This window comes from Pseudomonas sp. FSL W5-0203 (assembly GCF_001896155.1).
In the GTDB taxonomy this organism is placed as follows: domain Bacteria; phylum Pseudomonadota; class Gammaproteobacteria; order Pseudomonadales; family Pseudomonadaceae; genus Aquipseudomonas; species Aquipseudomonas paracarnis.
Genome location: NZ_MPOR01000035.1, coordinates 1 through 55,439, shown reverse-complemented (window position 1 = coordinate 55,439; position 55,439 = coordinate 1). Strand labels below are relative to the sequence as shown.

Here is a 55,439-nt window from a genome sequence, read left to right as displayed (position 1 = left end):
GGGTTTCCCCATGTGAGAGTAGGTCATCGTCAAGATTAAATTCCGAAACCCCAATTGCGAAAGCAGTTGGGGTTTTGTTTTGGGCGCTCGAAAAGAACGCCAACTTCCAAAGCCTGCACAGCGTTCCATTGACGCCTTTTGTACAGATACCCCAATACCAGTCGAACCTTGCGTGTTATCAAGGTTCACAGGTGGTGCGCCGTGTATTTATCTCCACGGTTATGTACCTCACAGACACCCACGTATCGTCTGAGCTGTGAAACAAAATAATCCCCGGAAACAGACCCTACCGTCTGTCCGGACTCAACCGCCCCGGACTATCATGCTGATAGCCCTACCCCTCACCGCAAGGAGCCGCTCGGAACGCCGATGCGCCAGATCTGGAAATCTTTTCGAGCCCTTTATTTCGCCTCTTTGATGATGCTGATCGGCTCCGGCCTGCTTAGTACTTATCTGGCTTTGCGTCTGGCAGCAGACAACGTCGACAGCCTGTGGGTGGGTGCGCTGATGGCTGCCAACTATTTTGGCTTGGTGCTGGGCGGCAAGCTCGGGCACCGCTTGATTGCCCGGGTCGGGCATATTCGTGCCTACGCTACCTGCGCCGGGATCGTCGGCGCAGCAGTGCTGGGTCACGGTTTGATTGATTGGCTGCCAGCCTGGATTGTGCTGCGGATGATCGTGGGCCTGGGGATGATGTGCCAGTACATGGTCATCGAGAGTTGGCTCAATGAGCAGGCAGACGCCAAGCAGCGCGGCGTAGTGTTCAGCGGTTACATGATTGCGTCCTACCTTGGGTTGGTGCTGGGCCAATTGATCCTGGTCATGCACCCCCATCTCGGGCTTGAACTGTTGATGCTCGTGGCGCTGTGCTTTGCGCTGTGCCTGGTCCCTGTGGCGATGACCCGACGCATTCACCCGGCCCCACTGCACCCGGCTCCGATGGAGCCGCGCTTCTTTATCAAGCGCGTGCCGCAATCGCTCAGCACCGTGTTGGGCGCTGGGTTGATCGTCGGTTCGTTCTACGGCTTGGCGCCGCTCTACGCCTCTCAGCAGGGCCTGACGACTGAGCAAGTCGGCTTGTTCATGGGTAGCTGCATTTTTGCTGGATTGGTCGTGCAGTGGCCACTGGGCTGGTTGTCGGACCGCTATGACCGCGCGCTGCTGATTCGCTGCTTTGCCTTGTGCCTGGCGATAACGGCCTTACCGTTGGCCATCATGACGCAGGTACCGCTGGAGGTGTTGTTCGTGGCGGGCTTCTTCTGTTCGCTGGTGCAGTTCTGCCTTTACCCCTTGGCGGTGGCCTTTTCCAACGACCATGTGGAAGGCGATCGCCGGGTGTCACTGACGGCCATGTTGCTCGTTACCTACGGGATCGGCGCCAGCGTGGGGCCGCTGTTGGCCGGTGTGGTGATGAAGCTATTCGGCAGCCAGATGCTCTACGCGTTTTTCAGCCTGTGTGCGCTGATCCTGGTGTGGCGCATTCGACCCAAGGCGGTAACCAACCTGCATCAGGTCGACGACGCACCACTGCATCACGTGGCGATGCCCGACAGTATGTCCAGTTCGCCTTTGGTGGCTGCCCTTGACCCGCGGGTGGATGAGCAGGTGGTGCAGGAGCAGATGCAAGTCACTGTTCCTGACCCAGAGCCCGTCCCTGATACCGAGGAGCCAACGAGCGAAGAACCGCACGAGCCACCAGACCCGGACGAACATCCCCATGACTTAAGCAGGGCGCGCCCCTGAACGAAAAAACGGGCAGATCCCATCAGGATCTGCCCGTTTTTTTATCTCAGCGTCTAACGCTTAAAGATCGTCGTCTTTATCGAAGCGCCGAGCTTCTCGCTGCAATTGGTAGACAAAGCGTTCCACTTGTCGCTGCACCAAACCACTCATGTTGTGAAAGCGCACGCCGGCAAAGGTGGTGTTGATCTTGTCTTCGAAATGCAGGTAGCGCAGTTCCACGGAAGTGGTCATGCTGCCGAAGGGCAGGGCAGCAATAAAGCGATCATAGACCTGGCCCAACTGCAGACGTTCGGAGATATCGCCTTCAAAGCGCAATTTGCAGCCGGTTGCCGAGATGTCCAGCAGCTTACCGCTGATAGGTGCCTTGAGCTTCTCGCCACCCAACTGAATGTCCACCAGCTGCGCAAGCTTGAGTGCGGCGCGGAAGGCATTGCGTCGTTGATGGTAAACCACTTCGCCGGGCAGGCTGCCGCTATAGATGCGGTGGCCGCCTTTTTCGCTGATGGTCAAGGTGCCGTTGCTTTCCCAGGCAACCCGCACGCCCTCATGGAAACCTTCGATACGGAAGGCTTCGCCATTCTCAAGATAGCGTTCACCGTCACGGGGAATCATTTCGTCCAGTACCAGCGTCTTGCTGTCGCGGTCAATGTCCACCAGGTAGCTCTGGAACCGCTGGCTGCGTTCGTGGAAAGTGATGATCAGCGGGTCATGGCTTTCTTGCAGCATCCGCAACGTGCTGGCGATTTCCAGAGGCGTGGTGAGCACCTTGGGTGGCTGCGGTGCATCTTCCGCATTAAGGGCGTTGAACACGGTTCTTCCATCTCCAGGCAAAATACGACTACACGCAAGAACCGGCATTTTGCCAGTATGTAGCGCGCCTTGGATAGGTCGCGCTGTAAACCGGTGTCAGGCTTGGCTGCGGGTGCTTGGCTTGACCAGGCGTGAGGTGGAGCCTTGGGCGTTATACAGGGCCGGAGGCTCTCCGCCGTGCAGTATGCGCAGCTGATTGGCGGTCGTGGCTTGCTGAAGCTGGATCGACTGACCGTTGAGCAGGTTGGCTTCCTGGCACTGTGCGAGCAAATGATTGAGTTCTTTGCTCTGTGCCAGCAGTTGATCGCCGACTGAAGAGTGGCTGGCCAGTTGTGCCAGGCCATCGTGGTCGGCAGGCAGGCCCAGGCTGATCAGAATCTCGCTGCGCTTCTTTCCGTGCTGTTCGAGCAAGACAATCAGCGACTGTTTGCGCGCCAGGATTTCTTCCAGCAAGGGCATATCCCGGCCGTACAAGGCCAGGGATTCTTCCTTGAGCAGCTCGAGCAATTGTTGCGTCGGCGCCAGATCATCAATGATCAGTTGGAGCAAATGTTCGTCGTGGTGCATGGCTGGCCTTGGGTTTTAAGCGTCCAAAAGCCCTGCGCAGGCCTTTGCCTAGCGCTCGGCTTCGAAGTTGAGCAGCTTGCTGGCTACACGGTTGCTGTCGACTTTATAGCTGCCATCGGCGATAGCCTGTTTCAACTCGGCCACGCGGGCTTTATTGACGACGGGTTGATCGCGCAGCGAGTCAGTGACCTTTTGCAACTGTTGAGCCTCATTGCTCAGGTGTACCGATTCCCCACTCTGGCTGGCGGCGGCCTGCTCTGCTTTGGCAGGCAAGGGCTGCGGCTTGGCTTCTACGCTGTCCTTGGCACCGCCGGTGCGCGTATTGCCGGGCAAGGCCGGGGTGTTATTCAAACGACTGAAATCAATGACCATGTTGAAAAACCTCTGGGTATTTGGACGCTTGCCATGTTTTCGGCCATACCCGGGCAAACTTTAGGCTCGATTGACAATAAACCTGTTCGGCTCAATATCCAGCACACAGTGTAGGAAAAGCTGGCATTTGATTCCAGTCATCTATAGCGCCACCTCGACTTGGCCTGGCGCCGTGACCCGCGCCTTGATCACGCGATTGGAGTTGAGGTTCTTGACACGGATCTGTTCGCTCATGCCGCCGTTGGACAACGCCTCGCCCGGCATCCTGACGTTCAGGCCGCCACTGCTGGCGGAAATCACCACTTGGTCACCCTTGCGAATCACCTCCGCCTGTTCCAGATGAACCAGTGTGAGGACTTGGTCAGTGACCACGGGGCGGGTGAGTTTTTGCCCGACGGCCTGGTCCAGTGACGTCAGGTAGCCCTGGTTGATCAAGCTGATGTCCCTCTCGCGCAGCGCCACATCGTCGTAGCCGATGATGCCGGTGCGCTTCAATGGCCGCGCCACTACCACTACGTCGCGAAACAGCTTGACCTGCGCCGGCACAAATACCGTCCAGGGCGAGGCGCCCTCACAGCGCACCTTCACGGTCACACGGCCGATAGGCTGGGCGGGGCTTTCCAGGGTGGCTGTCAATTCCTTGTCGCACATTGGCATGCGCAAACGTGGGTCCAACTGGTTGACCTGAATTTCATAACGCCCCGGCGTCTGGGTGGTCGCCAGATAATCTTCTACAGTGAACTCAAGAAAGCCTTGGGTGACGCCGATAAGTAGATCAGGCAGGGTAACGTTGTCGGCGCGGGCCGTGACGCCCAGGCCCGAGACAAGCAGCGCCATCGCGGCGCAGAGCAGTCTGCGGTAGCGTGAGCGGCCAGGGTGTCGGGAAACTGTCGTTTTAATATCCATACTCAGTAAATAGCAAAGCTCGTGCCGTTTAGTGTTGGGTACGCGTCGTACCCCTAGGATTTAGGAGTCTGGGCATGGCAGGTGTAATGGATTCAGTAAACCAGCGTACACAGCTGGTAGGGCAGAATCGCCTGGAGTTGTTGCTTTTCCGCCTGGATGGCAATCAGTTGTATGGCATCAACGTGTTTAAAGTGCGTGAAGTGCTGCAATGTCCCAAGTTGACGATCATGCCCAAGTCCAGTCCGGTGGTGTGTGGCGTGGCCAACATCCGGGGCGCGACCATTCCGATTCTTGACCTGGCCATGGCCACGGGGGCCGCGGGTTTGCAAGACCGCCAGAACCCTTTCGTGATCATCACCGAGTACAACACCAAGACCCAGGGTTTCCTGGTGCGCTCGGTGGAGCGCATCGTCAATATGAACTGGGAAGAGATCCATCCGCCGCCCAAGGGCACGGGGCGCGATCACTACCTGACGGCGGTGACGCGGGTCGATAACCAGTTGGTGGAAATCATCGACGTGGAGAAGATCCTCGCCGAAGTGGCCCCCACCTCGGAAACCATCTCCGTCGGAGTGGTGGATGCCGAAACGGCACACAAGGCGGTTTCGCTGCGCGTGTTGACCGTGGACGACTCTTCCGTGGCGCGCAAGCAGGTCACGCGTTGCCTGCAAACCGTCGGGGTGGAGGTGGTGGCCCTCAATGACGGACGCCAAGCCCTGGATTACCTGCGCAAGCTGGCGGACGAAGGCAAGAAGCCCGAAGAAGAATTCTTGATGATGATCTCTGACATCGAGATGCCGGAAATGGATGGCTATACGCTCACGGCCGAGATACGTAACGATCCACGCATGCAAAAATTGCATATCATCCTGCATACTTCGTTGTCGGGGGTATTCAATCAGGCAATGGTCAAGAAGGTCGGTGCGGATGACTTTCTGGCCAAATTCCGTCCTGATGACCTCGCATCCCGGGTAGTCGACCGGATCAAGGCAGCAGATCACGGCTAGGGGATGTCCCCCGGCGGTCACACGATTTAAGAGGCGGCATCATTGTCTACGGGTAATTTGGATTTCGAACAGTTCCGGGTCTTCCTGGAAAAAGCCTGTGGCATATTGCTCGGTGAAAACAAGCAGTACCTGGTATCCAGCCGTCTCAACAAGCTGATGGAACAGCAGGGCATCAAGTCCCTGGGTGAGTTGGTCCAGCGGATCCAGGGGCAGCCGCGCAGTGGGCTCAAGGAAATGGTGGTCGATGCCATGACCACCAACGAAACCTTATGGTTTCGCGATACCTATCCCTTTGAAGTGCTCAAGAACAAAGTGTTGCCCGAAGCCATCAAGGCCAGCCCGGGCCAGCGCCTGCGTATCTGGTCGGCGGCCTGTTCTTCGGGGCAGGAGCCGTACTCGATCTCGATGTCCATCGATGAGTTCGAGCGGACCAACATGGGCCAGTTGAAAGCCGGTGCGCAAATTGTGGCCACGGACTTGTCCGGCACCATGCTCACCAACTGCAAGACCGGTGAGTACGACAGCCTGGCCCTGGGCCGAGGTTTGTCCCAGGAACGCCTGCAACGCTACTTCGACCCCAAAGGGGCAGGGCGTTGGGCGATCAAGGCGCCGATCAAGAACCGCGTCGAATTTCGCTCTTTCAACCTGCTCGACAGCTACGCCAGCCTAGGCAAGTTCGACATGGTGTTCTGCCGCAACGTGCTGATCTATTTCTCGGCTGAAGTGAAGAAAGACATCCTGTTGCGCATCCACGGCACGCTCAAGCGCGGAGGTTATCTGTTCCTCGGTGCTTCCGAGGCGCTCAATGGGCTGCCGGATCACTTCCAGATGGTGCAATGCAGCCCGGGGATCATCTACCAGGCCAAGTAGCCTGGGGTATGCAATAAAACTGTGGGAGCCGGGCTTGCCCGCGATGGCGTTGTGTCAGTCGATGAATTGGTCGGCAGGTACTCCGCCATCGCAGGCAAGCCAGCTCCCACATTTTTTTTCTCGGCAAGCTGGCGTAAAGCGGCAACTGCCCATTGCCGCTTTAATGGCGCTACGCGGAAATCGCTTGCCGCTTTTCTGGCATAGCCGCCGTCGACTCCCCTCCAAACCCTTGATATAGGGGCTCCCGCAAGATTGGCATGCACCTTGCTATAACCCTGCTAACGAACAGCAGGTCAGCCTAAAGGTTTCCGCCATGAGCATCAGCTTCGATAAAGCGCTCGGTATCCACGAACAAGCCCTGGGCTTCCGCGCCCAGCGTGCCGAAGTCCTGGCCAACAATATTGCCAACGCCGACACCCCGAACTACAAGGCTCGGGACCTGGACTTCTCCGCCGTGCTCGCCGCACAGCAGGACAAGACCAAGAACGGCACCTTCGCCTTGAACATGACCAACAGCCGTCATATCGAAGCGCAAGGCCTGAGCAAGGGTGACGAGTCGCTGCTGTATCGCACGCCGATGCAGCCGTCGATCGACCAGAACACCGTCGACGCCCAGCTGGAGCAATCGAACTACGCCGAAAACTCGGTGAACTTCCAGGCCAGCTTCACCCTGCTCAACAGCAAATTCAAAGGGCTGATGTCAGCCCTGCGTGGAGAGTAAGCCATGTCTCTGTCCAGTGTTTTCAATATTGCCGGCAGTGGCATGAGCGCGCAGACCACGCGTTTGAACACCGTCGCCAGTAACATCGCCAACGCCGAGACCGTCTCGTCGAGCATTGACCAGACGTATCGCGCCCGCCATCCGGTGTTTGCCACCATGTTCCAGGGTGGTCAGGCAAACGGCAGCGATTCGTTGTTCCAGAACCAGGACGCCGCCGGCTCAGGCGTGCAGGTGTTGGGCGTGGTCGAAGACCAGAGCAACCTGGAGGCCCGTTACGAGCCCAACCATCCGGCCGCGAACGAAAAGGGTTACGTCTACTACCCCAACGTCAACGTGGTCGAGGAAATGGCTGACATGATCTCCGCCAGTCGCTCGTTCCAGACCAACGCGGAAATGATGAACACCGCCAAAACCATGATGCAGAAGGTTCTGACCCTGGGTCAGTGATAAGGGGCGCCAAATAATGGCCATCGTTGATACGTCTAACAACACGGCGGTTCAGGACCTTTTCAATTCCAAGGTCAAGACCGCGACGAATAACAGCAGCGTCAGTGACGCTTCCAAGACGGCGACGGGCAACCAGTCGCTGGGCAAGGATGCGTTCCTGCAACTGCTCGTCACTCAACTGAAAAACCAGAACCCGCTGTCGCCTCAGGACAACGGCGCGTTCGTCGCGCAGCTTGCCCAGTTCAGCAGCCTGGAAGGCATCAACACCCTGAATGACTCGGTGAACAACATCTCCAGCAACTTCAGCTCCTCGCAGGCGCTGCAGGCTTCGTCGCTGGTGGGGCGTTCAATCATCATCCAGACCGACAAGGCCATGGTGGATACCAGCAAGAGCATGACCGGTTCGGTGGCAGTGACCTCGGCGGTGGGCAATGTCTCCGTCAAGATCACCGACAAAGACGGCAATGTGGTGCGCACCGTTGACATGGGCGCCCAGAGTGCCGGCACCCAAAGCTTTATCTGGGACGGCAAGAACGACAAGGGCGAGGTCGCCCCAGCTGGCACCTACACCTTCAACGCCACCACCAAGAACGACAAAGGCGACGCAGTGGCCTTGGCCACTTCGCTGCCCGCCACGGTCACCAGTGTGACCCTGAGCAAGACTGGCGGCGAAATGCTGCTCAACCTTGCAGGCGGCATGGGCAGCGTCAAGCTGTCGCAAATTCAGACTATCGGTACATAGAGCCGGCTAAATACGGCAGAAGGAGAGAAACATGTCTTTTAATATCGGCCTTAGCGGCCTCTATGCGGCCAACAAACAACTGGACGTGACCGGCAACAATATCGCCAACGTCGCGACCACTGGCTTCAAGTCATCCCGTGCGGAATTCGCCGATATCTACGCGGCTTCCAAGCTGGGCACCGGCCAGAACAGCATCGGCAACGGTGTGAACCTGGCGGCGGTGTCCCAGCAGTTCACCCAGGGCGATGTCAACGGTAGCGGCGGCATCCTCGACATGGCGATTCAGGGCGGTGGCTTCTTCGTGCAGAAGGGCAGCGACGGTTCGCTGGAGTACACCCGTAGTGGTGCGTTCCGTGCGGACAAGGACGGCTACATCACCAACAACACCGGCACTTCGCGCCTGCAAGGATATGCCGCGGACGATAATGGCAAGATCACCAAGGGCGGCTTGGTCGATCTGCAACTGAACCTGGCGAATCTGCCGCCCAAGGCATCCACCAAGGTCGACTCCACCAGTAACCTGAATTCCTCGGAGCCGGTGATTGACCAGGCGGCCAAGCCGTTTGACCCGACCAAGACCGAGACCTTCACCACCCAATACAGCACCACCTTGTACGACTCTCAGGGGAACGCGCACCCGATGGTGCAGTACCTGGTGAAAACCGACGGCAACAAGTGGAATGCCTATACCCTGATTGACGGTCGCAATCCTGATGGTTCGGCCCCGACTGGCACCCCTTCGACGCCACCCGTGCCGTCGACATTGACCTTCGATGGCGCTGGCAATCTGACTACTGTCGTCACCAATGGTGTGTCCGACAAGACCCTGACCGTTGCCGGGTGGGTTCCAGGCAAGGTGACTGACGGCGTGTGGAAGGCTAACGGTGCGGATGCCAACCCGGGCGGCATCGCCATCAACATGGCCAACATTACCCAGTACAACTCGGCTACCTACCGTAACCCTCCGGTCACCGACGGCTATGCCACCGGCCAGATCACCGGCCTGAAAATCGACGGCAGCGGCGTCCTGTTCGCCACCTTCAGCAACCAGCAGAGCAAGGCCATCGGCCAGATCTCCCTGGCCAGCTTCAACAACGAGCAGGGCCTGCAGCCAGCCGGTGCGACCACCTGGAAAGAGACCTTCGCCTCGGGCCAGCCGGGTTATGACAACCCGCAAGCCGGCACCCTGGGTTCGATCGTGGCCAACTCCCTGGAGAACTCCAACGTCAACCTGACCAACGAACTGGTGGACCTGATCAAGGCCCAGAGCAACTACCAGGCGAACGCCAAGACCATCTCCACCCAAAGCACCATCATGCAGACCATCATTCAGATGACCTGATACCCCTGCTCAAAAAATACCTGCACACAAAAAGGCCCCTCAATCGAGGGGCTTTTTTGTGCGCGCGCGTTGCTAGTTTACCGCCTGTTTCATCTCGCCTTGCTGCTGGAACGCCCAACGCTCCTTGCGCCACGCACGGGACACGGGCGCATGTCGCCCATGGACCATCGGGAGAGCGGCATGGCGATCTACAAGCAGTGGGAAGGGATGCCAGCAGGCAGCCATTGGTTTGTTCTGAATAACTACAGCGCCGGTCTATACAGACGCAAAAGTCAGTCGGATGAACCCGGGGGAGGCAAGTCCTCTGATGCTGAATCAGTGAGGCAACTGCTCAATGAGTTGAGAGATGCCGAGAAAACATCCAAGAGCCAAACCGTCCAGGACCTTCGTGACAAGTTGAACGAGAAGCGCGAAGAACTGGGTGATGAAAAGTTCAAGGAGATCATGCTGGAGTTGATGGAGAAGGCAGACGTCTCCTGGCTGGAGATGCTGCGGCGCCTGATGAAAGACTGGTTTCCGGAAACGGACGATACATCACCCACACCTTCGCCGCCTTCTCCTGGCCCGTCGCCAGGTGGTGGCGGTGGTGGCGGTGGTGGCAGGCCAAGCCCCGGTAATTTTGGGCCCAGCGAGCCCATGAGTAATCTGCCGATTACGGAAGGCTCCAAGCACTTCAACTACAAGCCTGATCAAAGTAACCCAGGAAAAAAACCGGACAACATCTGGAGTGGATTCAGCCAGGGCCCCGATGGCAATTGCGTCACGGTTTCAGCGATAAAGGGCGCAATGATGAAGTTTGGTCAGAAACCCACTGACGTGTTCAAGGAGGTAAAAGAGACGGCAGACGGTTATCACGTGAAGATGCGCGACGGCTTCGAACTTAATCTATCCAAGGATGAATTAAAGCAGGCGGCCAGGTATGCGCAGTTCAAGGGTGACAATCCGGGCATGCTGACCGATGCCAACTTCATGTTTGCAGCGAGCGCCAAGCGGGCACAGATGGAAGGGAATGGCCTGGACGACAACCCTAGCCAATCAAAAAGAAGCTTCGCCCATGCGATGCAAAGTTTGAACAACGGCGAAATGCCCCGCGAAGCATTGGATCGTCTGGGTTTGAAAGGGCTTTACAGGCAGTCCTCAAGCAGTGAGCTGGCGAGCGGCAAGCTCGGCGTCGTGGCCTACGATCGCCATTCGATGGTGGTCATCGACGGGCGCGTGGAGTTGTGGGGGCGCCGAGGTGGCGCGCCAAAGCAGGGTATTGCGTACGCGTTTCTCTAAGGCAGTCAGCAAAAAGCCCGATAAACCCTATGCAGTCGGGGTCTATCGGGCTTTTTCAATCCAGGGGGACAATATCCCTGGACTGGCTCAGCTTATTGGCAAGCTTCGCAATCCGGCTCGTCAATCGCGCAGGCTTTTGGCACCGGTGCTGGGCCGGCGGGTGCTGCGAGTACCGAGTCATCACCGTGGTTGCCGCTGGACACTGCGTTCAGCTTGCCGGTGTTGATGGTCGACTTCTCGGTGCTGGTCGCAGCCAGGGCACGGAGATAGTAAGTGGTTTTCAGGCCACGGTACCACGCCATGCGGTAGGTCACGTCCAGCTTCTTGCCCGAGGCGCCGGCGATGTACAGGTTCAGGGACTGGGCCTGGTCGATCCACTTCTGACGACGGCTGGCGGCGTCAACGATCCACTTGGTGTCCACTTCGAAAGCGGTCGCGTAGAGCTCTTTGAGTTCTTGCGGGATGCGTTCGATCTGCTGCACGGAACCGTCGTAGTACTTCAGGTCGTTGATCATGACCGAGTCCCACAGGCCACGGGCCTTCAGGTCGCGAACCAGGTACGGGTTGATCACGGTGAATTCGCCCGACAGGTTCGATTTCACATACAGGTTCTGGTAGGTCGGTTCGATCGACTGCGACACGCCAGTGATGTTGGCGATGGTGGCGGTCGGTGCGATGGCCATGATGTTGGAGTTACGAATACCTTTCTGCACACGGGCACGTACCGGCGCCCAGTCCAGGGTTTCGTTCAGGTCAACGTCGATGTACTTCTGGCCACGGGCTTCGATCAGGATCTGTTGCGAATCCAGCGGCAGGATGCCCTTGGACCACAGCGAACCCTGGAACGTCTCGTAGGCGCCGCGCTCGTCGGCCAGGTCGCAGGAAGCCTGGATCGCGTAGTAGCTGACCGCTTCCATGGACTTGTCGGCGAACTCGACCGCTGCATCGGAACCGTAAGGGATGTGCTGCAGGTACAGCGCGTCCTGGAAGCCCATGATCCCCAGGCCAACCGGACGGTGCTTGAAGTTGGAGTTCTGCGCCTGTGGCACCGAGTAGTAGTTGATGTCGATCACGTTATCGAGCATGCGTACGGCGGTGTTGACGGTGCGTGCAAGCTTTACGGTGTCCAGCTTGCCGTTGACGATGTGGTTCGGCAGGTTGATCGAGCCCAGGTTGCAAACGGCGATCTCGTCCTTGTTGGTGTTCAAGGTGATCTCGGTGCACAGGTTCGAGCTGTGCACCACGCCCACGTGCTGCTGCGGGCTGCGCAGGTTGCATGGGTCCTTGAAGGTCAACCATGGGTGGCCGGTTTCGAACAGCATGGACAGCATTTTGCGCCACAGGTCTTTGGCCTGGATGGTCTTGAACAGTTTGACCTTGCCCGGGTACTCGGTGAGGGCTTCGTAGTACTCGTAGCGCTCTTCGAAGGCTTTGCCGGTCAGGTCGTGCAGGTCCGGCACTTCGGATGGCGAGAACAGGGTCCACTTGCCGTCATCGAAGACGCGCTTCATGAACAGGTCAGGGATCCAGTTGGCGGTGTTCATGTCGTGGGTACGACGACGGTCATCACCGGTGTTCTTGCGCAGCTCGATGAACTCTTCAATGTCCATGTGCCAGGTTTCCAGGTAGGCACATACAGCGCCTTTGCGCTTGCCACCCTGGTTCACGGCGACGGCGGTGTCGTTCACCACTTTCAGGAACGGTACGACGCCCTGGGACTTGCCGTTGGTGCCCTTGATGTACGAACCCAGTGCGCGCACCGGTGTCCAGTCGTTGCCCAGGCCGCCGGCGAATTTGGACAACATGGCGTTGTCGTGGATCGCGTGGTAGATGCCCGACAGGTCATCCGGCACGGTGGTCAGGTAGCAGCTCGACAGCTGAGGACGCAGGGTACCGGCGTTGAACAGGGTCGGAGTCGACGACATGTAGTCGAAGGACGACAGCAGGTTGTAGAACTCGATCGCGCGGTCTTCCTTGTTCTTCTCTTCGATCGCCAGGCCCATGGCCACGCGCATGAAGAACACTTGCGGCAGTTCGAAGCGGATGCCGTCCTTGTGGATGAAGTAACGGTCGTACAGGGTTTGCAGGCCCAGGTAGGTGAACTGCTGGTCACGCTCGTGGTTGATTGCCTTGCCGAGTTTTTCCAGGTCGAAGGTGGCCAGGATCGGGTTCAGCAATTCGAATTCGATACCTTTGGCGATATAGGCCGGCAGGGCCTTGGCGTACAGGTCGGCCATCTCGTGGTGAGTGGCGCTGTCGGCGACTTTCAGGAAGCCCAGGCCTTCGGCGCGCAGGGTGTCCATCAACAGGCGGGCGGTCACGAACGAGTAGTTCGGCTCACGCTCGACCAGGGTACGGGCGGTCATCACCAGGGCGGTGTTGACGTCGGTCAGGGCGACGCCGTCGTACAGGTTCTTCAGGGTTTCGCGCTGGATCAGGTCACCGTCGACTTCTTCCAGACCTTCGCAGGCCTCGGTGATGATGGTGTTCAGGCGGCCCAGGTCCAGCGGTGCGAAGCTGCCGTCAGCCAGGGTGATGCGGATCGACGGGTGCGCTTGTACGGCGGCTTCTTCGGCCGGGGAACGTACGGCACGTTCCTTGGCGCGCGAATCACGGTAGATCACGTAGTCGCGGGCCACTTTCTGCTCGCCGGCACGCATCAGGGCCAGTTCAACCTGGTCCTGGATTTCTTCGATGTGGATGGTGCCGCCCGATGGCATGCGACGTTTGAAGGTCGCGGTGACCTGTTCGGTCAGACGGGCAACGGTGTCGTGGATGCGCGACGAAGCGGCAGCGGTGCCGCCTTCAACTGCAAGAAACGCTTTGGTGATGGCGACGGTGATTTTGTCATCGGTATAAGGAACGACAGTGCCGTTACGCTTGATCACACGCAGTTGGCCAGGTGCAGTGGCGGACAGATCCAGATTCGAATCAGCGGCCTGCGGCACGGAGCCTTGCGGGTTCTCGCGAGTTGTGTCGGTTTGCATGAGGGGGTGTCTCCACATTCTATATTTATTTGGGCACCATCACGGTGCCCACCGTTCCGTCCTGAAGCACTTACAGCAGGCCTGGGCCTGGCATAACAACTTCGGGACAGGAGGAAGGGAGCTCATCGCGCCGCTTCCATGCCGAAGTCTTTGGTTCGGGGCCGGGGAGCCCTTAGCCGTATTCCTGGTGGGTGACAGTGGCCCCATTCAAGCCCTGCAACACCCGTACCGTTTTCTGCCAATCGGGCTGGAAAACGGTTGCCATCCGCGTGCGCGGTTTGGGCTTTCAAAAAATGCGTTGGTTCAACCAAGCACGAGCAAGAAAGCGCTTGAGTTTCTTGTCTGATCTGTGTTTGGTCTTTTCGCTGAAAACCCTACATGTAGGGTTTTTTTAGCGCCGAGGTACAAGATAATGCGTTTTCGGGGGCTTAGCAACGCACTACCTGTGGATAACGCTGTGGGTAAAATGTGTATGAATCATGGAACACCCGTGTAGGCCGCATTACTACTGGATTACACCGTTTGTCACCGAATATTCCCGGCTAGAAACTGCCGGCGGGAATTTTGAGGGCGCGAACCCTACCACAAAAAATCGCCATGACCGAATGGATTTCGCGGCTTGTGTTCAAGGGCCGTTGCATGGCTACAATCGGCCTTTGTTATGCCTTCAAAACATGACAAACAGGCTATGCCTGCGGAAGATCAATAGGTGGGAGCTGGCTTGCCTGCGATGGCGGTGTATCGGCCACCAACAGGCGCGCTGACCCACCCTCATCGCAGGCAAGCCAGCTCCACACCGACCGTATTTCACATTCGATTGTGTCGGCCAGAAGAACTTCTTATAAAAACGAGGACAATGCATGGAGCAAGAAGCCTGGCAGATACTGATCGTCGAGGACGACGAGCGACTCGCCGAGTTGACCCGTGAGTACCTGGAAAGCAACGGCCTGCGTGTGTCGGTGGAAAGCGATGGTGCCAAGGCCACGGCGCGCATCATCGCCGAACAGCCCGACCTGGTGATCCTCGACCTGATGCTGCCCGGCGAAGACGGCCTGACCATCTGCCGCAAGGTGCGCGAGCGTTATGACGGCGTGATCCTGATGCTCACCGCGCGCACCGACGACATGGACCAGGTGCAGGGCTTGGACATGGGCGCCGACGACTATGTGTGCAAGCCCGTGCGCCCGCGTTTGTTGCTGGCACGTATCCAGGCGCTCCTGCGCCGCAGCGAACCGGTGTTGCCCGTTGCAGTGGAAAACCAGCGCCGCCTCCAGTTTGGTCCGTTGGTGGTGGACAATGCCTTGCGCGAAGCCTGGTTGCATGAGGGCAGCATCGAACTGACCAGCGCTGAATTCGACCTGTTGTGGCTGCTGGTTGCAAACGCCGGACGCATTCTGTCCCGCGAAGAAATCTTCATCGCTCTGCGCGGTATTGGTTATGACGGCCAGGATCGCTCCATTGATGTGCGTATCTCGCGCATTCGGCCAAAGATCGGCGACGATCCGATCCACCCACGCCTGATCAAGACCATTCGCAGCAAAGGCTACCTGTTCGTCCCCGAAGCTGCTGCCGATATGCCGCTGTGAACTCGATCTTCCTGCGCATCTACGGCGGCATGTGCGCGGCGCTGATCCTGGTGGCGTTGCTCGGCGCCCTGGCACTGCACCTGCTTAATGACGTGCGCAGCGGCCAGTACCGTGAGCGCCTGGCCCACGGCACTTTTGCGTTGATGGGCGATAACCTGCAGCCCATGAGCGCCATTGAACGACAGCGCGCCTTGGCGGTGTGGGAGCGTTTGCTCGGTATTCCGCTGGAACTGCGCACGTTCACCGATGCGCAATTGGACCTTGGCCAGCGCAACCGCCTGCAACGCGGCCAGGTCCTGGTGGAACAGACCGGGCCTCATGCGGCGCGGGTGCTGCGGTTGGTCAGCGAGCAAGAGCAATTGGTGCTTACCGGCGAAGTGCAGCAGATCAGCGAGCAATTGGCCCGCGCAACCATTTACCTGCTGGCCGACGAACTGGTGCGCTTCCCGGTGGCCGAACAGCCCCAGCGCCTGGCCGACATCAAGCACGCCAAGGGTTTTGGTTTTGAAATGCACTTGACGGCCCTTGACCAGGCCGACATGGACGAGGACCAGCGTCGTCGCGTGGCGGAGGGCGATACGGTGATGGCGCTGGGCAAGGGCGGCGATTCGATTCGCGTGTTTGCCGGCATGGTCGGCACCCCGTGGGTACTGGAGATCGGCCCGCTGTACCAGATGAACCCATACCCGGCGCAATGGCTGATCCTGATCACCTTGATTGGCCTGACCCTGATCGGCTTGATCGTCTATCTGCTGGTGCGACAACTTGAGCGTCGGCTCAAAGGCCTGGAGGCGGCGGCCACGCGTATCGCCAAGGGCAACCTGGAAGTGCGCGTACCCGCTCGCGGTGCAGACTCGGTCGGGCGCCTGGCGGCAGCCTTCAATGGTATGGCCGAGCACTTGCAGCAATTGCTGGCGATTCAGCGCGAACTGGTGCGCGCGGTCTCCCACGAGCTGCGCACACCCGTCGCGCGCCTGCGTTTTGGCCTGGAGATGATCGGTGACGCCGCCACGCCCGAGGCGCGGCGCAAGTACCTGGAGGGTATGGATGGCGATATCCAGGACCTTGATGGCCTGGTGGACGAGATGCTCACTTATGCCCGCTTGGAACAGGGTGCGCCGGAACTGAATTTCCAGCGCGTGGACCTTGATGCATTGCTCGACCAGGTGATTGGCGAATTATCGCCATTGCGCCCCCAGGTCACCGTCACCCGGGGTATTTGCCTGTCATCGGCGCATTGGGATGACGCCTGGGTCGACGCTGAACCGCGCTACCTGCACCGCGCCCTGCAAAACCTGGTGAGCAATGCCATGCGCCACGCCAAAGGCCAAGTGTTGATCAGTTATCAGGTGGGGCAGGTACGCTGCCGCATCGATGTGGAAGACGACGGCCCCGGCGTGCCGGAAAGCGCCTGGGAGCGGATCTTCACGCCGTTCCTGCGCCTGGATGACAGCCGTACCCGCGCCTCTGGCGGGCATGGCCTGGGTTTGTCGATCGTGCGGCGGATTATCTATTGGCACGGCGGGCGGGCGTTGATCAGCAAGAGCAACAACCTGGGCGGGGCGTGCTTCAGCCTGAGCTGGCCCAGGGATCAGGATAAGCCCTGACACCGCTGTCGCAGGCAAGCCAGTTCCCACAGGCGAATGCATTCCCAATGTGGGAGCCGGGCGTGCCCGCGATGGTGGTCTACCAGGCGCTGATAGCCACCAGGCTCAACAACTGCTCCCCTTGCACCACAAACTGCCCTTCCAGCTCTTTGCCATGGCCCCACTCTTGCGAAAGATCGGTCAGCAACCGCAACCGCACCCTCCCAGCCGCTGACCACTCCAGCACCTCGGCATGCTCGAAATAAAAGCGCTTGTGCACGATCGGATAGAGCGCCTTGAACAGGCTTTCCTTGACCGAAAACGTCAGCGTCACCAGCAAGGCGAGTTGCTCACGGGGCAGGGTGGCCATGCGCTGTAATTCATCGGCGGTCAGGATCTCCCCGGCCAGGCGGTCCGCCCTTTCCGGTGACAGCAGGTGCTCCAAGTCCATGCCCAGCCCGCGCCATTGCGCCTTGTGCCCGACAATCGCCGCAGCGTGCCCGGTGCTGTGGGTGATGGAGCCACTGATATGCCCTGGCCAGACCGGGGCGCGGTCTTCGCCGATGGCCGGGACGCAGCGCAGATGATCGAGTCGTTGCAGCGCTTCGCGCGCGCACAGGCGGCCGGCGAGAAATTCCGCCTGGCGCTTGGCGACCGAGCGCTGGATGCTAGCCGGCGGTGGCACATCGCAGCGCTGGAAATCGCCCGGGCTCAATAAAGCCGGGTCGAATCGCGTGCTCAAAAACACCGTGCCCGGCAAAGAAACCGGCAACGGCCAATGATCATCAAGTGGGGTGCAGCAAGCGGGTAGGGGCGTCATGCGCGGTATTTTGCCGAGTTGGCGGGCCAGTGGATAGCCCGGTGCGGTTCAGCTGCGGTTCAGAGCCTGTTCAGGGGGAGTTCAGGGGCGCCTGCGTAGTCTGGACTTCACAGCCCAAACGCGTATGAGGTAACCACCATGACTGCGATCAAAAAGCTGATGTTGGCCTTGACCATGCTTGGCGCCACTGCCGGCGTGCAGGCGTCCGATGGCGCCTTTGCGGCCTTTGGCAGCGAGAAAACCAAGAAATCCAGCAACCTGATCCATCGTGTCAGCTTCGAAGACGCTGGCACTCAGGCTGCGCCGTGGGGCCAGGCCCTGGGCGCTACCCCTGCGCAACCCGACTATCGCAGCGGCTACGCGCACCTGACCGGCCACTACAATGGCATAAAACTGCGCCCCCAAGAGCTGCAGGGCCGCTATGATATCCCCCTGTCGGCTAGTTGAATTGCAGTGGAGAACCTTATGAAATTGCTGGTGGTGGAAGATGAGGCGCTGCTGCGTCATCACCTGTTTACCCGCCTGACCGACAGCGGGCATGTGGTCGAAGCCGTGGCCAATGCCGAAGAAGCCCTGTACCAGACCGGCCAATTCAACCATGACCTGGCGATCATCGACCTTGGCCTGCCCGGCATGGGCGGCCTGGACCTGATTCGCCAGTTGCGCACCCAGACCAAGACCTTCCCGATCCTGATCCTCACCGCCCGCGGCAACTGGCAGGACAAGGTTGAAGGCTTGGCGGCCGGGGCCGACGACTACGTGGTCAAGCCGTTCCAGTTCGAAGAGCTGGAGGCGCGCATGAACGCCTTGCTGCGCCGCTCCAGCGGTTTTACTCAATCGACTATTGTTGCCGGGCCGCTGCTGCTGGACCTCAACCGCAAGCAAGCCTCCCTGGACGAGCAACCCCTGGCGCTGACCGCCTACGAGTATCGGATCCTCGAATACTTGATGCGTCATCATCAGCAAGTGGTCGCCAAAGACCGTTTGATGGAGCAACTGTACCCGGATGACGACGAGCGCGATCCAAACGTGATCGAAGTGCTGGTCGGCCGCCTGCGCCGCAAGCTGGAAGGCCCGGCCGGGTTCAAGCCGATCGACACCGTGCGTGGCCTGGGCTACCTGTTCAATGAGCGCTGCCGTTGATTCGTTCGCTACGTGTGCGCCTGATGCTGGCGGCCGCTACTCTGGCGGTGCTGTTTATGCTCGGCCTGTTGCCGGCCATGCAAGGCGCGTTCAGCCTGGCGTTGCAGGATTCCATCGAACAGCGACTGGCGTCGGATGTGACCACCCTGATATCTGCAGCGCGGGTCGACAATAACCGCCTGCTGATGCCGGCGCAGTTGCCCGATGAGCGTTTCAACCTCACCGATAGTCGGCTGCTGGGCTATATCTACGACCGTGAAGGCCATCTGGTATGGCGCTCGCGGGCGACCCAGGAAGAAAACATCAACTACAAACCGCGCTACGACGGGCGCGGCAACGAGTTTGCGCGCATTCGCGAGGCCAATGGCCAGGAATTCTTCGTGTATGACGTCGAGGTCCGGCTGCTGGGAGGCAAGAGCGCGGCGTTCAGCATTGTCGCCCTGCAGCCGGTACGCGAATACCAACTGACCCTCGAAGGCCTGCGCGAGAACCTCTACCTCGGGTTCGGCGCGGCCTTGCTGGTGTTGTTGACGCTGTTGTGGCTGGGCCTGACCTGGGGCCTGCAAGCCCTGCGACGCCTGAGCCATGAACTCGACCAGATCGAAGGCGGCACCCGCGAAAGCCTCAGCGAAGAACACCCCCGCGAACTGCTGCGCCTGACCGGCTCCCTGAACCGCTTGCTGCACAGCGAGCGCGAACAGCGTGCGCGCTACCGCGACTCCCTCGATGACTTGGCTCACAGCCTGAAAACGCCACTGGCGGTGTTGCAGGGCGTGAGCGAAGACATGGCCCAGCGCCCCGAAGAACGTAGTCAGGCGTGGGTGCTGCAATCGCAGATCGAACGCATGAGCCAGCAGATCGGTTACCAGTTGCAGCGTGCCAGCCTGCGTAAAAGTGGCCTGGTGCGCCACCAGGTCCGCCTGGAGCCGGTGGTGCAAAGCCTGTGCGATACATTGGAAAAGGTTTATCGCGACAAGCGGGTCACCGTGACCTTTGATTTGCCGCAGGCCTGCGAGGTACCCATCGAGAAGGGCGCGTTGCTCGAAATGCTCGGCAACCTGCTGGAAAACGCCTATCGGCTGTGCCTCAAGCAAGTGCGTATCAGCCTGGTGGAAAACCTCGATGGCATTGAGCTGTGTATCGAAGACGACGGCCCCGGCGTACCACCGGACCAGCGCGCACGGATCCTGCAACGCGGCGAACGGCTAGATCGCCAGCACCCGGGGCAGGGGATCGGGCTGGCGGTGGTCAAGGACATCATCGAAAGCTATCACGCGCGGTTGACGTTGGGGGATTCAGCGTTGGGTGGGGCGGCGTTCAGGATTCACTTTCCTGCCTTGTGATCTGCACTGGCCTCATCGCAGGCAAGCCAGCTCCCACAGTTGATCGGGTTTACAAATTTTGATGTGTGAATACATTCAAGTGTGGGAGCTGGCTTGCCTGCGATGAGGCCTTCCCAGCCAATACGCCTCTAACTCTCCTGCGCTCTGTAGGCCCCCGGCGTCAGCCCCGTCCACTTCTTGAACGCCCGATGAAACGCCGACGGTTCGGAAAACCCCAACTGCTCGGCGATCTCCTGCAAAGACAAATCCGCCCGCCCCAGGTGGTAAATGGCGATATCCCGGCGTAGCTCATCCTTCAATGCCTGAAAACTCGTGCCTTCTTCGCGCAGGTGGCGGCGCAGGGTCTGTGGGCTGATGTGCAGGTGCTGGGCAACGGCTTCCAGGTCTGGCCAGGGCGTGCGGTCGCGGCTCAGCAAGCGACGCAACTGGCTGCTCAGGCTGTCGCCTTCATCCGGCCGCGACAGCAAGTCGGCAGGGGAGCGCTGCAAGAAGTGCTTGAGGGTGCGTTCGTCCTGCAACAGCGGCAGGCTCAGGTAGCGGCTGGGAAACACCAGGCTGCTGGTCGGCGCGCCGAACACCTGGGGGCAGGGGAACAGCAGGTCGTATTCACCGGCATGGGCCGGCATCGGGTAACTGAAGGTGGCCTGCTGCAGCCGGATACGCTGGCCGATCAACCAACTGCCCAGGCGATGCCAGATCACCAGCAGGCATTCACTGAGGAAGTGGTCCGGGTCCCATAGCTGTGAGTCGTCCAGGCTCAGACGCGCCATGTCGCCTTCTTTGGTCAGTTGCCAGCGTGGGCCTTGGGGGAACAGGCTATAAAACAATAAGCCGCGCTCCAGCGCCTTCTCCAGCGTGCGGCAATGAATCAACGCATGGCACATCATGGCGAAAGTGCCACGTTTGCTCGGCCCTTCTGCAAACCCCAGGTATTCGTCATCCAACCCCAGCCAGAGCATTTGCAGCAAGCGGGTAAATTGCTCTGGAGCGATGCGTGCGCGGGGTTCGGTCAGCAGTTCCGGGGTGATGCCCACCTGCTGCAACACCCCCGAGTAGTCAAAACCGGCCCGGCGCGCACCGCCGAGGGCCGCTCGGGCGTAATGGCTGGCGATGGTACGTTCACGCATGCAAGGGCCTCATCCATGGAGGGGCGGATGGTAGCCATCGCCCGGCGGGGCGACAAGGCGGATATCCGCCAAATTGTAGGACGAGACAGGATGAGTGGGCGGAAATCCGCCACCCTGTTGCATTCTCCGGAGTCGCCCGTGAACCCCAAGCCCTGATGTCTAAAGGCCTTCAGCGCGTTTAAGCAAAGTGGCACGCTGTTTGCGATAAGGATTACAGCGCAGGCTTGCTCCTACAGGCTTCGCAAACAACAAATCCCTCCAGTGCAGGAGGGTTCGCAATTCAAGTGCCGTGGGCAATGGCGGATATTTGCCACACGGGACGATTGAGGAACTTTGCAATGACGACTCGTCAGCCAATCTACAAATCCCTGTATTTCCAGGTGATCGTTGCAATCGTTATCGGTATCTTGCTCGGCCATTTCTACCCGCAGACCGGCGTGGCCCTCAAGCCACTGGGTGACGGCTTTATCAAGCTGATCAAAATGGTCATCGCCCCGATCATTTTCTGTACCGTGGTCAGCGGCATCGCCGGCATGCAAAGCATGAAGTCGGTGGGCAAGACCGGCGGCTACGCGCTGCTGTACTTCGAAATTGTTTCCACCATCGCCCTGCTGATTGGCCTGGTCGTGGTCAACGTGGTGCAGCCGGGCGCCGGCATGCACATCGACGTCGCGACCCTGGATGCTTCCAAAGTGGCGGCCTACGTCACCGCCGGTAAAGACCAGAGCATCGTCGGCTTTATCCTCAACGTCATCCCGAACACCATCGTCGGCGCCTTCGCCAACGGCGACATCCTGCAAGTGCTGATGTTCTCGGTGATCTTCGGTTTCGCCCTGCACCGCCTGGGTGCCTACGGCAAGCCCGTGCTGGACTTCATCGATCGCTTCGCCCATGTGATGTTCAACATCATCAACATGATCATGAAGCTCGCGCCAATCGGTGCCCTGGGTGCGATGGCATTCACCATTGGCGCCTACGGTGTCGGTTCCCTGGTGCAGTTGGGCCAGTTGATGATCTGCTTCTACATCACCTGCATCCTGTTCGTGGTGCTGGTGCTGGGCGCTATCTGCCGCGCTCACGGTTTCAGCGTGTTGAAGCTGATCCGCTACATCCGTGAAGAACTGCTGATCGTACTGGGCACCTCGTCGTCGGAATCCGCACTGCCGCGTATGCTGATCAAGATGGAACGCCTGGGCGCGAAGAAGTCCGTGGTCGGCCTGGTGATTCCAACCGGTTACTCCTTCAACCTCGACGGTACTTCGATCTACCTGACCATGGCGGCCGTGTTCATCGCCCAGGCGACCGACACCCACATGGACATCACCCACCAGATCACTCTGCTGCTGGTGTTGCTGCTGTCGTCCAAAGGCGCGGCTGGCGTGACCGGTTCGGGCTTCATCGTACTGGCCGCCACCCTGTCGGCTGTCGGCCACTTGCCGGTTGCCGGCCTGGCGCTGATCCTGGGTATCGACCGCTTCATGTCCGAAGCCCGTGCCCTGACCAACCTGGTGGGTAACGCAGTTGCCACCATCGTTGTGGCCAAGTGGGTCAAGGAACTGGACACCGACAAGCTGCAAAGCGAACTGGCGTCTGGCGGTACCGGTATTTCCGAAACCCGCGAGCTCGATGACCTGGGCGTGGCAGAAGGCCCGGCGCCTGTCGTCAAGTAAGTGGCTGCTGGCGTGAACTGACGCCAACGCTATCCGCAAACGCCCCGACTGGTTCGGGGCGTTTGCATTTCTGGCGGGATGCAACGGATATTTTTGGTTTACAGTGAGCGCGACAGTACTTACCGGAGGCCTGATGGACAGTGTGGATCTGAACGTCCTGCGCAGCGTGCTGCAATGGCGCCGCGCCGGGCAGCGCGTGATGTTGTACAGCGTGGTGCAAACCTGGGGCAGCGCGCCGCGCCCGCCAGGCGCAATGCTGGCCCTGCGCGGTGATGGTGTGGTGATTGGCTCGGTGTCGGGCGGTTGCATCGAGGATGACTTGATCGCGCGCCTGCAAGACGGCCGCTTGCCTGCTGACGGCCCGCCCGTGCAGTTGGTGACCTACGGCGTCACTCGCGACGAGGCGGCGCGTTTTGGCCTGCCCTGCGGCGGCACCCTGAGGCTCACCGAGGAGCGCGTGGAGGAGTGGGGTTGGGTCCAAGCGCTGCTGGCGCGTTGTGAAGATCACCAGATTGTCGCTCGCGAGCTGAACCTGGCCACCGGCGAAGTGATCTTGAGCGCCGCCAGCAAGACCGACGTGGTGAGCTTCGACGGCGAACGCTTGCGCGCCATCTATGGCCCGCGCTGGCGCCTGCTGTTGATCGGCGCCGGGCAGCTGTCGCGCTACGTAGCGGAAATGGCACGCCTGCTGGATTTCGAAGTGCTGATCTGCGACCCCCGCGAAGAGTTCGTCTACGGCTGGGAAGACCAGCATGGCCGCTTTGTGCCGGGCATGCCCGACGAGGCGGTGTTGAATATTCATACCGATGAACGCACGGCTATTGTGTGCCTGACCCACGATCCACGTCTGGATGACATGGCGTTGCTGACGGCGCTGAACTCCACGGCGTTCTATATTGGCGCCCTGGGTTCTCGGGTCAATACCCAGAAGCGTCGGGAGAACCTGGCCGCGCTAGGCCTGTCGGCGGAGGCCATTGCGCGCTTGCACGGGCCGATCGGCCTGCACATCGGCAGCCATACGCCGGCGGAAATTGCGCTATCGCTGATGGCGGAAATTGTTGCGATCAAAAACGGGGTGGCACCGATGCAGAAAAAACCGATGGCAGTGGTGGCCGAGTGACGGTGACGGCGATTGTGCTGGCGGCGGGGCAGGGCAGTCGTTTTCGTGCCGAAGCTGGAGCTGATCAAGACAAATTGCTCGCCGCGTGTGTGGGGCTGGATGGTGTTAGCCGGCCGGTCATCGAGCAGGTGTTGCGCAACTTGCCTGAGCGTATTGTAACGCGCTGGCTAGTGACGTCGCCGGAGCGCGGGGAGGTTATCCGCCTGGCAGAGGCTTATGGCTGTCAGGTTGTACTGCTGGATTCGAGCGGTATGGGCGACAGCATTGCGGCGGCGGTCAAGGCCAGCGGTGCAGCGGATGGGTGGCTGGTGGTGTTGGGGGATATGCCGTTTATTCAGTCATCGAGTATCGAACGGGTGATTGATGCGCTGGAGGAGGGTGCCATCAGCGTCCCCGTACAGGCGGGGGAATATGGACATCCTGTGGCGTTTGACCGTGCGTTTGGCCCAGGTTTGCTGGCTTTGGTCGGCGACCGTGGGGCCAGATCGTTGTTTGCGGATGCCGCCTTGAGGGAGGTGCCTGTACTTGATCCTGGAGTCTTGTGGGATGTAGATACACCCCGGCTATTAAGTTTCAACGCAGGCTGAATGTGGGAGCGGGCTTGCTCGCGAATGCAATACATCAGTCGCCCTATTCACTGACTGACACTCCGTATTCGCGAGCAAGCCCGCTCCCACATTTGGGGCGCCACAAGGCTCAAGTTGATCGTCATAAAAAAGCCCCGCCTGATCACTCAGGCGGGGCTTTTTAGTGGCTTATGGAATCAGACGAGGGGTTTAGGCTCGTGCTCTGCTTCCTGGGCCTTGTGCTCTACCGCCTGGGCAGCGGCAGCAGCAGCTTCGGCTTCCTTGCGGCGGCGACGCACTTCACGTGGGTCATTCGGCGCACGGCCGTTTTCGGTGAGGGCGCTTGCAGGCGCAGCTTCAACCACAGGGGCGGCCACTTCGGCAACCACCGGGGCTTCAACTTCAACCACGGCCGCAGGCTCCACAACCGGCGTCGGCTCAACCACTGGGGCTGGCTCGGCGACGACTTCAGCAACCGGTGCCGGTGCTTCTTCTACCACTGGGGCAGGCGTTGGCGCTTCAACCGGTGCAGCCGGTTCGGCAGTCCACTGGAAGGCGGTCTGTTCTTCGCGAACTTCACGCACAGCCGGGGCAGCTTCTTCGACCGCCGGAGCTTCTACAGCCGCTTCGACTACTGGCTGAGGCTCAACCACTGGAGCCGGTTCAACGGCAACCGCTTCAGTTTCTGGCTGTGCGTCGCGAACCGGGGCAACTTCCACTTCCGGAACCACTGGGGCTTCGACAGGGGTTGTGGCTTCAACGACTGGCGCTTCAACAACCGGCGCTTCAACCGCTGGGGTTTCGGCGGCTGGCGCTTCTACAGCAACAGTGTCTTCGACGGCAGCGGTAGCACGTTCGGCTTGCTCGTGAGCCTGGGCTTCAGCAGGGGCGCTGATGACCGAACTGGCAACGGCAGCGGTAACGGCCAAGCCGGCAGCCAGTTCGGCGCCTGTTGGCTCGTTGTTGGCAGCTTCTGCGTTCTCGCCGGTTTCTTCCGAACCTTCGATTACGTTGCCGTTGGCATCACGCTGACGCTCACGACGGTTGCTGCGACGACGCTGGCCGCGGGAGCGGCGGCGTGGACGATCGCCTTCGGCGTTGTCCTGGCCGTCTTCCTGCAACTGCTCTTCGCCGGTCAGTACTTCTTCTTCGGTGGCAGCAGCGGCTTGCTCGGCGCGTGGTTGACGCTCTTCACGTGGCGGGCGCGGTTGGCGCTCTTCGCGTGGTGCGCGTTCTTCACGCGGCTGGCGGGCCGGGCGCTCTTCGGTGCTAACGGCTGCGGCAGCGGCAACGGCAGGTGCCGCGTCCAGAGGCTCGCGCAGTTCACGCACGCGTTCTTCACGCTCGCCACGTGGCTTGCGGTCTTCACGTGGAGCGCGTGGGGTACGTGGGGCGCGCTCTTCACGCGGTGCACGTTCTTCACGGGCGACGGTCGGGGTGTCTTCACGGGCTTCGCGAGGCGCACGCTCTTCACGTGGTGCGCGTTCTTCACGCGGGGCACGTTCTTCGCGAGGCTTGCGCTCTTCGTCACGGCGGCCGTTGCGGTTACGGCTCTGCTGGCGACCGTTGCGACGTTCTTCGTTGCGCGCCGGGCGCTCGGTGGCAGGTTTTTCAACCACAACCGGGGCAGCAGGCTCTTCCTTGGTGGCGAACAGGCTGACCAGCGACTTCACCAGGCCCTTGAACAGGCTTGGCTCAGGCAGGGCGGCCGGCGCGGCAACCGGGGCGGCAGCTTCGGTCGGTACCGGTGCGTTGGCACGGGCCGGTGCAGTCTTCACCGCGGCTTCCTGGCGAACCAGGGTGCGGGTCGCAGCGGCTGGCTGGACTTCTTCGACTTCGGCGGCAGCCGCGGCGATTTCATAGCTGGACTGCCCGCTATGGGCTTCCGGGCTGTCGTCACGCAGGCGCTGGACTTCGAAGTGCGGCGTTTCGAGGTGATCGTTCGGCAGGATGACGATACGGGCACGGGTGCGCAGTTCGATCTTGGTGATCGAGTTGCGTTTTTCATTGAGCAGGAAGGCGGCAACCGGAATGGGCACTTGGGCGCGAACTTCGGCGGTACGGTCTTTCAGGGCTTCTTCTTCGATCAGGCGCAGGATCGCCAGGGACAGCGATTCAACGTCACGGATGATGCCGGTGCCGTTGCAACGCGGGCAGACGATGCCGCTGCTCTCGCCCAGGGATGGACGCAGGCGCTGACGGGACATTTCCAGCAGGCCAAAGCGCGAGATGCGGCCGACTTGCACGCGAGCGCGGTCAGCTTCCAGGCACTCGCGGACTTTCTCTTCCACGGCGCGCTGGTTCTTGGCAGGGGTCATGTCGATGAAGTCGATCACGATCAGGCCGCCGATGTCACGCAGGCGCAGCTGGCGGGCGATTTCTTCAGCCGCTTCCAGGTTGGTCTGCAGGGCGGTTTCTTCGATGTCGCTGCCTTTGGTCGCACGTGCCGAGTTGATGTCGATGGACACCAGGGCTTCGGTCGGGTCGATCACGATGGAGCCGCCGGAAGGCAGCTCGACCACGCGCTGGAAGGCGGTCTCGATCTGGCTTTCGATCTGGAAACGGTTGAACAGTGGCACGCTGTCTTCGTACAGCTTGATCTTGCTGGCGTACTGCGGCATCACCTGGCGGATGAAGGTCAGGGCTTCGTCCTGGGCTTCAACGCTGTCGATCAGCACTTCGCCGATGTCCTGGCGCAGGTAGTCGCGGATGGCGCGGATGATCACGTTGCTTTCCTGGTAGATCAGGAACGGCGCGGAACGATCCAGGGACGCTTCTTTGATAGCGGTCCACAGTTGCAGCAGGTAGTCGAGGTCCCACTGCATTTCTTCGCTGCTGCGGCCAAGGCCGGCAGTGCGCACGATCAGGCCCATGTCGGCCGGTGCGATCAGGCCGTTCAGCGCTTCACGCAGTTCGTTGCGCTCTTCGCCTTCGATGCGACGGGAAATACCGCCGGCGCGTGGGTTGTTCGGCATCAGTACAAGGTAACGACCGGCGAGGCTGATGAAGGTGGTCAGGGCCGCGCCCTTGTTGCCACGTTCTTCTTTTTCGACCTGGACGATGACTTCCTGGCCTTCGCTCAGGACGTCCTTGATGTTCACGCGGCCTTCAGGGGCTTTCTTGAAGTATTCGCGGGAGATTTCTTTGAGGGGCAGGAAGCCGTGGCGCTCGGAGCCGAAATCGACAAAGGCAGCCTCAAGGCTTGGTTCGATGCGAGTGATACGGCCTTTATAGATGTTGGCCTTTTTCTGCTCGCGTGCACCGGATTCGATGTCCAGGTCGTAGAGGCGTTGGCCATCTACCAGTGCAACACGCAACTCTTCGGGTTGAGTTGCGTTAATCAGCATTCTTTTCATGTTGTACCGTCGGTTTCCGGGCTGCCGGAAACGGCGTTCGGCACACACGACTTCTCACGGTCGGTGTCAGGTGCGTCAAGAGTGGTTGGCCACTCCAGTGTCCAGCAAAATCGGCCAATTGGGCCGGTATCGCGACGGACGCGTCCTGCTCGTTAGCGGTGGTGACAAAGGCACCACTTCAACAAAAGCTAAGGTCAGGAGGAGGAATCAACCGGCGACTGTGGACGAGATGAAGCGTCTAAAACAAGCCTAGTGCTACACAGTCCGACGGTTGTGCATCTCCACCCTACACGTATCCCTGATAATTCGGGTGCTGCCGCGCGCAGAATCCGCAGCGGGTTGGCATTTACCGTGTTCTCCAATGGGGAGAACACGCTCATGGCTAAACAAGACTAGGTGTGGGCGGTTGCGCTCTCACTCAGCTCTTAACAGGCGTTGTTTCCGAAGCATTCGCCATGGTCTGGCTCAAAACTGACTGCACTTTGTGAACTGGCCGTAAATATCGGCGCAAAAGGCGAGTATTCACTCTGCTTTCTGCACTCGCTTCAGGCCTCATGTCACCTGCGCTTGTTACAATCTTGAGCCTTCCTGGGTGGCGAAAGCCCCGTAGGACGGCCTCGCGTCCTGATGAATTGCGATGGTCAGGGCCGGCAGTTTGCCGCATGTCCTCTGTCCAGGCCGCTTTTGGCGGCGTTCGCGACTATAGCAGTAATGATTAAGTGCTTCAATTCCATAAAAAATTGTTATCATCGCCGCCATGACGACTACCACCCCCCCGACCCCCAGCGTCCAGCTGCTTGAGGTCTCGCCGGAATATGCCGGCCAACGCATCGACAATTTTCTCCTGGCCAGGCTCAAAGGCGTGCCCAAGACCTTGATTTACCGCATCTTGCGTAAAGGCGAAGTGCGCGTGAACAAGGGGCGCATCAAGCCTGAGTACAAGCTGCAGGCGGGCGATATCGTCCGTGTGCCGCCGGTGCGCGTGCCTGAGCGCGACGAGCCGGTGCCGCTGGCCCAAGGCTTGTTGCAGCGCCTGGAAGCGTCGATCGTGTTCGAAGACAACAAGCTGATCGTGATCAACAAGCCCTGTGGCATTGCGGTTCACGGCGGCAGTGGCTTGAACTTCGGCGTGATCGAAGCCTTTCGTCAGTTGCGCCCCGATTGCAAGGAGCTGGAGTTGGTTCATCGCCTGGACCGCGACACGTCTGGCCTGTTGATGATCGCCAAGAAGCGCAGCATGTTGCGCCACTTGCACACCGCCCTGCGTGGCGATGGCGTGGATAAGCGCTACATGGCGCTGGTGCGCGGCAACTGGGCCAGCTCGATCAAAAGCGTGCGTGCGCCGTTGCAGAAGAGCAACCTGCGCTCCGGCGAGCGTATGGTCGAAGTGGACGAGGAGGGCAAAGAGGCCCTGACCCTGTTCAAGGTGCTGCGTCGCTTCGGTGACTTCGCCACCATGGTCGAGGCCAAGCCGGTCACTGGTCGCACTCACCAGATTCGTGTGCACACCCTGCATGCGGGCCACTGCATTGCGGGTGACACCAAGTACGGCGACGAGGATTTCTCCAAGGAAATTCGCGATCTGGGCGGCAAGCGCCTGTTCCTGCACGCCTACATGCTCACCGTGCCGCTGCCCGATGGCGGCGAGCTGAAGTTGCAGGCGCCGGTCGATGAGATGTGGGCCAAGACCGTGGAGCGTTTGAGTGTCGCGCCTTGACTACAAGCTGCTGATCTTCGATTGGGACGGGACGCTGGCCAATTCCATTGGCCGCATCGTCGAGTCCATGCACATGGCGTCGACCCGCTCGGGCTTTGAATTGTGCACGGACCTGGCGGTGAAGGGCATTATCGGCCTGGGTTTGCCTGAAGCCATTCGCACCCTGTACCCCGACATCAGCGACGCCGAGCTGGTGGCGTTTCGCGAGCACTATGCCGACCACTACATTGCGCTGGAAGCTACGCCTTCGCCGCTGTTTGAAGGCGTTGTGCAATCGCTGGAAGCGTTTCGTGCCCAGGGTTATCACCTGGCGGTCGCCACCGGCAAGGCTCGTCGCGGCCTGGACCGTGTACTCAAGGCCCATGGCTGGGAGGATTACTTTGATATCACCCGCGCTGCGGATGAAACCGCCAGCAAGCCTCATCCCTTGATGCTGGAGCAGATCCTTGCGCACTGTGGCGTAACGCCACGCGAGGCATTGATGGTGGGTGATGCGTCTTTCGACCTGATGATGGCACGCAATGCGGGCATGGACAGCGTCGCTGTCAGCTATGGCGCCCAGTCTGCCGAGGCGTTGCAGCAATACGAGCCGAGGCTGACGATTGATCATTTTTCTGAACTGCAGGCCTGGCTCAGCCGGGCCCTGTAAGTCTTTGCTGGGGTTAATGGCATGAGTGACGAGTGGAAGGCGCCTGAAAAGGCACAGAGCAGTGATGATAAAAGCTGGAAGCTTTTGGAGAAGACCCTCCTGGCCAGCGTCCAGGAGCAGCGACGTTCGCGGCGCTGGGGGATTTTCTTCAAGCTGCTGACCTTTGTATACCTGCTTGGGATGCTGGCGCTGTTCAGTCCGCTGATGGACATGGAAAAGAGCGCCGCCCGTGGCAGTCATTACACTGCCTTGATCGAGGTGCGCGGCGTGATTGCCGACAAGGAGCCCGCCAGTGCCGACAATATCGTCACCAGCCTGCGCGCGGCGTTTGAGGACCCCAAGGTCAAAGGCGTGGTCCTGCGCATCAATAGCCCAGGCGGTAGCCCGGTGCAGTCGGGCTATGTGTATGACGAAATTCGTCGTCTGCGCACCTTGCATCCGGATACCAAGCTCTATGCCGTGATCTCCGACCTGGGTGCCTCGGGCGCCTATTACATTGCCAGCGCCGCAGACCAGATCTATGCCGACAAGGCCAGCCTGGTGGGCTCTATTGGTGTCACAGCGGCCGGTTACGGTTTTGTGGGTGCCATGGAGAAGCTGGGGGTGGAGCGTCGCACCTACACCTCGGGCGAGCATAAGTCGTTCCTCGATCCTTTCCAGCCGCAGAAGGCGGATGAAACCGCGTTCTGGCAAGGCGTGCTCGACACTACCCATCGTCAGTTCATTGCCAGCGTCAAGCAGGGGCGTGGGGATCGTTTGAAAGATAAAGAGCATCCGGAACTGTTCTCCGGCCTGGTCTGGTCGGGCGAGCAGGCATTGCCGCTGGGCCTGATTGACGGCTTGGGCAGTGCCAGCTCGGTGGCGCGGGATGTGATTGGCGAGAAGGAGTTGGTGGATTTTACGGTCGAGGAATCGCCGTTTGATCGCTTCTCCAAGAAACTCGGTGCCAGTGTGGCGGAGAAATTGGCGCTGTACATGGGCTTCCAGGGGCCGTCCCTGCGCTGAAATTCCAAGCTAGGTGTAGATCAACTGTGGGAGCGGGCTTGCCCGCGATAGCGATGGATCAGTCGATATTAGTGTCGCCTGGTACATCGCTATCGCAGGCAAGCCAGCTCCCACATTGCTTTACGAAGGTTTCAAGGGATCTGTACGCCTTCGGTCAGCAGCATGTCCACCAGTCGAATCAGTGGCAGCCCAACCAGGCTGGTCGCATCCGGTCCCTCGGTGCTCCGGAACAAGCTCACACCGAGCCCTTCTGCTTTGAAGCTGCCCGCACAGTCATAAGGCTGCTCGATCCGCAGATAGCGCTCGATACGTTCTGCATCCAATTCGCGCATGTGTACGGTAAACGTCACGCAGTCGACCTGGTAGTGCCCGGTTTCGCTGTTGAGCAGTGCCAGGCCCGTGAGGAAGCTCACACGCTTGCCGCTGGCAGCCAGCAGTTGCTCGCGAGCATTTTCGAAGGTGTGCGGCTTGCCGATGATCCGGCCTTCCAGTACGGCGACCTGATCCGAGCCAATGATTAAATGGCCGGGATGGCTGGCGGCGAGGGCGCGGGCCTTTTGTTCGGCCAGGCGCTTGACCAGTTCGATGGCGGGTTCATCCGGGCGGTGGCTTTCGTCGATATCCGGCGAGCTGCAGGTGAACGGCAGGTGCAGGCGACTCAGTAATTCCCGGCGATAAACCGAGCTGGACGCGAGTAATAAAGGCAGCATATACGTCTCCTCAAGGCAGTCGCCGATTCTATCGACGTGACCGGCTGACGCACAGGGCTGAATTTCCTTTGACATGGCCGGGTGCATCCCTATAATGCTGCGCCTATGTTGAATGACCCGATTCCACCTCACGTTGACCCGCGCAAATTGGCTGATCGTGGCACCACCCTTCAAGGTGAAGTGCTGCTGGCCGATTTGGAGAGACTCTGCGACCCGCTTTCCGACACTGTCGGTACGGTGCAGGCGAAATTCGTTTTTGAACGAGATGAACGTAAATCTGTGGTAATCCACAGCGTTATCGACACCGAAGTCAAAATGGTTTGCCAGCGTTGTCTTGAGCTGGTCACCCTGCCGATCCACAGCGAATGCAGTTATGCTGTGGTGAAAGAGGGTGCGAATACCCAGTCGTTGCCGAAAGGTTATGACGTGCTGGAACTGGGCGAAGATCCATTGGATCTGCATGCACTGATCGAGGAGGAGCTTTTGCTCGCCTTGCCCATTGTGCCTGCTCATCATCCGGAAGAATGCCAGCAGCCGGAGGGTCTCGATGACGAGGCCGAGCCGAGCGAGGACGAGGTAACGCGGTCCAACCCGTTCAGTGTATTGGCGCAGTTAAAGCGTGACCCAAACGTTTAGGAGTTAATCAATTATGGCTGTTCAGCAGAACAAAAAATCCCGCTCCGCCCGTGACATGCGCCGTTCGCACGACGCTCTCGAGGCTAGCACCCTGTCCGTGGAAAAGACCACTGGTGAAGTTCACCTGCGTCACCACGTATCGCCAGAAGGCGTATACCGTGGCCGTAAAGTGATCGACAAGGGCGCTGACGAGTAATCACTTGTCTGCTCAAGTCATCGCGATTGACGCAATGGGCGGGGACTTCGGTCCCCGCAGCATTGTTCAGGCTTGCATTGCCAGCCTGTCTGCAACGCCCTCGCTGCACCTGACCCTCGTCGGTCAACCCTCCCTACTTGAAGAACTGATTGCCAGCCATCCGGCGGTGGATCGCGCGCGCCTGACGATTACGCCAGCCAGCGAAACCATCAGCATGGATGAAAAGCCGGCGGTTGCCCTGCGTGGCAAACCCGATTCTTCTATGCGGGTGGCCCTTGAGTTGTTGCGTGATGGCAAGGTGCAAGCCTGTGTCAGCGCCGGCAACACGGGCGCGTTGATGGCCTTGTCACGGCATGTGCTCAAAACCTTGCCAGGTATTGATCGGCCGGCGATGGTGGCGGCGATCCCGACGCAGAAGGGCTATTGCCAGTTGCTGGACCTGGGCGCCAATGTCGATTGCAGTGCCGAGCACCTGTTGCAATTTGCCGTAATGGGCTCGGTGGCCGCCGAGGCGCTGGGCGTGCCCCGACCCCGGGTTGCCCTGCTGAATATCGGCACTGAGGACATCAAGGGCAACCAGCAAGTCAAGCTTGCCGCTACCTTGCTACAAAGCGCGCGGGGTTTGAACTACATCGGCTTTGTTGAAGGTGATGGTTTGTACCGTGGCGAAGCTGACGTGGTGGTGTGCGACGGCTTTGTCGGCAATATTCTGCTCAAGTCCAGCGAAGGCCTGGCGACCATGATCGCCACGCGTATCGAAGCTTTGTTCAAGCGCAACCTGGCGTCACGTATAGTGGGGGCCTTGGCGCTGCCCCTGATGCGACGCTTGCAGGCCGACCTGGCGCCCGCACGGCACAACGGTGCAAGCTTTCTTGGCTTGCAGGGCATTGTGGTGAAAAGCCACGGTTCTGCCGGGGTGCTGGGCTTTCAAAGTGCAATTGCACGGGCCTTGATCGAGATTCAAGAAAACCTGCCGCAACGCTTGCACGGCCGTCTCGAGGATCTGTTGCCTTAGGCGAATTGGCCCGGGAGTGCTTAAATGTGACCGGCCAGTTCAATTGACCATCCAATCTGTCAGTTTCGTTCGCTCCCACCGTAGGCGCGAGCATTTTTGACGACCAGATCATTAGGGGCTTGTTACATGTCTACATCCCTCGCATTCGTCTTTCCAGGGCAGGGTTCGCAGTCCCTCGGCATGTTGGCCGAGCTGGGCGCGCAATACCCGCTGATCCTGGACACCTTCAAGGAAGCTTCTGACGCCCTGGGTTACGACCTGTGGGCACTGACCCAGCAAGGGCCGGAAGCGCTGCTCAACCAAACCGATAAAACCCAGCCGGCCATCCTGACCGCCTCGATCGCCCTGTGGCGCTTGTGGTTGGCAGAAGGCGGCGCGCGCCCTGCATTCGTCGCGGGTCACAGCCTGGGCGAATACAGCGCCCTGGTGGCCGCGGGCAGCCTGACCTTGGCTGAAGCGGTCAAGCTGGTCGAGCGTCGTGGTCAACTGATGCAAGAAGCCGTTCCGGCCGGGCAGGGCGGCATGGCCGCTATCCTGGGCCTGGACGACGCGGTGGTGATCGAGGCCTGCGCCGAAGCGGCGCAAGGCGAAGTGGTCAGCGCGGTGAACTTCAACTCCCCAGGCCAGGTGGTGATCGCCGGCGCCAAGGCAGCTGTCGAGCGTGCCATCGAGGGTTGCAAGGCCCGTGGCGCCAAGCGTGCCCTGCCATTGCCGGTGAGCGTACCGTCCCATTGTGAGCTGATGCGCCCGGCGGCAGAGCGGTTTGCCGAGTCTATCGCTGCCATCAACTGGCAAGCGCCGCAGATCCCGCTGGTGCAGAACGTCAGTGCGGCCGTGGCCGCCGACCTCGACACCCTCAAGCGCGACCTGCTGGAGCAACTGTACAAGCCAGTGCGCTGGGTTGAATCGGTCCAGACCCTGGCCGCCAACGGTGCCACCGAGCTGGTCGAGTGCGGCCCGGGCAAAGTCCTGGCCGGCTTGAACAAGCGCTGCGCCGACGGTGTGTCGACCGCCAACCTCAATACCCCAGAAGCCTTCGCTGCCGCTCGCGCGGCACTGGCCTGAATCCCGTACTTAGGAGAAGCCTGCATGAGTCTGCAAGGTAAAGTTGCACTGGTTACCGGCGCAAGCCGTGGCATTGGCCAAGCGATCGCCCTGGAGCTGGGCCGTCAGGGCGCCGTTGTGATTGGCACCGCCACCTCTGCCTCGGGCGCCGAGCGTATCGCCGCGACCTTGAAAGAAAACGGCGTGCAGGGCACCGGCCTGGAACTGAATGTAACCAGCGATGAGTCCGTAGCTGCCGTATTGGCCGAGATCACTGCACAGTTCGGCGCGCCGGCAATTCTGGTGAACAACGCCGGGATCACCCGTGACAACCTGATGATGCGCATGAAAGACGACGAGTGGTACGACGTGGTCGATACCAACCTGAACAGTCTGTTTCGCCTGTCCAAGGGCGTTTTGCGCGGCATGACCAAGGCGCGTTGGGGGCGAATTATCAATATTGGCTCCGTAGTGGGTGCCATGGGCAACGCAGGCCAAGTAAACTACGCTTCCGCCAAGGCCGGTCTGGAAGGTTTCAGCCGTGCACTGGCACGTGAAGTCGGTTCGCGGTCGATTACGGTCAACTCGGTGGCCCCAGGGTTCATCGACACCGATATGACCCGTGAACTGCCGGAAGCACAGCGTGAAGCCTTGCTGACGCAGATTCCGCTGGGCCGTCTGGGCCAGGCTCAAGAGATTGCGAATGTGGTCACTTTCCTGGCATCCGACGGTGCGGCATACGTGACTGGGGCTACAATCCCGGTGAACGGCGGGATGTACATGAGTTAAATTGTGACGGATCGCTTCAAAAAAATGTCATACGAGCTGTCTAAAATCCGTTATAAAGCTGCAACTTAATTTATAGGCAGGTGGCCGACCGGGTACAGGGTGAAGCTTTCAGTTGAAAAGCTGAAATGGCTTTCTATACACTTACCCACTGGCCAGCTGCCTGAATTTGTCCATTAGGAGTTAAACAAGGTATGAGCACCATCGAAGAGCGCGTCAAGAAAATCGTCGCCGAGCAACTGGGCGTTAAGGAAGAAGAAGTGGTCAACACTGCTTCCTTCGTAGAAGACCTGGGTGCCGATTCCCTTGACACCGTTGAGCTGGTGATGGCTCTGGAAGAGGAATTCGAGACCGAAATCCCGGACGAAGAAGCTGAAAAAATCACTACTGTTCAAGCTGCCATCGACTACGTTACTAGCCACCAGGCGTAATAGTTTGTAGTCGTCGCTTGCTGTCAGGGAAAAACCGCACTGCTGTAACGGCGTGCGGTTTTTTCTTTAGCGGCGATGAAAAAGTGTCGTCATTAGAAAAAGGAGAGTGCTGTGTCGCGTAGACGCGTCGTAGTCACCGGTATGGGTATGTTGTCGCCACTGGGCACGGATGTGCCAAGCAGTTGGCAGGGCATTCTGGCTGGCCGCAGTGGTATTGGTCTGATCGAACATACGGACCTTTCTGCCTATTCCACCCGTTTTGGCGGCTCGGTAAAGGGCTTCAATGTCGAGGAATATCTCTCGATCAAAGAGTCCCGCAAGCTCGACCTGTTCATTCAGTACGGCCTGGCTGCCGGTTTTCAGGCAGTGCGTAACGCCGGCCTGGAAGTCACCGACGCCAACCGTGACCGCATCGGTGTGGCCATGGGTTCGGGTATTGGCGGTCTGACCAATATCGAAGAAACCAGCCGCACGCTGCATGAGACTGGCCCACGTCGAATTTCACCGTTCTTCGTACCGGGCTCGATCATCAATATGATTTCCGGCTTCCTGTCCATCCATCTGGGGGCACAGGGGCCTAACTACGCGATTTCAACGGCGTGCACCACAGGCACCCACTGCATCGGTATGGCGGCGCGCAACATTGCCTACGACGAAGCCGATGTGATGATCGCCGGCGGCGCCGAAATGGCCGCGTGCGGCCTGGGCATGGGCGGCTTCGGCGCGTCCCGTGCGCTGTCGACCCGCAATGACGAGCCGACCCGTGCCAGCCGTCCGTGGGACAAAGGCCGTGACGGCTTCGTGCTGTCCGACGGTGCCGGTGCGCTGGTGCTTGAAGAGTTGGAGCACGCCAAGGCGCGTGGCGCCACCATCTACGCCGAGCTGATCGGGTTCGGCATGAGCGGTGACGCGTACCACATGACTTCACCGCCGTCCGACGGAGCGGGTGCTGCGCGTTGCATCACCAATGCCCTGCGCGATGCGAAGGTCAACCCCGACCAGGTGCAGTACATCAACGCCCATGGCACTTCGACCCCGACTGGCGACTTGGCGGAAGCCGAGGCCATCAAGTCGGTGTTCGGCGAGCACGCCTATAAGCTGGCGGTCAGCTCCACCAAGTCCATGACCGGCCACCTGCTGGGTGCGGCGGGCGCGGTCGAGGCGATCTTCAGTGTGATGGCCATCAAGGACCAGGTTGCTCCGCCAACTATCAACCTTGATGAGCCGGACGAAGGCTGCGACTTGAACTTCGTGCCGCACGAAGCGCAACCGATGCCAATCGACGTGGTGATCTCCAACTCGTTCGGGTTTGGTGGTACCAACGGCTCCCTGGTGTTCCGCCGGTTCGCCGAGTGATGCACAGCTGGGTCGACGGTCAGCCAGCGGACAGCGTGCCCCTGAAAGATCGCGGCCTGGCCTATGGCGATGGGGTGTTCGAGACCATCGCCGTCAAGGCCGGGCAGCCGTTGCTGCTCGACCGTCACCTGCAACGCCTGGAAGAGGGTTGCAGGCGTTTGGCATTGGTGGTGGATCACGGGTTGATTCGCCACGAAGTGCTGAGCTTCGCCGCCGCCCTTGGCGACGGTATTCTCAAATTGATCCTCACCCGTGGCGACAGCTTGCGCGGTTATGGCATCAACCCTGGCGCCCCGGTGCGCCGTATTTTGCAGGGCAGTGCGCCCGCTGCTTACCCCCTTGCCCACGAAGTCGACGGCGTCCGCCTGTTTGCGTGTGCCACGCGCTTGGCGCAGCAGCCGCTGCTGGCCGGTATCAAGCACCTCAATCGCCTGGAGCAGGTGATCGCGCGTGCCGAATGGCAAGATACCGAACATGCCGAAGGCCTGATGCTGGACATGTCTGGTCGGGTGATCGAAGGCATATTCAGCAACCTTTTCCTGGTACGCAACGGCTTGTTACTAACCGCTGATCTGAGCCGTTGTGGCGTTGCCGGCGTAATGCGCGCCGAAGTGCTGGCCCAGGCACAAGCGCTGGGCGTCCCGGTGGCCGTGGCCGACATCAGTGTTGAGCAGTTGCAACAGGCCGATGAAGTCTTCGTCTGCAACAGCGTATATGGCATTTGGCCGGTGCGTGGTTGCGCTGCGATGAGCTGGCCGGTTGGGCCGCTCACCCGTAAACTGCAAGGCATTGTTCGCGCGCTATTGGATATTTGAGTTGATACGAAAACTGGTGTTACTGCTGCAGATCAGCCTGGTCTCGGCGGCTTTGCTCGTGGGCTTTTCGGCCTGGAAACTCGACTCTGCCCTCAAGCAGCCCCTGAAGCTGCCTCAGGAGCAGTTGCTCGACGTACCTGCTGGCGCTACGCCGACGGGCACCTTCAACCGTCTGGAAGCCGACGGCGTGCTCGACGATGCATTCTGGTTGCGTCTGTACTGGCGCTTCAACCTCGAAGGCCAGCCATTGCACAGCGGCGAGTACCGCATGAGCCCGGGCCTTACCGCCGAGGGTTTGATCGGCCTGTGGCAGCGCGGCGAAGTGGTGCAGTACAGCCTGACCTTGGTGGAGGGCTGGAATTTCCGTCAGGTGCGCACCGCCCTGGCCAAGCATGAAAAGATCGTGCAGACCCTCGCGGGCCTGACTGACAGCGAAGTGATGGATAAGCTCGGCCACCCAGGTGTGTTTCCTGAAGGGCGGTTCTTCCCCGACACCTACCGTTTTGTCCGCGGCATGACCGATGTCGAATTCCTGAAAAAAGCCTACAATCGCCTGGACGATGTACTCGCCCAGGAGTGGAGCAAGCGGGCTGCCGACGCGCCCTATACCGACCCTTACCAAGCGCTGATCATGGCGTCGCTGGTGGAAAAGGAGACCGGTGTGCCCCAGGAGCGCGGGCAGATTGCCGGTGTGTTTGTGCGTCGCCTGAAGATCGGTATGCTGCTGCAGACCGACCCCACCGTGATCTACGGCCTGGGTGAGCGCTACAACGGTAAATTGACCCGTGCCCATCTCAAGGAAGCCAACCCCTACAACACCTACATGGTCGCCGGCCTGCCGCCCACGCCCATCGCAATGGTCGGTCGCGAGGCGATCCATGCAGCGCTGAACCCGGTACCGGGCAGCAGCCTGTATTTCGTCGCCCGTGGTGATGGCAGCCATATATTCTCGGATGACCTGGATGCGCATAATGCCGCCGTGCGTGAGTTCCAGCTCAAGCGCCGTGCCGATTACCGTTCCAGTCCGACGCCTGTGGTGAAACCGCTGGAAGATTCGGCACCTGCCAGTGATGCACCCACCCCCGACGCACCGATCGAGCCCGCGCCGGACACTACTGCGCCGCAAAGCCCGCAATGACTCTGACTAAGGACTGCCTGTGACTGGCTTGTTTATTACCCTGGAAGGCCCGGAAGGTGCCGGCAAAAGCACTAACCGTGACTACTTGGCCGAGCGCCTGCGTGCGCAGGGCATCGAGGTGGTGCTGACCCGTGAGCCGGGCGGTACGCCTTTGGCTGAGCGCATCCGTGAAGTCCTGCTGGCCCCGGGTGACGAGCCGATGAACCCGGACACCGAGTTGCTCCTGGTGTTTGCTGCCCGTGCCCAGCACCTGGCCGAAGTGATTCGCCCGGCCCTGGCGCGGGGTGCGGTGGTGATCTGCGACCGGTTTACCGATTCCACCTACGCCTACCAGGGTGGCGGGCGGGGTTTGTCCCTGGAGCGCATCGCCACCCTGGAAACCTTCGTGCAAGGCGATCTGCGCCCCGACCTGACCCTGTTGTTCGACCTGCCGGTGGAAGTGGGCATGGCCCGCGCCAGTGCGCGAGGTCGCCTGGATCGCTTCGAGTTGGAAGGCCAAGCCTTCTTTGATGCGGTGCGCAGTGCTTTCCTGCAGCGCGCCAAGGCTGAGCCCACACGTTATTACCTATTGGACGCCGCCCAGCCGCTGAGTCAGGTGCAACAGGCTATCGACGCGCTGCTGCCCACTCTGTTGGAGCGTAGCCGTGGCTGAGTCCTACCCGTGGCAGGACGGCCTCTGGCAGCAACTGGCAGGGCGCGCCCAGCACGCCCACGCCTATCTGCTGCATGGGCCGGTGGGCATCGGTAAGCGCCACCTCGCCGAACGCCTGATGGGCAGCCTGTTGTGCCAACGCCCTGTCAACCTGGAGGCGTGTGGCGAGTGCAAGTCCTGCCTGTTGCTCAAGGCTGGCAGTCACCCGGACAATTATGTGCTGGAACCCGAGGAAGCGGACAAGGCCATCAAGGTCGACCAGGTGCGCGACCTGGTGAGCTTCGTGGTGCAGACCGCGCAAATGGGCGGGCGCAAAGTGGTGCTGATCGAGCCGGTCGAGGCGATGAACATCAACGCGGCCAACGCCTTGCTCAAAAGCCTTGAAGAGCCGTCCGGCGATACCGTGCTGTTGCTGGTGAGCCACCAGTCCAGCCGCTTGTTGCCGACCATTCGCAGCCGTTGCGTGCAGCAGGCTTGCCCGTTGCCCAGCGAGGACATGAGCCTGCAATGGCTGGCGCAGGCGTTGCCGGAATGCAGCGCAGAAGAACGAGGCGAGTTGCTGACCCTGGCGGCCGGTTCGCCTTTGGCGGCAGTGAAGCTGCAGGCTCAGGGCGTGCGCGAACAGCGTGCACTGGTCGTGGATGGCGTGAAGAAACTGCTCAAGCAGGAATTGTCCGCCACGCAACTGGCCGAAAGCGCCTGGAAGGACATTCCGCTATTGCTGCTGTTCGACTGGTTTTGCGACTGGTCCAGCCTGATCCTGCGCTACCAGCTTACCCAGGATGAGCAAGGCCTGGGCCCGGCGGATATGCGCAAGGTCGTGCAATACCTGGCGCAAAAAAGTGCCCAGGACAAAGTGCTGAACATCGAGGACTGGATCCTCGCCCAGCGCCAGAAAGTCCTCGGCAAGGCCAACCTCAACCGCGTGCTGTTGCTCGAGGCATTGTTGGTGCAGTGGGTCGGCCTGCTCGGGCGCCGTTAAATTCCGTGGCTGACGGGTGTATCGTTGGCCCTACCTCTTTTGTGACTTAAGCTCAGATTCCTATGCTCGTAGATTCTCATTGCCACCTTGATCGCCTCGACCTTGCCCAGCACGGTGGCTCCCTCGACGCCGCCCTTGAAGCTGCCCGCCAGCGTGGGGTAGGGCACTTCCTGTGCATTGGCGTCAGCGCCGACAACGCCGCCGACGTCAAAGCCCTGGCTGATCGCTATGCCGACGTAGACTGCTCGGTGGGTATTCACCCGTTGGACCTCAAGCCTGGCGAAGCGCCGGCTCTGGACTGGCTACTGGGCGAACTCAACCACCCGCGAGTGGTGGCCATTGGCGAAACCGGCCTGGACTATCACTACGAGCCTGAAGCTGCCGAGTTGCAGCAGGCCTCGTTCCGCTTGCACCTGCAAGCCGCCCAGCAGACGCGCAAGCCGGTGATTGTCCATACCCGAGGTGCCCGTGCCGATACCCTGGCCTTGCTACGTGAAGCCGCGTTGCCGCAGGCTGGCGTGTTGCATTGCTTTACCGAAGACTGGGACATGGCCAAGGCGGCCCTGGACCTGGGGTTCTATATTTCCCTGTCGGGTATCGTCACCTTCCGCAATGCCGACGCGCTGCGCGATGTGGCCCGCCAGGTGCCTGCCGACCGCCTGCTGGTGGAAACCGACTCGCCGTACCTGGCGCCCATCCCCCATCGCGGCAAACCGAACTTGCCCGAATATGTACGTGATGTGGCTGATTACCTGGCGATGCTGCGCGGCGAGTCGTACGAACGCTTTGCCGAGCAGACTACCGAGAACTTCAAGCGCCTGTTCCCGCTGGCCCACCTAGCCGGTTAGAGCGGCCGAATTCCAGGCAAAAAAAACCCGGGTTCTGGGGGGTGAATCCGGGCTAAGACCATTAGGAGTAAAACAAGGGCACGCAGTCCGTCGGTACCCAGGTCGACGCGTCACTTGGGGGAGATGTCGCGCCGACAGTTGAAGTATTGACCACTATCCTATTCAGTCCAGTCGTGATTGATCGTTTTTTAAACAGATTTGGAATACGCGGCCTTCGCTTGAGTTCTCATTGCGCTGATGGGCAGGTTCAGGTGTTGCGTATTATTTCTGACTGATAACGGCGAAATCGTTGGCGCATTGAAAGTTATGTGCCTGGCGGGTTCACATAGACATTGCCCAACGACCGTTCAGTCGGGATAATCCCTCGCACCGGGTAAATCGTATCGCCACGTATCCATGGCCCTGCGCAACCCTCCCTATTTCCGACCTTTGCAGACTCTTCCTCATGCACAAAGAACCCCGTAAGGTCCGTGAATTTCGCCGCCGTGAGCAGGAAATTCTCGACACCGCGCTCAAGCTGTTCCTCGAACAAGGTGAAGACAGCGTCACCGTCGAGATGATTGCGGATGCCGTGGGTATCGGCAAAGGCACGATCTACAAACACTTCAAATCCAAGGCCGAAATCTACCTGCGCCTGATGCTCGACTACGAGCGTGATTTGAACGAGTTGCTGCACTCGGCGGATGTCGACAAAGACAAGGAAGCCCTGTCCCGCGCTTACTTCGAGTTCCGCATGCGTGATCCGCAGCGCTACCGCCTGTTCGACCGCCTGGAAGAGAAGGTCGTCAAAGGTCACCAGGTGCCGGAGATGGTCGAGGAGTTGCACAAGATCCGCGCCTCGAACTTCGAACGCCTGACCCTGCTGATCAAGGGGCGTATCAGCGAAGGCAAGCTTGAAGACGTGCCACCGTATTTCCACTACTGCGCCGCCTGGGCCTTGGTGCATGGCGCTGTGGCGCTGTACCACTCGCCGTTCTGGAGCAATGTGCTGGAAGACCAGGAAGGTTTCTTCCAGTTCCTGATGGACATTGGCGTGCGCATGGGCAACAAGCGCAAGCACAGTCCTGAACTGCCGGGCGCCGAGAAGAGCGGCGAAACCCCTGCCACCTAAGTCATTCGCCACAGTGATGGCGCAATGATTTACTGCCAGGCGCAGTAACCCAGGAATATACTCAGGCAAGGACCTTGCTAAAAGCTGAGTTATGAGTCAGCTTTTAGCGCGCCCGAATTATCCTCTGCCGGAGTGATCCATGATCGTTGATCGTCAAGGCAGGCGTTTTCGCAATTTGCGGATCAGCCTGACTTCAGCCTGCAATTATGCGTGTACCTATTGCGTGCCTGACGGCAAGCGGCTGGTGGCTGCCCAGGATGAACTGTCGGCCGAGGCCATGGCCCGAGGCGTGGCTTACCTGATCGAAGCGGCGGGTATCGAGCGCTTGCGCATTACCGGCGGTGAGCCGTTGGTCAGCCCCAAGTTGGAAGCCTTCATGGGGGCGGTAGGGCAGATGGGCCTGAGCGACATCAGTCTGACCACCAATGGCCAACTGCTGGCGCGTAAACTGCCGTTGCTGGTGGCCGCTGGTATACGACGCATCAATGTCTCCCTCGACACGCTGGATGCCGACGCTTTCCGCAGCATCGCCCGTGGCGGCGACCTGGCCACCGTGCTCGATGGCATGGACCAGGCCAGTGCTGCCGGGATCAAGATCAAGGTCAATATGGTGCCGTTGCGCGGCCAGAACCTGGACCAGGTGATGCCGCTGCTCGATTACTGCCTGGCGCGAGGCTACGAGCTGCGCTTTATCGAACTGATGCGCATGGGGCACCTGGCCAAAGACTCCAACGCGTTCCTGCAACAGTTTGTCAGCTTGCAACAGCTGCTCAGCTTGATCGGCGAGCAACACGAATACCTGCAAGCCAACGCACCCGTCGATGCGACGGCGGTACGCTACGAAGTGCCGGGCAAGGGCTTCTTCGGTGTGATCGCCAACGAGAGCGTACCGTTCTGCCGCACCTGTTCGCGATTGCGGTTGTCCTCTACTGGTTGGCTGCATGGCTGCCTGTCGTCCAGCAATCGCCATTATGTCGGTGACTTGCTCGATCAGCCGCGCCATCAAGCGTTGCCAGCGTTGCAGGGCTTGTTGATGAAAGCCTTGGCCGACAAGCAGGAAGTGGCGTTCTCCGGCGGTGCCACGATCATGAAGATCATTGGTGGCTAAGGTAGATATTGCGGGTTCACACATTTGATTTGTAGCGCAGCTGACTGGCGCGGATTCTGCATCCCACGCCCCATTCGCCGGTTTCCTGTCACCGGCCTCTGGAGGATTAGGATGCGTAGTCTGGTTTTGCTGCTGGCGTCATTGGCCCTGGGTGGTTGCATGACCGTCAGTGATATGGCCGAAGGCACCCGCTATCAGATGAGCGATGCCGGACTGCTCGATCACAGCGATACGCGCCGTACTGCCTCGGTGCGCATACAGCCGGACTCCTTTGTGTTTATCGCCCAGGGCGCCTTCGTGCCGCCGGGCAGCGCCTACCCGCGGCCCAATGTGGTGGCCGAGGAAGCCTTCAATGGCTTCGTCGAATATTTCCCCATGGTGCGTCGCGCCCGCCAGCCGGAAGGTCTTGAACAGGCCATGACCGAAGCCCGTGCCGCCGGTGCTCATTACCTGCTGTATTGCCGCTTTGCGGCAGCCGATGACCGTATCGGCAACGCCGACGAGTGGACCGACCAACAAGCCCTGGACCGCCTTGGCCTGGACAGCGGGGTGATCCAAGTCATGTTGATCGAGACCAGCACCCAGTATTTGATTGATACTGCACGTATTCGCAGTCGTGGCGGTTTACTGACGTTCCACGACACATCGCCACAAGATTTGATCGCCCGCCCCCTCGCGCAATACGCCCGCGGTTTGCTGGGTATGAGTGATCAGTAAGACAGAGGAGCCCGCCATGACCGATTCCGCCAAGGCCAATGATTTATTGGCCCAACTGCCCAAGGGCAAGGGGCCGGCACCGGTGCATCTGTGGAACCCGGATTTCTGCGGCAACATCGACATGCGCATCGCCCGCGATGGCACCTGGTTCTACCAGGGCACACCCATCGGGCGAAAGCCGATGGTCAAGCTGTTCTCCAACATCATCCGCCGCGATGGCGATGATTATTTCCTGGTGACGCCCGTGGAGAAGGTCGGCATCCGTGTGGATGATGCGCCGTTTGTCGCAGTGACCCTGGATGTGCAAGGGCAGGGCGAAAGCCAGGTATTGCGCTTTACCACCAACGTCGACGAACAGCTCGAGGCAGGCCTCGAACACCCGCTGCGGGTGGTGACCGACCCCATCACCCAGGAACCCGCCCCCTATGTGCGCGTTCGCACCAACCTCGAAGCCCTCGTGCATCGCAACGTTTTTTACCAGTTGGTGGAGCTGGCGGTGAGCCGTCCGATCAACGGTCAGAACTGGCTTGGTGTCTGGAGCGGCGGGGAGTTTTTCCCCATCGGCCTGGAGCCCTGAGGCGGTTTTTGTCTTCAGCCTGAAATAATCCTCTTGCGGTAAACGTGCGCTTTCGGTTATCAATTTGTACATGATTAGACATGTTCGATTTGATAAGAAAAAACGCGTCGTCGATGAGCTCATCCGCCGTATCGAAGGTGGCGTCATGGCCGACGGTTTCCTATTGCCGGGCGAGCACCAACTGGCCGAGGAGTTTGCGGTCAGCCGGGGCACGCTGCGCGAGGCGCTGGCCGAGCTCAAGCGTCGCAACTACATCGCCACCCAAAGCGGCGTCGGTTCGATTGTCACCTTTGACGGCATGGTGTTGGACCAACGCAGCGGTTGGGCCCAGGCCCTGGCCGATACGGGGGCCCAAGTAAGCACCGATACCCTGCGTTTCGAGACCGTGACGCGCCCGGATCTGTTCAGCCGTTTCGGCACCGACCAGTTCATTACCCTCGACCGCCTCCGGCGCACGGCTGACGGTATAGCGGTGTCGCTGGAACGCTCGTTGATGCCGGCCGTTGGCGACCTGGAAAACCTGCCCCACATTGGGCTGATCGATAATTCCCTGACCATCACCCTGGCCGCCTACGGCTACGTCGGGGCCGACGGCGACCAGTGGATCGGTGCCGAACCCCTGAGTGATGAAGACGCCGAATTACTCGGGCGCCCCAGCGGTACGGTATTTCTCAAGGCGTCGCGCACCACCTATGATCGTCGCGAGCGTTTCATGGAGCATGTCGAAAGCCTGCTTGACCCGCTGCACTTTCGCCTGCATCTGCAGTTTGGAGCGTCGAAATGACCCGAAAAAATCGCGCACTTGGCGCCTTTTATGGCCTGGCCCTGGGCGATGCCTTGGGCATGCCCACCCAATCCTTGAGCCGCGAGCAGGTTCAACAGCGCTTCGGTGCTATCACCGCCTTGGAAGACGCCGACGCGGACCAGCCCATTGCGCCCAACATGCCTGCCGGTTCCATCACCGATGACACCGAACAAGCCATCCTGGTTGCCGAGTTACTGGTGCAAGGCCAGGGCCAGATCGAGCCCGCCGTGCTTGCCCAGCGCCTGATCGACTGGGAAGCGGGGATGCGCGCCAAGGGTTCCCAGGACTTGCTCGGGCCGTCCACCAAGCGCGCGATCGACATGATCCTCGCCGGCCATACCCCGGAAGAATCCGGGCGCTACGGCACTACCAATGGCGCGGCCATGCGCATCACCCCGGTGGGCATCGCCGCCGATGTTGGCGACCCGGGGCGGTTTGTCCAGGCGGTGATCCAGGCGTGCCAGGTCACGCATAACACCAGCCTGGGTATTTCCAGCGCCGCGGCCGTGGCGGCGGTGGTCTCGGCAGGCATCAATGGCGTGGACCTGGGGGAAGCCCTGAATATCGGCACCCAGATTGCCCGACAGGCTGAAAGCCATGGTCACTGGATCGCGGGCGGACGCATTTCTACCCGCATCAGTTGGGCTCGCACCTTGAGCGTCGGCAGCGGCGACAAAGCGTTGTTTGCCGACCTGCTTTACGAGTTGATCGGTACTTCGGTGGCTTCCCAGGAATCGGTGGTGGTCTCGTTTGCCTTGGCCCAGCAAGTGGCGTCAGGTGATATGAATGCCTTCGAAGCCCTGTGCCTGGCGGCCAGCCTGGGCGGCGACACCGACACCATTGCCGCGATCCTCGGCGCCATGCTGGGGGCGTGCCTGGGCATGCAGTGCTGGCCTGAGGCGTTGGTTGAACAGGTCAAGCGGGTCAATGGATTGGATGTGCAACCCTTGGTCCAAGGGTTGTTGGCCTTGCGATAAACACAAATCTGATGTGGGAGCTGGCTTGCCTGCGATAGCGGTTTTCCAGTGGCCGCTGGGCGGGTTGCCCCCACCGCAATCGCAGGCAAGCCAGCTCCCACATTCAAAAGCGTTGAGTCAGGAAGACTGGATAAAGATTCGACTCGCTGCCACAACCACAACAATACAGGCACCAGGAGCACCCTTTCATGAGCAGTCCCTCTTCCGGCCAAAGCGCCGGGCAACTGGAAACACGCGGCATCGAGCCGGTCCCGGAAGGTGAGTGCAACGGCCATCCGCTGCAACTGTTCTGGGTGTGGTTCGCGGCCAATATCAGCATCCTCGGTTTGCCCCTTGGTGCAACGCTGGTGGCGTTTCGTGGCTTGGCCATCTGGCAGGCGATCATCGTCGCGATTCTTGGCGCCGCTGGCTCCTTTGCCGTGGTTGGCATTATCTCCATTGCCGGTCGCCGTGGTCGCGCGCCCAGCCTGACCTTGTCCCGCGCCATCTTCGGCGTGCGCGGCAATATCGGCCCGACCTTGGTGTCGCTGATGTCGCGCCTGGGTTGGGAAACCGTCAACACCACCACCGCAGCCTTCGTGTTGTTGTCGTTGAGCTCTATCCTGTTCGGCTCGGCAGTGGAGGCCAAGAGCGCGCCTCTGCTCACCCTGATCTTCATTGCCATCTTCGTGCTGCTGACCCTGGCCGTATCGGGCCTCGGCCACGCCACGTTGTTGGTGATCCAGAAGTGGGCGACCTACGTATTCGGCGGCCTGAACATTCTGGTGGGCGGCTTTCTGTGCGCCACCATCGACTGGAGTGCGGTGTTCAACGCCACCCCGGCGCCGTTGAGCGCGATGATCATTGGCGTAGGCACCATGGCCGCCGGCACCGGCATTGGTTGGGCCAACGCCGGTGCCGATATGTCGCGCTACCAGCACCGCAGCGTCAAGGCTGTACGCCTGGTGGCCAGCGCCGCTTTTGGCGCGGGTATTCCGCTGGTGTTGCTGATTACCCTGGGCGGCCTGCTGTCGGTGGGTAACAACGACTTGGCGTCGGCCACCGATCCGATCATCGCAATCCGCGACATGCTGCCGACCTGGATGGCGGTGCCTTACCTGATCACCGCGTTCGGCGGGCTGTTGCTGTCAAACAACCTGTCGGTGTATTCGGCCGGTCTGACGACGTTGACCTTGGGTTTGAAGGTCAAGCGCGTGCACGCGGTGATTGTCGATATCGTCGCGATCTTTGCTGGCTCCATCTATTTCATGCTGATCGCCGACAGCTTCTATGGCCCGTTCATCACCTTCATTTCGCTGCTGGCGGTGCCGATTACGGCGTGGGTCGGGATCTTCGTGGTCGACTTGATTCACCGTCATTACTACAGCCCCACCGACCTGCTGGACGTCAGCCCCAGCAGTGCCTACTGGTATCGCGGCGGTGTGGAGTGGCGTGCATTTGGCGCCTGGGCCGTGGCCATTGTGCTGGGGTTCAGCTTCACCACCATCGGCACCACCGCCGAAAACATCTGGTTTGCCGGGCCGTTGTCCGACTCCTGGCTGGGCCATAACGGCCTGGGCTGGATCGTGACCTTCCTGGTAGCCGGCGGACTATATGCAGTACTGGGCGGCGCGGCTGACCGTCGTCCTGCTTTAGCAGAGAGCGCCAATGTCTAGATTGCTGCATACCGGCCAGGTCATTGTCGACCTGGTCATGGGCCTCGACACCCTGCCGGCAAGCGGCGGTGACGTGCTGGCCAACTCCGCCAGTTTCCAGGTCGGTGGCGGTTTCAACGTAATGGCTGCGGCGCGGCGCAATGGGTTGCCGGTGGTTTACCTGGGTCGCCATGGCGATGGGCGCTTTGGCGAGCTGGCGCGCGCCGCGATGCAGGCCGAAGGTATTGAAATGACCTTGGCGGCCAGCGCTGGCAAAGATACCGGGTTGTGCGTGTCGCTGACTGAAGCGAGCACCGAACGCACCTTCATTTCCCATCTCGGCGCCGAGGGTGAGCTGAGCGCTGACGACTTGGCCCAGATCGTCCCGCGTGTTGATGATTACGTGTACGTCAGTGGCTACAGCTTGCTGCTTGAAGGTAAGGCACAGCCGTTGCTTGACTGGCTGCTGGCGCTGCCGCGAGAGATCGTGGTGGTGTTCGACCCAGGCCCGCTGGTCAAGGCGCCGGACTCGGCGTTGATGCGCGCGTTGTTGCCGCGTATCGACATCTGGACCAGCAATGGCCCTGAAGCCCTCGCGTTTACCGGGGCGGCGGATATGAGTCAGGCGCTGCCCATGCTGAGTCAGCACGTGCAGGCACTGCTGGTTGTGCGTGATGGGCCAAATGGTTGCTGGGTAGGGCGTGGGGCACAGACTGAGCATGTACCTGGCTTCAAGGTTAAGGCGGTGGACAGCAATGGTGCGGGGGATGCGCATGCAGGGGCATTTATTGCCGGGTTGGCGAAGGGCTTGAAACCGGTTGAGGCGGCGCGTCGAGCGAACGCAGCGGCGGCATTGGCGGTAACCCGCTGGGGGCCGGCCACTTCACCTGGCACTGCTGAGGTCGATGCATTAGTGACTGAATAAACGAGGCCCAAAAATGTGGGAGCGGGCTTGCTCGCGAATGCGGTGTGTCAGTTAAAGCATGTGCTGACTGATACACCGCATTCGCGAGCAAGCCCGCTCCCACAATGGGTCCTGCGTTTAACCGGCTTTTTTCAGGGCCTGGATCAACTCATCTTTACGCATGGTCGAGCGTCCTGAAATATTCTTTTCCCGCGCCTCTTTCATCAAGCTTTCCTTGGTTTGCGTACTCAGCGAAGCACGGCTGCTGCGTGGGTGGCCTTCACGGCTGGCAGCGGCACGCTTGGCCGATTCCTGCCGGTCCTGGGCCTTCTTGGCCGGCGCCTTGCCTCGACCTGATCCGCTGGCTCTTTCACCACCGCCAGACTGTTTGTTCACGGTGGCCCAGGCGCGGGCTTCGGCCTCGTCCTTGGGCAGTCCCTTGTGCTCATAACTGTCTTCGATATGAGCGGCCTTGCGTTTCTGTTCGTCGGTGTATTTGGCTTTGCTTCCACGAGGCATCGCTAAAACTCCTTCTGGCCCCGGTCGCGGGGCCAGGCCAGAAATGGATTACTCAGTGCTTTGAGCGTCGAGCTTGCGCGCCTCATCCACACCCGAAGCGGTGAGCTTGATCGGCAGGTTCAACGCGTATTCGCCGGCGTCGTCGGTGGTCACATGCCCATCCTTGATCAGCCCGCGGTCCTGCAGGAACGCCAAGACACTGGCGACCTCTTTTTCACCGCGGTAATTGTCCAGCACCTCCTTGCCCAAGCCTTGCGGGTGGGCGTGCAGCAGGCGGGTGAGGACTTCTTTTTCAAGGTTTCTATCGACGTTCATGCGTACCTCTTCACTGGGAAATGGTCGGGCGTTGGTCGTACCAAGGGGGCATCAAGGCGCTGGTTGTTTCTGCGCGCCGGGGATGTTCGAGTCGTCGCCCTTGTTGATCTTCGGCTCATTGTTGCTCGTGCCAGGGCCCATCTTGCCGTTGCCCACGGCCGCCGGTGCCTGGCGCTGGGTGTCGTTGCCTTTGGTGCGCGGGTCAGCGCTGTTGTCGATGATCGCGCCACCGTTGGTGTCCATGCCGGTGCCCATCGATTTTTGCGATTCGGTAGTGGCGTCCGGCGTTGGATCGGTGGGGCCAGTGGTCGAGCTAGCCGCGAAGGCGCTCAAGGACGCGGCAGACAACAAGCCGGTGAGGGCGAGGGCAGCAAATTTGGAATGTTTCATCAGGGTGTCTCCATATAATTAATGTCCTTACCCTGTATTGGTCTGCCCGCGATTGCTGATCGTGCCGGGATGGCGACGAACGGTATCAGCTCACCTGTATCACTTTGTGTGCCGATACCCGACGCGCTATCAAGCGCGCCACCGTGATCGCCCAATTGAGTGCGGCGATCACCAGTACGCTCAGCATCATTGTCGCAAGGCCGAAGTCGACGATGATCTTGCCTGCGAGCCAGGGAAACCCGAAGACGCCGATAAAGTACGCCAGGCTGAACAGCAACAACGCCTGAGAAGTGGTGCCGCTGGGCGCTTCGTTGGCCACCAGGCCGTTGATCACCGAATACGTCAGGCCATACCCGATCCCTAGCGTGGCGGCGGCGAGCACATAACTGAGGTTGCCGCTGACACCAAACGCGAACAGCGCGATCGCGCCGAACATTACCCCGGATAACACGCAGGCAGCCTGGTACGCATCGCGCTTGACCACGAAACCGGCGATCAGCAGGCGGCTGGTAATAGCCGCTGTCAGGAAACCCGCGAAGAACAGTGAATAGTCCAGCTTATGGGCCACGGCATAGCTGGTCTGGAACGAAGACAGCCCCCCGAATACGCAGCCGCCCAGTCCGACCATCAGGATGGCGAACGCCGCCTTGGAAGACAGGACGCGGCGGCTTGCGCGCCAGGAAATCCTGGCGGTTGGCACATTCGCGTGCTGTCGCAACCGAGTGCCCATGCGCCAGAACATCACCACCCCGGCGAGGCTGGCGAGCCCGGCGATATAGAACGCGGTTGTCAGGGGCAGGTCCAGCGCAGTGGCGGCGCGTCCCAGCAAAGGGCCGGAACCTATGCCGCTCAACATACTGCCCGAGAGCAAGGCGAAATATTTGGCCCGCTGGCGCGGTTCCACCAGCAGCGTCACGATGATCGGGCCCAGGGTATAGAACACGCCCCAGCCCAAACCAAGAGACAATCCAAACAGCATCAAGCCTTGGCCAAACCCTGGCGTCAGGGCAAACCCCAGGCAGGCCACCACCAACAATACGCCGGTGCTTGCAATGGCCCGCGCCGCGCCTAGCGCGTCAGCCAGATGCCCGGAAAGCACGACCGCTACAAAGGTGCTGAGCATCGCCGTGGCAATGACACTGCCCGCGTCGTGTTCATTACCGCCACGGGCATGGATCAGCAGTGACAACAAAAAGGTCGAGCCGTAAGACAGCGACAACAGAAAACTGGCGAGGCAGAACAGCGCGAATGTCTTCGTGCCCACGGGTGGCGTAACGTGCATGAGCAGGTCTCTGATCGTTGGATTTATGCTCATTGTTTACCATGGGCGTGCGCAGGCTTTGTTCTGTGGTTGCTGATGCTTGCATCACCCCGCGCCGGAGTGAAACGCGCTCGTCGGCATCAATTGCACTGCAAACGGCCATCAAACCGTCTTAGTATGTGGCCTTTGAATTTGCCCAAGGCTCGCCCATGACCATCGAGATTCGCCCCGCCGTGCCCAGCGATGCTGCGCAGATCCTGACCTTTATCACTGAACTTGCCGAGTACGAGAAAGCTCGGCATGAAGTGATCGCCAGCGTGGTGGACATCGAGCGCAGCCTCTTCAGCGAAGGCGCCACGGCCCATGGCCTGATCTGCTTGCGCGACGGCTTGCCGATTGGCTTTGCGGTGTTCTTTTTCAGTTACTCGACGTGGCTGGGCAGTAACTGCCTGTACCTCGAAGACCTGTACATCAACCCGGAGCAACGCGGCGGCGGGGCGGGCAAGAAGTTGTTGCGCCACTTGGCCAAGATCGCCTTTGACAATGGTTGCGGACGCTTTGAATGGAGCGTGCTGGACTGGAACGAGCCCGCGATCGCTTTCTACAAATCCATCGGCGCCCAGCCTCAGGAAGAATGGGTGCGTTATCGCATGGAAGGCGATGCCCTGCGCGACTTCGCCCTGGGCTGAAACCTCTTTCGTATAGTCACTAAAGATCGAATGTGGGAGCGGCTTGCTCGCGAATGCGGTGTATCAGTCAGCACATGCTTTAACTGACAGACCGCCTTCGCGAGCAAGCCCGCTCCCACATTTTTTCAAGCGCAGCCCATTATATGGGACGATAATTTATATATTGAGATATTTCAGGCGGTGGGTTTATAGTCGTCAGCATCAGCACTCACTACAAAAAATAAAAAGGTGAAGCGATGCAGGCGCAACCGTTGTCCCTACCCGCCGTGCCCGAGCCGACTTACGGCGAGCGGCTGAAGAACAAGGTGGTGATCGTCACTGGCGCCGCCCAAGGCATTGGCGAAGCCATCGTTGCCTGTTTCCAGGCCCAGCAGGCGCGGTTGATCATTGCCGATATCCAGGGCGACAAAGTCGAGAAGATCGCCGCTCATTGGCGCGAACACGGTGCGCAGGTTTACGCCCACGCGGTTGATATCACTTCCAAGGATCAGTGGCAGGCATTGGTCAACCTGGCCATCGAGCGCTTTGGCCGTGTGGATGTGCTGGTCAACTGTGCCGGCGTCAACGTGTTCCGTGACCCGCTGGAGATGAGCGACGAGGACTGGCGCCGCTGTTTCGCCATCGACCTCGACGGTGCCTGGTACGGCTGCCGCTCGGTGTTGCCGCACATGATCGAGCAAGGTATCGGCAACATCATCAATATCGCGTCCACCCATTCCAGCCACATCATTCCCGGTTGCTTTCCTTACCCTGTCGCCAAGCACGGCCTGCTCGGCCTAACCCGTGCCCTGGGTATCGAGTACGCGCCCAAAGGCATCCGCGTGAATGCCATCGCCCCCGGCTATATCGAAACCCAGCTCAACGTCGACTACTGGAACGGTTTCCCTGACCCCCACGCCGAACGCCAGCGTGCGTTCGACCTGCACCCGCCCAAACGCATTGGCCAGCCCATCGAAGTGGCCATGACAGCACTGTTCCTGGCGACCGACGAGGCGCCCTTTATCAACGCCACTTGCCTGATGATCGATGGCGGGCGGTCTGTGATGTACCACGACTAAAGCGTTTTTCAATAACAAGAAGGAGGTGGTCCATGTTCAAGCAAACACTCGGTGCCGTGGCACTGGCGATGGCGTTCTGCGGCTGGGTATCGGCTGAAGAAGTGAAGATCGGTTTTCTGGTCAAGCAGGCCGAGGAACCCTGGTTTCAAACGGAGTGGGCATTCGCGGAAAAAGCCGGCAAGGAGCATGGTTTCACCGTGATCAAGATCGCCGTGCCCGATGGCGAAAAGACCTTGTCGGCCATCGACAGCCTGGCCGCCAACGGCGCCAAAGGCTTCGTGATCTGCCCGCCGGACGTGTCCCTGGGCCCGGCCATTGTCGCCAAGGCCAAGGTCAACGGCTTGAAAGTGATGGCCGTGGATGACCGCTTTGTCGATGCCAAGGGCAACTTCATGGAAGACGTGCCTTACCTGGGCATGGCCGCGTTTGAGGTGGGCCAGAAGCAGGGCGCCGCCATGGCCGCCGAAGCGAAAAAACGCGGTTGGGATTGGAAGGACACCTATGCGGTGATCAATACCTTCAACGAACTCGACACCGGCAAGAAACGCACCGACGGCTCGATCAAGTCACTGGAAGAGGCCGGTATTCCCAAGGACCACATCCTCACCGCTGCGCTGAAAACCCTTGATGTTCCCGGCAGCATGGACGCCACCAACTCGGCCCTGGTCAAGTTGCCGAGCGGGGCGAAGAACCTGATCATCGGTGGCATGAACGACAACACCGTACTCGGCGGCGTGCGCGCTACTGAGAGCGCCGGCTTCAAGGCCGCCAACGTGATCGGCATCGGCATCAATGGCACCGACGCCATTGGCGAATTGAAGAAAGCCGACAGCGGCTTCTTCGGTTCCATGCTGCCCAGCCCGCATATCGAGGGCTACAACACCGCGCTGGCGATGTACGAGTGGGTCACCACCGGCAAGGAACCGGCCAAATACACCGCCATGGACGAAGTGACCTTGATCACCCGCGCCAATTTCCAGGAAGAACTGACCAAGATCGGCCTGTGGAAATGAGCGGCGCAGCCCTGCGTTTCAATGGCATCGGCAAGGAGTTTCCCGGTGTGAAAGCCCTGGCGCAGATCAGCTTTGAAGCGCGGCCCCATTCGGTGCACGCGCTGATGGGCGAGAACGGCGCAGGCAAGTCGACGCTGCTGAAAATCCTCGGCGGCGCCTACATTCCGTCCAGCGGCACGGTGCAGATCGGCGCGCAGACCATGGCCTTCAAATGCGCCGCCGACAGCATCGCCAGCGGTGTGGCGGTGATTCACCAAGAGCTGCACCTGGTG

56 protein-coding genes are annotated in these 55,439 nt (G+C 60.1%); 43 read left to right on the top strand and 13 right to left on the bottom strand.

Annotation, left to right across the window (positions count from 1 at the left end):
* Positions 1–369 precede the first annotated feature (369 nt).
* The gene (locus BOP96_RS23565; protein WP_014719586.1) at positions 370–1,743 is read left to right on the top strand and encodes an MFS transporter; all 1,374 of its coding nucleotides are present in this window, start codon (positions 370–372) and stop codon (positions 1,741–1,743) included.
* A 60-nt stretch (positions 1,744–1,803) separates the two neighbouring features.
* On the opposite strand, the gene BOP96_RS23560 is transcribed toward BOP96_RS23565, so the two are convergent.
* The 4 genes from BOP96_RS23560 to flgA all read right to left on the bottom strand — a co-directional run bounded on the left by BOP96_RS23560 (position 1,804) and on the right by flgA (position 4,398).
* Positions 1,804–2,553, bottom strand: coding sequence for a flagellar brake protein (locus BOP96_RS23560; protein ID WP_014719585.1), 750 nt, complete (start codon positions 2,551–2,553; stop codon positions 1,804–1,806).
* A gap of 96 nt (positions 2,554–2,649) precedes the next feature.
* On the bottom strand, positions 2,650–3,120 hold the full coding sequence (locus BOP96_RS23555) for a flagella synthesis protein FlgN (protein ID WP_014719584.1): 471 nt from the start codon (positions 3,118–3,120) through the stop codon (positions 2,650–2,652).
* A gap of 48 nt (positions 3,121–3,168) precedes the next feature.
* Positions 3,169–3,492 carry a flagellar biosynthesis anti-sigma factor FlgM gene (gene flgM / locus BOP96_RS23550; protein ID WP_019817214.1) on the bottom strand — a complete coding sequence of 108 codons (324 nt, stop codon included), beginning with the start codon at positions 3,490–3,492 and terminating at the stop codon, positions 3,169–3,171.
* 141 nt (positions 3,493–3,633) lie between these two features.
* Positions 3,634–4,398 carry a flagellar basal body P-ring formation chaperone FlgA gene (gene flgA / locus BOP96_RS23545; RefSeq protein WP_014719582.1) on the bottom strand — a complete coding sequence of 255 codons (765 nt, stop codon included), beginning with the start codon at positions 4,396–4,398 and terminating at the stop codon, positions 3,634–3,636.
* Between the two features lie 74 nt (positions 4,399–4,472).
* On the opposite strand from flgA, the gene BOP96_RS23540 reads away from it, so the two are divergent.
* The 7 genes from BOP96_RS23540 (at position 4,473) to BOP96_RS23510 (ending at position 10,805) form a co-directional block, all read left to right on the top strand.
* Positions 4,473–5,405 (top strand): chemotaxis protein CheV, encoded by a 933-nt coding sequence (locus tag BOP96_RS23540; RefSeq protein WP_003193578.1) that lies wholly within the window; start codon positions 4,473–4,475, stop codon positions 5,403–5,405.
* A gap of 42 nt (positions 5,406–5,447) precedes the next feature.
* Complete coding sequence (gene cheR / locus BOP96_RS23535; RefSeq protein WP_014719581.1) at positions 5,448–6,275, top strand: protein-glutamate O-methyltransferase CheR; 828 nt, start codon at positions 5,448–5,450, stop codon at positions 6,273–6,275.
* A 313-nt stretch (positions 6,276–6,588) separates the two neighbouring features.
* Complete coding sequence (gene flgB, locus BOP96_RS23530) at positions 6,589–6,996, top strand: flagellar basal body rod protein FlgB (RefSeq protein WP_003193573.1); 408 nt, start codon at positions 6,589–6,591, stop codon at positions 6,994–6,996.
* Positions 6,997–6,999: 3 nt separating this feature from the next.
* Entirely contained in the window at positions 7,000–7,443 is a 444-nt protein-coding gene (gene flgC, locus BOP96_RS23525) for a flagellar basal body rod protein FlgC (protein WP_014719580.1), read from the top strand.
* Positions 7,444–7,459: 16 nt separating this feature from the next.
* Positions 7,460–8,185, top strand: coding sequence for a flagellar hook assembly protein FlgD (gene flgD / locus BOP96_RS23520; protein ID WP_014719579.1), 726 nt, complete (start codon positions 7,460–7,462; stop codon positions 8,183–8,185).
* A gap of 31 nt (positions 8,186–8,216) precedes the next feature.
* Positions 8,217–9,527 carry a flagellar hook protein FlgE gene (gene flgE / locus BOP96_RS23515; protein ID WP_014719578.1) on the top strand — a complete coding sequence of 437 codons (1,311 nt, stop codon included), beginning with the start codon at positions 8,217–8,219 and terminating at the stop codon, positions 9,525–9,527.
* 180 nt (positions 9,528–9,707) lie between these two features.
* A complete protein-coding gene (locus BOP96_RS23510) occupies positions 9,708–10,805 on the top strand; it encodes a hypothetical protein (protein ID WP_175563011.1) in 1,098 nt (365 codons plus the stop codon).
* Positions 10,806–10,897: 92 nt separating this feature from the next.
* Here the strand turns inward: BOP96_RS23510 and BOP96_RS23505 are convergent, their stop codons facing one another.
* Positions 10,898–13,792 (bottom strand): ribonucleoside-diphosphate reductase subunit alpha, encoded by a 2,895-nt coding sequence (locus BOP96_RS23505; protein ID WP_003193565.1) that lies wholly within the window; start codon positions 13,790–13,792, stop codon positions 10,898–10,900.
* An 860-nt stretch (positions 13,793–14,652) separates the two neighbouring features.
* Between BOP96_RS23505 and BOP96_RS23500 the strand changes: the two genes are divergently transcribed.
* Positions 14,653–15,378, top strand: a complete 726-nt coding sequence (locus BOP96_RS23500; protein ID WP_014719576.1) for a response regulator — start codon at positions 14,653–14,655, stop codon at positions 15,376–15,378.
* Positions 15,375–16,985: an ATP-binding protein gene (locus tag BOP96_RS23495; RefSeq protein ID WP_020301728.1), complete on the top strand. Its 1,611-nt coding sequence runs from the start codon at positions 15,375–15,377 to the stop codon at positions 16,983–16,985. Before BOP96_RS23500 ends, BOP96_RS23495 begins: the two co-directional genes overlap by 4 nt.
* Positions 16,986–17,064: 79 nt before the next feature.
* On the opposite strand, the gene BOP96_RS23490 is transcribed toward BOP96_RS23495, so the two are convergent.
* Positions 17,065–17,784, bottom strand: coding sequence for a 4'-phosphopantetheinyl transferase family protein (locus BOP96_RS23490; protein WP_060766976.1), 720 nt, complete (start codon positions 17,782–17,784; stop codon positions 17,065–17,067).
* Between the two features lie 138 nt (positions 17,785–17,922).
* Here BOP96_RS23490 and BOP96_RS23485 point away from each other — a divergent pair, with 138 nt between their 5' ends.
* The 3 genes from BOP96_RS23485 to BOP96_RS23475 are packed head-to-tail and all read left to right on the top strand — an operon-like array spanning position 17,923 to position 20,270.
* Positions 17,923–18,231 (top strand): hypothetical protein, encoded by a 309-nt coding sequence (locus BOP96_RS23485; protein WP_003193560.1) that lies wholly within the window; start codon positions 17,923–17,925, stop codon positions 18,229–18,231.
* A gap of 18 nt (positions 18,232–18,249) precedes the next feature.
* Positions 18,250–18,927, top strand: coding sequence for a response regulator (locus BOP96_RS23480; RefSeq protein WP_003193559.1), 678 nt, complete (start codon positions 18,250–18,252; stop codon positions 18,925–18,927).
* The gene (locus BOP96_RS23475) at positions 18,924–20,270 is read left to right on the top strand and encodes an ATP-binding protein (protein ID WP_019817208.1); all 1,347 of its coding nucleotides are present in this window, start codon (positions 18,924–18,926) and stop codon (positions 20,268–20,270) included. The genes BOP96_RS23480 and BOP96_RS23475 overlap by 4 nt, the downstream gene beginning before the upstream one ends.
* Positions 20,271–20,398: 128 nt before the next feature.
* Here BOP96_RS23475 and BOP96_RS23470 read toward each other — a convergent pair whose 3' ends face one another.
* Positions 20,399–21,397 (bottom strand): AraC family transcriptional regulator, encoded by a 999-nt coding sequence (locus BOP96_RS23470; protein ID WP_014719572.1) that lies wholly within the window; start codon positions 21,395–21,397, stop codon positions 20,399–20,401.
* A gap of 338 nt (positions 21,398–21,735) precedes the next feature.
* On the opposite strand from BOP96_RS23470, the gene BOP96_RS23465 reads away from it, so the two are divergent.
* From BOP96_RS23465 to BOP96_RS23455, 3 genes are all read left to right on the top strand, one after another.
* Positions 21,736–23,067 carry a dicarboxylate/amino acid:cation symporter gene (locus BOP96_RS23465; protein WP_003189258.1) on the top strand — a complete coding sequence of 444 codons (1,332 nt, stop codon included), beginning with the start codon at positions 21,736–21,738 and terminating at the stop codon, positions 23,065–23,067.
* A gap of 133 nt (positions 23,068–23,200) precedes the next feature.
* Entirely contained in the window at positions 23,201–24,187 is a 987-nt protein-coding gene (locus BOP96_RS23460; RefSeq protein ID WP_014719571.1) for an XdhC family protein, read from the top strand.
* Complete coding sequence (locus BOP96_RS23455; RefSeq protein WP_073454179.1) at positions 24,184–24,774, top strand: nucleotidyltransferase family protein; 591 nt, start codon at positions 24,184–24,186, stop codon at positions 24,772–24,774. Before BOP96_RS23460 ends, BOP96_RS23455 begins: the two co-directional genes overlap by 4 nt.
* Positions 24,775–24,950: 176 nt before the next feature.
* Here the strand turns inward: BOP96_RS23455 and rne are convergent, their stop codons facing one another.
* Positions 24,951–28,100, bottom strand: coding sequence for a ribonuclease E (rne, locus tag BOP96_RS23450; RefSeq protein WP_175563010.1), 3,150 nt, complete (start codon positions 28,098–28,100; stop codon positions 24,951–24,953).
* A gap of 766 nt (positions 28,101–28,866) precedes the next feature.
* Here rne and rluC point away from each other — a divergent pair.
* Genes rluC through BOP96_RS23430 form a run of 3 tightly spaced genes read left to right on the top strand, consistent with a single transcriptional unit; the run spans position 28,867 to position 31,480 of the window.
* On the top strand, positions 28,867–29,826 hold the full coding sequence (rluC, locus tag BOP96_RS23440; RefSeq protein ID WP_014719568.1) for a 23S rRNA pseudouridine(955/2504/2580) synthase RluC: 960 nt from the start codon (positions 28,867–28,869) through the stop codon (positions 29,824–29,826).
* Positions 29,813–30,475, top strand: a complete 663-nt coding sequence (locus BOP96_RS23435) for an HAD-IA family hydrolase (protein ID WP_073454173.1) — start codon at positions 29,813–29,815, stop codon at positions 30,473–30,475. The genes rluC and BOP96_RS23435 overlap by 14 nt, the downstream gene beginning before the upstream one ends.
* Positions 30,476–30,496: 21 nt before the next feature.
* Entirely contained in the window at positions 30,497–31,480 is a 984-nt protein-coding gene (locus BOP96_RS23430) for a S49 family peptidase (RefSeq protein WP_014719566.1), read from the top strand.
* Between the two features lie 131 nt (positions 31,481–31,611).
* On the opposite strand, the gene BOP96_RS23425 is transcribed toward BOP96_RS23430, so the two are convergent.
* Positions 31,612–32,190 (bottom strand): Maf family protein, encoded by a 579-nt coding sequence (locus tag BOP96_RS23425; protein ID WP_032901910.1) that lies wholly within the window; start codon positions 32,188–32,190, stop codon positions 31,612–31,614.
* A 105-nt stretch (positions 32,191–32,295) separates the two neighbouring features.
* On the opposite strand from BOP96_RS23425, the gene BOP96_RS23420 reads away from it, so the two are divergent.
* The 20 genes from BOP96_RS23420 (at position 32,296) to BOP96_RS23325 (ending at position 49,943) form a co-directional block, all read left to right on the top strand.
* Positions 32,296–32,826 (top strand): YceD family protein, encoded by a 531-nt coding sequence (locus BOP96_RS23420; protein WP_003175611.1) that lies wholly within the window; start codon positions 32,296–32,298, stop codon positions 32,824–32,826.
* A 13-nt stretch (positions 32,827–32,839) separates the two neighbouring features.
* Positions 32,840–33,022: a 50S ribosomal protein L32 gene (gene rpmF / locus BOP96_RS23415; RefSeq protein ID WP_003179396.1), complete on the top strand. Its 183-nt coding sequence runs from the start codon at positions 32,840–32,842 to the stop codon at positions 33,020–33,022.
* A gap of 4 nt (positions 33,023–33,026) precedes the next feature.
* The gene (gene plsX, locus BOP96_RS23410) at positions 33,027–34,037 is read left to right on the top strand and encodes a phosphate acyltransferase PlsX (protein ID WP_073454171.1); all 1,011 of its coding nucleotides are present in this window, start codon (positions 33,027–33,029) and stop codon (positions 34,035–34,037) included.
* Positions 34,038–34,163: 126 nt separating this feature from the next.
* Positions 34,164–35,102: an ACP S-malonyltransferase gene (gene fabD / locus BOP96_RS23405; protein WP_014719563.1), complete on the top strand. Its 939-nt coding sequence runs from the start codon at positions 34,164–34,166 to the stop codon at positions 35,100–35,102.
* Between the two features lie 24 nt (positions 35,103–35,126).
* A complete protein-coding gene (gene fabG / locus BOP96_RS23400; protein ID WP_005790544.1) occupies positions 35,127–35,870 on the top strand; it encodes a 3-oxoacyl-ACP reductase FabG in 744 nt (247 codons plus the stop codon).
* A 191-nt stretch (positions 35,871–36,061) separates the two neighbouring features.
* Positions 36,062–36,298, top strand: coding sequence for an acyl carrier protein (gene acpP, locus BOP96_RS23395; protein ID WP_003175607.1), 237 nt, complete (start codon positions 36,062–36,064; stop codon positions 36,296–36,298).
* 111 nt (positions 36,299–36,409) lie between these two features.
* Entirely contained in the window at positions 36,410–37,654 is a 1,245-nt protein-coding gene (fabF, locus tag BOP96_RS23390) for a beta-ketoacyl-ACP synthase II (protein ID WP_014719562.1), read from the top strand.
* Entirely contained in the window at positions 37,654–38,469 is an 816-nt protein-coding gene (pabC, locus tag BOP96_RS23385; RefSeq protein WP_014719561.1) for an aminodeoxychorismate lyase, read from the top strand. The genes fabF and pabC overlap by 1 nt, the downstream gene beginning before the upstream one ends.
* 1 nt (position 38,470) lies before the next feature.
* A complete protein-coding gene (gene mltG / locus BOP96_RS23380) occupies positions 38,471–39,607 on the top strand; it encodes an endolytic transglycosylase MltG (protein WP_014719560.1) in 1,137 nt (378 codons plus the stop codon).
* A 19-nt stretch (positions 39,608–39,626) separates the two neighbouring features.
* A complete protein-coding gene (tmk, locus tag BOP96_RS23375) occupies positions 39,627–40,259 on the top strand; it encodes a dTMP kinase (RefSeq protein WP_014719559.1) in 633 nt (210 codons plus the stop codon).
* Positions 40,252–41,241, top strand: coding sequence for a DNA polymerase III subunit delta' (locus tag BOP96_RS23370; protein ID WP_073454168.1), 990 nt, complete (start codon positions 40,252–40,254; stop codon positions 41,239–41,241). Before tmk ends, BOP96_RS23370 begins: the two co-directional genes overlap by 8 nt.
* A 62-nt stretch (positions 41,242–41,303) precedes the next feature.
* Complete coding sequence (locus tag BOP96_RS23365; RefSeq protein WP_073454166.1) at positions 41,304–42,089, top strand: TatD family hydrolase; 786 nt, start codon at positions 41,304–41,306, stop codon at positions 42,087–42,089.
* A gap of 445 nt (positions 42,090–42,534) precedes the next feature.
* A complete protein-coding gene (locus tag BOP96_RS23360) occupies positions 42,535–43,200 on the top strand; it encodes a TetR/AcrR family transcriptional regulator (protein ID WP_003189287.1) in 666 nt (221 codons plus the stop codon).
* A 139-nt stretch (positions 43,201–43,339) separates the two neighbouring features.
* Positions 43,340–44,308 carry a GTP 3',8-cyclase MoaA gene (locus BOP96_RS23355; protein WP_019817203.1) on the top strand — a complete coding sequence of 323 codons (969 nt, stop codon included), beginning with the start codon at positions 43,340–43,342 and terminating at the stop codon, positions 44,306–44,308.
* A gap of 111 nt (positions 44,309–44,419) precedes the next feature.
* Positions 44,420–45,025, top strand: a complete 606-nt coding sequence (locus BOP96_RS23350; protein WP_019817202.1) for a DUF4823 domain-containing protein — start codon at positions 44,420–44,422, stop codon at positions 45,023–45,025.
* Positions 45,026–45,041: 16 nt separating this feature from the next.
* Positions 45,042–45,602: a DUF1285 domain-containing protein gene (locus BOP96_RS23345; RefSeq protein ID WP_014719554.1), complete on the top strand. Its 561-nt coding sequence runs from the start codon at positions 45,042–45,044 to the stop codon at positions 45,600–45,602.
* A gap of 70 nt (positions 45,603–45,672) precedes the next feature.
* On the top strand, positions 45,673–46,386 hold the full coding sequence (locus BOP96_RS23340) for a GntR family transcriptional regulator (RefSeq protein ID WP_014719553.1): 714 nt from the start codon (positions 45,673–45,675) through the stop codon (positions 46,384–46,386).
* The gene (locus BOP96_RS23335) at positions 46,383–47,384 is read left to right on the top strand and encodes an ADP-ribosylglycohydrolase family protein (RefSeq protein WP_073454164.1); all 1,002 of its coding nucleotides are present in this window, start codon (positions 46,383–46,385) and stop codon (positions 47,382–47,384) included. Before BOP96_RS23340 ends, BOP96_RS23335 begins: the two co-directional genes overlap by 4 nt.
* 188 nt (positions 47,385–47,572) lie before the next feature.
* Positions 47,573–49,039 carry a purine-cytosine permease family protein gene (locus BOP96_RS23330; RefSeq protein WP_014719551.1) on the top strand — a complete coding sequence of 489 codons (1,467 nt, stop codon included), beginning with the start codon at positions 47,573–47,575 and terminating at the stop codon, positions 49,037–49,039.
* Positions 49,032–49,943 carry a PfkB family carbohydrate kinase gene (locus BOP96_RS23325; RefSeq protein ID WP_073454161.1) on the top strand — a complete coding sequence of 304 codons (912 nt, stop codon included), beginning with the start codon at positions 49,032–49,034 and terminating at the stop codon, positions 49,941–49,943. The genes BOP96_RS23330 and BOP96_RS23325 overlap by 8 nt, the downstream gene beginning before the upstream one ends.
* Before the next feature lie 117 nt (positions 49,944–50,060).
* Here BOP96_RS23325 and BOP96_RS23320 read toward each other — a convergent pair whose 3' ends face one another.
* The 4 genes from BOP96_RS23320 to BOP96_RS23305 all read right to left on the bottom strand — a co-directional run bounded on the left by BOP96_RS23320 (position 50,061) and on the right by BOP96_RS23305 (position 52,428).
* Positions 50,061–50,441 carry a Rho termination factor N-terminal domain-containing protein gene (locus BOP96_RS23320; RefSeq protein WP_073454160.1) on the bottom strand — a complete coding sequence of 127 codons (381 nt, stop codon included), beginning with the start codon at positions 50,439–50,441 and terminating at the stop codon, positions 50,061–50,063.
* 48 nt (positions 50,442–50,489) lie between these two features.
* Positions 50,490–50,756 carry a hypothetical protein gene (locus BOP96_RS23315; protein ID WP_014719548.1) on the bottom strand — a complete coding sequence of 89 codons (267 nt, stop codon included), beginning with the start codon at positions 50,754–50,756 and terminating at the stop codon, positions 50,490–50,492.
* Between the two features lie 51 nt (positions 50,757–50,807).
* Entirely contained in the window at positions 50,808–51,146 is a 339-nt protein-coding gene (locus BOP96_RS23310; protein ID WP_020301899.1) for a hypothetical protein, read from the bottom strand.
* Positions 51,147–51,231: 85 nt separating this feature from the next.
* Entirely contained in the window at positions 51,232–52,428 is a 1,197-nt protein-coding gene (locus BOP96_RS23305; protein WP_038451225.1) for an MFS transporter, read from the bottom strand.
* Between the two features lie 188 nt (positions 52,429–52,616).
* On the opposite strand from BOP96_RS23305, the gene BOP96_RS23300 reads away from it, so the two are divergent.
* The 4 genes from BOP96_RS23300 to BOP96_RS23285 form a co-directional block, all read left to right on the top strand.
* The gene (locus BOP96_RS23300; protein ID WP_010208407.1) at positions 52,617–53,096 is read left to right on the top strand and encodes a GNAT family N-acetyltransferase; all 480 of its coding nucleotides are present in this window, start codon (positions 52,617–52,619) and stop codon (positions 53,094–53,096) included.
* Positions 53,097–53,332: 236 nt separating this feature from the next.
* Positions 53,333–54,154: an SDR family oxidoreductase gene (locus BOP96_RS23295; RefSeq protein WP_014719545.1), complete on the top strand. Its 822-nt coding sequence runs from the start codon at positions 53,333–53,335 to the stop codon at positions 54,152–54,154.
* Positions 54,155–54,186: 32 nt separating this feature from the next.
* Positions 54,187–55,167 (top strand): substrate-binding domain-containing protein, encoded by a 981-nt coding sequence (locus BOP96_RS23290; protein WP_014719544.1) that lies wholly within the window; start codon positions 54,187–54,189, stop codon positions 55,165–55,167.
* On the top strand, positions 55,164–55,439 hold a 276-nt coding region (locus BOP96_RS23285; RefSeq protein WP_044267436.1), incomplete at its 3' end, for an ATP-binding cassette domain-containing protein. The genes BOP96_RS23290 and BOP96_RS23285, both read left to right, overlap by 4 nt.

Bases quoted from the DNA above. Each gene is read 5' to 3' on its own strand.
- BOP96_RS23490 (WP_060766976.1), bottom strand. From the start codon at position 17,784: ATGACGCCCCTACCCGCTTGCTGCACCCCACTTGATGATCATTGGCCG.
- BOP96_RS23330 (WP_014719551.1), top strand. From the start codon at position 47,573: ATGAGCAGTCCCTCTTCCGGCCAAAGCGCCGGGCAACTGGAAACACGC.
- BOP96_RS23290 (WP_014719544.1), top strand. From the start codon at position 54,187: ATGTTCAAGCAAACACTCGGTGCCGTGGCACTGGCGATGGCGTTCTGC.
- BOP96_RS23420 (WP_003175611.1), top strand. From the start codon at position 32,296: ATGTTGAATGACCCGATTCCACCTCACGTTGACCCGCGCAAATTGGCT.
- fabD (WP_014719563.1), top strand. From the start codon at position 34,164: ATGTCTACATCCCTCGCATTCGTCTTTCCAGGGCAGGGTTCGCAGTCC.
- flgE (WP_014719578.1), top strand. From the start codon at position 8,217: ATGTCTTTTAATATCGGCCTTAGCGGCCTCTATGCGGCCAACAAACAA.
- flgD (WP_014719579.1), top strand. From the start codon at position 7,460: ATGGCCATCGTTGATACGTCTAACAACACGGCGGTTCAGGACCTTTTC.
- flgM (WP_019817214.1), bottom strand. From the start codon at position 3,492: ATGGTCATTGATTTCAGTCGTTTGAATAACACCCCGGCCTTGCCCGGC.
- BOP96_RS23485 (WP_003193560.1), top strand. From the start codon at position 17,923: ATGACTGCGATCAAAAAGCTGATGTTGGCCTTGACCATGCTTGGCGCC.
- BOP96_RS23300 (WP_010208407.1), top strand. From the start codon at position 52,617: ATGACCATCGAGATTCGCCCCGCCGTGCCCAGCGATGCTGCGCAGATC.
- flgB (WP_003193573.1), top strand. From the start codon at position 6,589: ATGAGCATCAGCTTCGATAAAGCGCTCGGTATCCACGAACAAGCCCTG.
- BOP96_RS23365 (WP_073454166.1), top strand. From the start codon at position 41,304: ATGCTCGTAGATTCTCATTGCCACCTTGATCGCCTCGACCTTGCCCAG.
- BOP96_RS23555 (WP_014719584.1), bottom strand. From the start codon at position 3,120: ATGCACCACGACGAACATTTGCTCCAACTGATCATTGATGATCTGGCG.
- BOP96_RS23505 (WP_003193565.1), bottom strand. From the start codon at position 13,792: ATGCAAACCGACACAACTCGCGAGAACCCGCAAGGCTCCGTGCCGCAG.
- BOP96_RS23510 (WP_175563011.1), top strand. From the start codon at position 9,708: ATGGCGATCTACAAGCAGTGGGAAGGGATGCCAGCAGGCAGCCATTGG.
- BOP96_RS23345 (WP_014719554.1), top strand. From the start codon at position 45,042: ATGACCGATTCCGCCAAGGCCAATGATTTATTGGCCCAACTGCCCAAG.
- BOP96_RS23425 (WP_032901910.1), bottom strand. From the start codon at position 32,190: ATGCTGCCTTTATTACTCGCGTCCAGCTCGGTTTATCGCCGGGAATTA.
- BOP96_RS23295 (WP_014719545.1), top strand. From the start codon at position 53,333: ATGCAGGCGCAACCGTTGTCCCTACCCGCCGTGCCCGAGCCGACTTAC.
- acpP (WP_003175607.1), top strand. From the start codon at position 36,062: ATGAGCACCATCGAAGAGCGCGTCAAGAAAATCGTCGCCGAGCAACTG.
- BOP96_RS23465 (WP_003189258.1), top strand. From the start codon at position 21,736: ATGACGACTCGTCAGCCAATCTACAAATCCCTGTATTTCCAGGTGATC.
- BOP96_RS23320 (WP_073454160.1), bottom strand. From the start codon at position 50,441: ATGCCTCGTGGAAGCAAAGCCAAATACACCGACGAACAGAAACGCAAG.
- flgC (WP_014719580.1), top strand. From the start codon at position 7,000: ATGTCTCTGTCCAGTGTTTTCAATATTGCCGGCAGTGGCATGAGCGCG.
- BOP96_RS23350 (WP_019817202.1), top strand. From the start codon at position 44,420: ATGCGTAGTCTGGTTTTGCTGCTGGCGTCATTGGCCCTGGGTGGTTGC.
- rluC (WP_014719568.1), top strand. From the start codon at position 28,867: ATGACGACTACCACCCCCCCGACCCCCAGCGTCCAGCTGCTTGAGGTC.
- fabG (WP_005790544.1), top strand. From the start codon at position 35,127: ATGAGTCTGCAAGGTAAAGTTGCACTGGTTACCGGCGCAAGCCGTGGC.
- rne (WP_175563010.1), bottom strand. From the start codon at position 28,100: ATGCTGATTAACGCAACTCAACCCGAAGAGTTGCGTGTTGCACTGGTA.
- BOP96_RS23540 (WP_003193578.1), top strand. From the start codon at position 4,473: ATGGCAGGTGTAATGGATTCAGTAAACCAGCGTACACAGCTGGTAGGG.
- BOP96_RS23340 (WP_014719553.1), top strand. From the start codon at position 45,673: ATGATTAGACATGTTCGATTTGATAAGAAAAAACGCGTCGTCGATGAG.
- BOP96_RS23480 (WP_003193559.1), top strand. From the start codon at position 18,250: ATGAAATTGCTGGTGGTGGAAGATGAGGCGCTGCTGCGTCATCACCTG.
- BOP96_RS23315 (WP_014719548.1), bottom strand. From the start codon at position 50,756: ATGAACGTCGATAGAAACCTTGAAAAAGAAGTCCTCACCCGCCTGCTG.
- BOP96_RS23430 (WP_014719566.1), top strand. From the start codon at position 30,497: ATGAGTGACGAGTGGAAGGCGCCTGAAAAGGCACAGAGCAGTGATGAT.
- rpmF (WP_003179396.1), top strand. From the start codon at position 32,840: ATGGCTGTTCAGCAGAACAAAAAATCCCGCTCCGCCCGTGACATGCGC.
- BOP96_RS23500 (WP_014719576.1), top strand. From the start codon at position 14,653: ATGGAGCAAGAAGCCTGGCAGATACTGATCGTCGAGGACGACGAGCGA.
- flgA (WP_014719582.1), bottom strand. From the start codon at position 4,398: ATGGATATTAAAACGACAGTTTCCCGACACCCTGGCCGCTCACGCTAC.
- BOP96_RS23310 (WP_020301899.1), bottom strand. From the start codon at position 51,146: ATGAAACATTCCAAATTTGCTGCCCTCGCCCTCACCGGCTTGTTGTCT.
- BOP96_RS23325 (WP_073454161.1), top strand. From the start codon at position 49,032: ATGTCTAGATTGCTGCATACCGGCCAGGTCATTGTCGACCTGGTCATG.
- BOP96_RS23460 (WP_014719571.1), top strand. From the start codon at position 23,201: ATGGACAGTGTGGATCTGAACGTCCTGCGCAGCGTGCTGCAATGGCGC.
- BOP96_RS23335 (WP_073454164.1), top strand. From the start codon at position 46,383: ATGACCCGAAAAAATCGCGCACTTGGCGCCTTTTATGGCCTGGCCCTG.
- BOP96_RS23355 (WP_019817203.1), top strand. From the start codon at position 43,340: ATGATCGTTGATCGTCAAGGCAGGCGTTTTCGCAATTTGCGGATCAGC.
- BOP96_RS23360 (WP_003189287.1), top strand. From the start codon at position 42,535: ATGCACAAAGAACCCCGTAAGGTCCGTGAATTTCGCCGCCGTGAGCAG.
- BOP96_RS23470 (WP_014719572.1), bottom strand. From the start codon at position 21,397: ATGCGTGAACGTACCATCGCCAGCCATTACGCCCGAGCGGCCCTCGGC.
- BOP96_RS23565 (WP_014719586.1), top strand. From the start codon at position 370: ATGCGCCAGATCTGGAAATCTTTTCGAGCCCTTTATTTCGCCTCTTTG.
- pabC (WP_014719561.1), top strand. From the start codon at position 37,654: ATGCACAGCTGGGTCGACGGTCAGCCAGCGGACAGCGTGCCCCTGAAA.
- BOP96_RS23305 (WP_038451225.1), bottom strand. From the start codon at position 52,428: ATGCACGTTACGCCACCCGTGGGCACGAAGACATTCGCGCTGTTCTGC.